This window comes from Salinadaptatus halalkaliphilus (assembly GCF_006543045.1).
In the GTDB taxonomy this organism is placed as follows: domain Archaea; phylum Halobacteriota; class Halobacteria; order Halobacteriales; family Natrialbaceae; genus Salinadaptatus; species Salinadaptatus halalkaliphilus.
Genome location: NZ_RBZW01000076.1, coordinates 166,810 through 222,551 on the forward strand (window position 1 = coordinate 166,810; position 55,742 = coordinate 222,551).

At 64.1% G+C, this 55,742-nt stretch carries 56 protein-coding genes (2 of these 56 only partly in view); 33 read left to right on the forward strand and 23 right to left on the reverse strand.

From position 1 onward, the window contains the following. From D8Y22_RS20975 to D8Y22_RS21000, 5 genes are all read left to right on the forward strand, one after another. Positions 1 to 1,691: the 3' portion of an AMP-binding protein gene (locus tag D8Y22_RS20975; protein WP_141466586.1), read on the forward strand. It extends 394 nt beyond the left edge of the window; the window shows 1,691 of its 2,085 coding nt (coding positions 395-2,085); its start codon lies off the left edge, out of view; its stop codon occupies positions 1,689 to 1,691. A 585-nt stretch (positions 1,692 to 2,276) separates the two neighbouring features. After that, entirely contained in the window at positions 2,277 to 3,233 is a 957-nt protein-coding gene (locus tag D8Y22_RS20985) for a hypothetical protein (RefSeq protein WP_141466588.1), read from the forward strand. Beyond that, positions 3,230 to 3,736 carry a hypothetical protein gene (locus D8Y22_RS20990; RefSeq protein ID WP_141466589.1) on the forward strand — a complete coding sequence of 169 codons (507 nt, stop codon included), beginning with the start codon at positions 3,230 to 3,232 and terminating at the stop codon, positions 3,734 to 3,736. The genes D8Y22_RS20985 and D8Y22_RS20990 overlap by 4 nt, the downstream gene beginning before the upstream one ends. After that, positions 3,737 to 4,567, forward strand: a complete 831-nt coding sequence (locus tag D8Y22_RS20995) for a hypothetical protein (protein WP_141466590.1) — start codon at positions 3,737 to 3,739, stop codon at positions 4,565 to 4,567. 99 nt (positions 4,568 to 4,666) lie between these two features. Continuing rightward, positions 4,667 to 5,506, forward strand: coding sequence for a hypothetical protein (locus tag D8Y22_RS21000; protein ID WP_141466591.1), 840 nt, complete (start codon positions 4,667 to 4,669; stop codon positions 5,504 to 5,506). Between the two features lie 15 nt (positions 5,507 to 5,521). On the opposite strand, the gene D8Y22_RS21005 is transcribed toward D8Y22_RS21000, so the two are convergent. Continuing rightward, entirely contained in the window at positions 5,522 to 5,734 is a 213-nt protein-coding gene (locus tag D8Y22_RS21005) for a hypothetical protein (RefSeq protein WP_141466592.1), read from the reverse strand. Positions 5,735 to 5,872: 138 nt separating this feature from the next. Between D8Y22_RS21005 and D8Y22_RS21010 the strand changes: the two genes are divergently transcribed. The 9 genes from D8Y22_RS21010 (at position 5,873) to D8Y22_RS21050 (ending at position 16,697) form a co-directional block, all read left to right on the forward strand. After that, on the forward strand, positions 5,873 to 6,304 hold the full coding sequence (locus D8Y22_RS21010) for a universal stress protein (RefSeq protein ID WP_141466593.1): 432 nt from the start codon (positions 5,873 to 5,875) through the stop codon (positions 6,302 to 6,304). Between the two features lie 59 nt (positions 6,305 to 6,363). Then, positions 6,364 to 6,858 (forward strand): universal stress protein, encoded by a 495-nt coding sequence (locus tag D8Y22_RS21015; RefSeq protein WP_141466594.1) that lies wholly within the window; start codon positions 6,364 to 6,366, stop codon positions 6,856 to 6,858. Between the two features lie 94 nt (positions 6,859 to 6,952). Further along, positions 6,953 to 8,929, forward strand: coding sequence for an acetate--CoA ligase (acs, locus tag D8Y22_RS21020; RefSeq protein WP_141466595.1), 1,977 nt, complete (start codon positions 6,953 to 6,955; stop codon positions 8,927 to 8,929). Positions 8,930 to 9,055: 126 nt separating this feature from the next. After that, entirely contained in the window at positions 9,056 to 11,338 is a 2,283-nt protein-coding gene (locus D8Y22_RS21025) for a bacterio-opsin activator domain-containing protein (protein WP_141466596.1), read from the forward strand. Between the two features lie 317 nt (positions 11,339 to 11,655). Then, complete coding sequence (acs, locus tag D8Y22_RS21030; RefSeq protein ID WP_141466597.1) at positions 11,656 to 13,632, forward strand: acetate--CoA ligase; 1,977 nt, start codon at positions 11,656 to 11,658, stop codon at positions 13,630 to 13,632. Between the two features lie 57 nt (positions 13,633 to 13,689). Then, positions 13,690 to 14,133, forward strand: a complete 444-nt coding sequence (locus tag D8Y22_RS21035) for a DUF4212 domain-containing protein (protein WP_141466598.1) — start codon at positions 13,690 to 13,692, stop codon at positions 14,131 to 14,133. Continuing rightward, positions 14,130 to 15,842 carry a VC_2705 family sodium/solute symporter gene (locus D8Y22_RS21040; protein ID WP_141466599.1) on the forward strand — a complete coding sequence of 571 codons (1,713 nt, stop codon included), beginning with the start codon at positions 14,130 to 14,132 and terminating at the stop codon, positions 15,840 to 15,842. The genes D8Y22_RS21035 and D8Y22_RS21040 overlap by 4 nt, the downstream gene beginning before the upstream one ends. A gap of 3 nt (positions 15,843 to 15,845) precedes the next feature. Beyond that, complete coding sequence (locus D8Y22_RS21045) at positions 15,846 to 16,307, forward strand: universal stress protein (protein ID WP_141466600.1); 462 nt, start codon at positions 15,846 to 15,848, stop codon at positions 16,305 to 16,307. 171 nt (positions 16,308 to 16,478) lie between these two features. After that, positions 16,479 to 16,697: a hypothetical protein gene (locus D8Y22_RS21050; protein WP_141466601.1), complete on the forward strand. Its 219-nt coding sequence runs from the start codon at positions 16,479 to 16,481 to the stop codon at positions 16,695 to 16,697. Between the two features lie 112 nt (positions 16,698 to 16,809). Here the strand turns inward: D8Y22_RS21050 and D8Y22_RS21055 are convergent, their stop codons facing one another. The 4 genes from D8Y22_RS21055 to D8Y22_RS21070 form a co-directional block, all read right to left on the reverse strand. Then, a complete protein-coding gene (locus tag D8Y22_RS21055) occupies positions 16,810 to 17,037 on the reverse strand; it encodes a hypothetical protein (RefSeq protein ID WP_141466602.1) in 228 nt (75 codons plus the stop codon). 76 nt (positions 17,038 to 17,113) lie between these two features. Then, the gene (locus D8Y22_RS21060; RefSeq protein WP_141466603.1) at positions 17,114 to 17,485 is read right to left on the reverse strand and encodes a cyclophilin-like family protein; all 372 of its coding nucleotides are present in this window, start codon (positions 17,483 to 17,485) and stop codon (positions 17,114 to 17,116) included. Positions 17,486 to 17,539: 54 nt separating this feature from the next. Then, positions 17,540 to 18,469, reverse strand: coding sequence for a PH domain-containing protein (locus tag D8Y22_RS21065; RefSeq protein ID WP_141466604.1), 930 nt, complete (start codon positions 18,467 to 18,469; stop codon positions 17,540 to 17,542). 100 nt (positions 18,470 to 18,569) lie between these two features. Further along, positions 18,570 to 20,192, reverse strand: a complete 1,623-nt coding sequence (locus tag D8Y22_RS21070) for a hydroxysqualene dehydroxylase (protein ID WP_141466605.1) — start codon at positions 20,190 to 20,192, stop codon at positions 18,570 to 18,572. 159 nt (positions 20,193 to 20,351) lie between these two features. On the opposite strand from D8Y22_RS21070, the gene pyrG reads away from it, so the two are divergent. The 4 genes from pyrG to D8Y22_RS21090 are packed head-to-tail and all read left to right on the forward strand — an operon-like array spanning position 20,352 to position 23,992. Beyond that, on the forward strand, positions 20,352 to 22,055 hold the full coding sequence (gene pyrG / locus D8Y22_RS21075) for a glutamine hydrolyzing CTP synthase (RefSeq protein ID WP_141466606.1): 1,704 nt from the start codon (positions 20,352 to 20,354) through the stop codon (positions 22,053 to 22,055). After that, positions 22,055 to 22,972, forward strand: coding sequence for a glutamine-hydrolyzing GMP synthase (gene guaA, locus D8Y22_RS21080; protein ID WP_141466607.1), 918 nt, complete (start codon positions 22,055 to 22,057; stop codon positions 22,970 to 22,972). The genes pyrG and guaA overlap by 1 nt, the downstream gene beginning before the upstream one ends. Then, the gene (locus tag D8Y22_RS21085) at positions 22,969 to 23,298 is read left to right on the forward strand and encodes a DUF7126 family protein (RefSeq protein WP_141466608.1); all 330 of its coding nucleotides are present in this window, start codon (positions 22,969 to 22,971) and stop codon (positions 23,296 to 23,298) included. The genes guaA and D8Y22_RS21085 overlap by 4 nt, the downstream gene beginning before the upstream one ends. A gap of 13 nt (positions 23,299 to 23,311) precedes the next feature. After that, positions 23,312 to 23,992, forward strand: a complete 681-nt coding sequence (locus tag D8Y22_RS21090; protein ID WP_174811937.1) for a LysE family translocator — start codon at positions 23,312 to 23,314, stop codon at positions 23,990 to 23,992. A 65-nt stretch (positions 23,993 to 24,057) separates the two neighbouring features. Here D8Y22_RS21090 and D8Y22_RS21095 read toward each other — a convergent pair whose 3' ends face one another. Continuing rightward, entirely contained in the window at positions 24,058 to 25,302 is a 1,245-nt protein-coding gene (locus D8Y22_RS21095) for a DUF7544 domain-containing protein (protein WP_141466609.1), read from the reverse strand. Between the two features lie 75 nt (positions 25,303 to 25,377). Further along, the gene (locus D8Y22_RS21100) at positions 25,378 to 26,049 is read right to left on the reverse strand and encodes an HD domain-containing protein (protein ID WP_141466716.1); all 672 of its coding nucleotides are present in this window, start codon (positions 26,047 to 26,049) and stop codon (positions 25,378 to 25,380) included. A 251-nt stretch (positions 26,050 to 26,300) separates the two neighbouring features. Between D8Y22_RS21100 and D8Y22_RS21105 the strand changes: the two genes are divergently transcribed. Further along, positions 26,301 to 26,717: a cobalamin B12-binding domain-containing protein gene (locus tag D8Y22_RS21105; protein ID WP_141466610.1), complete on the forward strand. Its 417-nt coding sequence runs from the start codon at positions 26,301 to 26,303 to the stop codon at positions 26,715 to 26,717. After that, entirely contained in the window at positions 26,714 to 27,793 is a 1,080-nt protein-coding gene (meaB, locus tag D8Y22_RS21110) for a methylmalonyl Co-A mutase-associated GTPase MeaB (RefSeq protein WP_141466611.1), read from the forward strand. The genes D8Y22_RS21105 and meaB overlap by 4 nt, the downstream gene beginning before the upstream one ends. A 39-nt stretch (positions 27,794 to 27,832) precedes the next feature. Here meaB and D8Y22_RS23045 read toward each other — a convergent pair whose 3' ends face one another. Then, entirely contained in the window at positions 27,833 to 28,195 is a 363-nt protein-coding gene (locus tag D8Y22_RS23045; RefSeq protein ID WP_246084538.1) for an alpha/beta fold hydrolase, read from the reverse strand. Beyond that, positions 28,183 to 28,584 (reverse strand): alpha/beta fold hydrolase, encoded by a 402-nt coding sequence (locus D8Y22_RS23050; protein ID WP_246084539.1) that lies wholly within the window; start codon positions 28,582 to 28,584, stop codon positions 28,183 to 28,185. Before D8Y22_RS23050 ends, D8Y22_RS23045 begins: the two co-directional genes overlap by 13 nt. A gap of 458 nt (positions 28,585 to 29,042) precedes the next feature. Here D8Y22_RS23050 and D8Y22_RS21120 point away from each other — a divergent pair, with 458 nt between their 5' ends. After that, positions 29,043 to 29,993 (forward strand): alpha/beta fold hydrolase, encoded by a 951-nt coding sequence (locus tag D8Y22_RS21120; RefSeq protein WP_141466612.1) that lies wholly within the window; start codon positions 29,043 to 29,045, stop codon positions 29,991 to 29,993. 54 nt (positions 29,994 to 30,047) lie between these two features. Here D8Y22_RS21120 and D8Y22_RS21125 read toward each other — a convergent pair whose 3' ends face one another. Continuing rightward, a complete protein-coding gene (locus tag D8Y22_RS21125; RefSeq protein WP_141466613.1) occupies positions 30,048 to 30,434 on the reverse strand; it encodes a Zn-ribbon domain-containing OB-fold protein in 387 nt (128 codons plus the stop codon). Continuing rightward, positions 30,431 to 31,600: a thiolase C-terminal domain-containing protein gene (locus D8Y22_RS21130; protein ID WP_141466614.1), complete on the reverse strand. Its 1,170-nt coding sequence runs from the start codon at positions 31,598 to 31,600 to the stop codon at positions 30,431 to 30,433. Before D8Y22_RS21130 ends, D8Y22_RS21125 begins: the two co-directional genes overlap by 4 nt. A gap of 111 nt (positions 31,601 to 31,711) precedes the next feature. Between D8Y22_RS21130 and D8Y22_RS21135 the strand changes: the two genes are divergently transcribed. Next, positions 31,712 to 32,779 carry a M42 family metallopeptidase gene (locus D8Y22_RS21135; protein ID WP_141466615.1) on the forward strand — a complete coding sequence of 356 codons (1,068 nt, stop codon included), beginning with the start codon at positions 31,712 to 31,714 and terminating at the stop codon, positions 32,777 to 32,779. A 215-nt stretch (positions 32,780 to 32,994) separates the two neighbouring features. On the opposite strand, the gene D8Y22_RS21140 is transcribed toward D8Y22_RS21135, so the two are convergent. Continuing rightward, positions 32,995 to 33,516, reverse strand: a complete 522-nt coding sequence (locus D8Y22_RS21140) for an SRPBCC family protein (RefSeq protein ID WP_141466616.1) — start codon at positions 33,514 to 33,516, stop codon at positions 32,995 to 32,997. Positions 33,517 to 33,807: 291 nt separating this feature from the next. Here D8Y22_RS21140 and D8Y22_RS21145 point away from each other — a divergent pair, with 291 nt between their 5' ends. The 3 genes from D8Y22_RS21145 to D8Y22_RS21155 are packed head-to-tail and all read left to right on the forward strand — an operon-like array spanning position 33,808 to position 37,175. Next, the gene (locus D8Y22_RS21145; protein ID WP_141466617.1) at positions 33,808 to 35,100 is read left to right on the forward strand and encodes an RNA-guided endonuclease InsQ/TnpB family protein; all 1,293 of its coding nucleotides are present in this window, start codon (positions 33,808 to 33,810) and stop codon (positions 35,098 to 35,100) included. A 27-nt stretch (positions 35,101 to 35,127) separates the two neighbouring features. Next, on the forward strand, positions 35,128 to 36,381 hold the full coding sequence (locus D8Y22_RS21150) for an MFS transporter (protein ID WP_141466618.1): 1,254 nt from the start codon (positions 35,128 to 35,130) through the stop codon (positions 36,379 to 36,381). 59 nt (positions 36,382 to 36,440) lie between these two features. After that, a complete protein-coding gene (locus D8Y22_RS21155) occupies positions 36,441 to 37,175 on the forward strand; it encodes an NAD(P)/FAD-dependent oxidoreductase (protein WP_141466619.1) in 735 nt (244 codons plus the stop codon). A 33-nt stretch (positions 37,176 to 37,208) separates the two neighbouring features. Here the strand turns inward: D8Y22_RS21155 and D8Y22_RS21160 are convergent, their stop codons facing one another. Next, on the reverse strand, positions 37,209 to 38,804 hold the full coding sequence (locus D8Y22_RS21160) for an alkaline phosphatase family protein (protein WP_141466620.1): 1,596 nt from the start codon (positions 38,802 to 38,804) through the stop codon (positions 37,209 to 37,211). A gap of 420 nt (positions 38,805 to 39,224) precedes the next feature. Here D8Y22_RS21160 and D8Y22_RS21165 point away from each other — a divergent pair, with 420 nt between their 5' ends. The 5 genes from D8Y22_RS21165 (at position 39,225) to D8Y22_RS21185 (ending at position 44,759) form a co-directional block, all read left to right on the forward strand. After that, positions 39,225 to 40,163 (forward strand): polysaccharide deacetylase family protein, encoded by a 939-nt coding sequence (locus D8Y22_RS21165; protein WP_141466621.1) that lies wholly within the window; start codon positions 39,225 to 39,227, stop codon positions 40,161 to 40,163. A gap of 99 nt (positions 40,164 to 40,262) precedes the next feature. Next, positions 40,263 to 41,366, forward strand: a complete 1,104-nt coding sequence (locus tag D8Y22_RS21170; RefSeq protein ID WP_141466717.1) for a Gfo/Idh/MocA family protein — start codon at positions 40,263 to 40,265, stop codon at positions 41,364 to 41,366. Between the two features lie 164 nt (positions 41,367 to 41,530). Beyond that, positions 41,531 to 42,502, forward strand: a complete 972-nt coding sequence (locus D8Y22_RS21175; RefSeq protein ID WP_246084546.1) for a DUF362 domain-containing protein — start codon at positions 41,531 to 41,533, stop codon at positions 42,500 to 42,502. 2 nt (positions 42,503 to 42,504) lie between these two features. Further along, a complete protein-coding gene (locus D8Y22_RS21180; RefSeq protein ID WP_141466622.1) occupies positions 42,505 to 43,497 on the forward strand; it encodes an NAD-dependent epimerase/dehydratase family protein in 993 nt (330 codons plus the stop codon). Positions 43,498 to 43,661: 164 nt separating this feature from the next. Next, the gene (locus tag D8Y22_RS21185) at positions 43,662 to 44,759 is read left to right on the forward strand and encodes a DUF354 domain-containing protein (RefSeq protein ID WP_141466623.1); all 1,098 of its coding nucleotides are present in this window, start codon (positions 43,662 to 43,664) and stop codon (positions 44,757 to 44,759) included. Between the two features lie 48 nt (positions 44,760 to 44,807). Here the strand turns inward: D8Y22_RS21185 and D8Y22_RS21190 are convergent, their stop codons facing one another. The 5 genes from D8Y22_RS21190 to D8Y22_RS21210 are packed head-to-tail and all read right to left on the reverse strand — an operon-like array spanning position 44,808 to position 50,316. Further along, positions 44,808 to 46,022: a glycosyltransferase family 2 protein gene (locus D8Y22_RS21190; protein ID WP_141466624.1), complete on the reverse strand. Its 1,215-nt coding sequence runs from the start codon at positions 46,020 to 46,022 to the stop codon at positions 44,808 to 44,810. Further along, positions 46,015 to 47,502, reverse strand: coding sequence for a nucleotide sugar dehydrogenase (locus D8Y22_RS21195; protein WP_141466625.1), 1,488 nt, complete (start codon positions 47,500 to 47,502; stop codon positions 46,015 to 46,017). The genes D8Y22_RS21190 and D8Y22_RS21195 overlap by 8 nt, the downstream gene beginning before the upstream one ends. Then, the gene (locus D8Y22_RS21200; RefSeq protein ID WP_141466626.1) at positions 47,499 to 48,509 is read right to left on the reverse strand and encodes a Gfo/Idh/MocA family protein; all 1,011 of its coding nucleotides are present in this window, start codon (positions 48,507 to 48,509) and stop codon (positions 47,499 to 47,501) included. Before D8Y22_RS21200 ends, D8Y22_RS21195 begins: the two co-directional genes overlap by 4 nt. Continuing rightward, on the reverse strand, positions 48,506 to 49,741 hold the full coding sequence (locus tag D8Y22_RS21205; protein WP_141466627.1) for a DegT/DnrJ/EryC1/StrS family aminotransferase: 1,236 nt from the start codon (positions 49,739 to 49,741) through the stop codon (positions 48,506 to 48,508). The genes D8Y22_RS21200 and D8Y22_RS21205 overlap by 4 nt, the downstream gene beginning before the upstream one ends. Further along, the gene (locus tag D8Y22_RS21210) at positions 49,738 to 50,316 is read right to left on the reverse strand and encodes an acyltransferase (protein ID WP_141466628.1); all 579 of its coding nucleotides are present in this window, start codon (positions 50,314 to 50,316) and stop codon (positions 49,738 to 49,740) included. The genes D8Y22_RS21205 and D8Y22_RS21210 overlap by 4 nt, the downstream gene beginning before the upstream one ends. A 417-nt stretch (positions 50,317 to 50,733) precedes the next feature. Between D8Y22_RS21210 and D8Y22_RS21215 the strand changes: the two genes are divergently transcribed. After that, complete coding sequence (locus D8Y22_RS21215; RefSeq protein WP_141466629.1) at positions 50,734 to 51,258, forward strand: DUF7344 domain-containing protein; 525 nt, start codon at positions 50,734 to 50,736, stop codon at positions 51,256 to 51,258. Between the two features lie 108 nt (positions 51,259 to 51,366). Here D8Y22_RS21215 and D8Y22_RS21220 read toward each other — a convergent pair whose 3' ends face one another. From D8Y22_RS21220 to D8Y22_RS21230, 3 genes are all read right to left on the reverse strand, one after another. Further along, a complete protein-coding gene (locus D8Y22_RS21220) occupies positions 51,367 to 52,353 on the reverse strand; it encodes a DUF1616 domain-containing protein (RefSeq protein WP_141466630.1) in 987 nt (328 codons plus the stop codon). Positions 52,354 to 52,538: 185 nt separating this feature from the next. Beyond that, positions 52,539 to 52,814, reverse strand: a complete 276-nt coding sequence (locus D8Y22_RS21225; protein WP_141466631.1) for a PadR family transcriptional regulator — start codon at positions 52,812 to 52,814, stop codon at positions 52,539 to 52,541. A 186-nt stretch (positions 52,815 to 53,000) separates the two neighbouring features. Next, positions 53,001 to 53,333: a winged helix-turn-helix domain-containing protein gene (locus D8Y22_RS21230; RefSeq protein ID WP_141466632.1), complete on the reverse strand. Its 333-nt coding sequence runs from the start codon at positions 53,331 to 53,333 to the stop codon at positions 53,001 to 53,003. A 486-nt stretch (positions 53,334 to 53,819) separates the two neighbouring features. Here D8Y22_RS21230 and D8Y22_RS21235 point away from each other — a divergent pair, with 486 nt between their 5' ends. Further along, entirely contained in the window at positions 53,820 to 53,990 is a 171-nt protein-coding gene (locus D8Y22_RS21235) for a DUF7563 family protein (protein ID WP_449421065.1), read from the forward strand. Between the two features lie 235 nt (positions 53,991 to 54,225). Further along, a complete protein-coding gene (locus tag D8Y22_RS21240; RefSeq protein WP_141466634.1) occupies positions 54,226 to 54,729 on the forward strand; it encodes a DUF7344 domain-containing protein in 504 nt (167 codons plus the stop codon). A 53-nt stretch (positions 54,730 to 54,782) separates the two neighbouring features. On the opposite strand, the gene D8Y22_RS21245 is transcribed toward D8Y22_RS21240, so the two are convergent. Both D8Y22_RS21245 and D8Y22_RS21250 read right to left on the reverse strand, forming a co-directional pair. After that, positions 54,783 to 55,196: a helix-turn-helix transcriptional regulator gene (locus tag D8Y22_RS21245; protein WP_394348220.1), complete on the reverse strand. Its 414-nt coding sequence runs from the start codon at positions 55,194 to 55,196 to the stop codon at positions 54,783 to 54,785. Positions 55,197 to 55,724: 528 nt separating this feature from the next. Then, positions 55,725 to 55,742 carry the 3' end of a hypothetical protein gene (locus D8Y22_RS21250; RefSeq protein WP_141466635.1) on the reverse strand. The gene runs 336 nt beyond the window's last position, so 18 of the gene's 354 nt are visible here — the last part of the coding sequence; its start codon lies off the right edge, out of view; the stop codon is at positions 55,725 to 55,727.

Sequence of the window (55,742 nt, forward strand, 5' to 3'; positions counted from 1 at the left end):
AGGTTACCTACCACGAACTCCACCGCCAGGCCAATCAGGTCGCCAACGCCCTCGAGGCCCGCGGCATCGAGACGGGCGATACCGTGGGGCTCTACATGCCGATGGTGCCGGAGGTCGTCTCGATTCTCTATGGCTGTTTCAAGGTCGGCGCGATCGCGGTCCCCATCTTCTCTGGCTTCGGCGTCGACGCCGCCGCAACGCGCATCGACGACTCGGCGTGCTCGGTGCTGTTTACCGGCGACGGCTTCTACCGGCGCGGCGACCACGTCTATCTCAAGGGTGGCGCCGACGACGCCATTACCCAGGCGGGCCACGTCGAGCACACGATCGTCTTCGACAGATTCGGGAGTACGGCGGCCGAGGAAGACGCCGACTCGACGGCCGGCGAAATCCCCTGGGACGACGACCGCGACGAGTGGTGGGCCGACGCCGTCGAAACGCAGTCCGACGAGTACGAGACGAAATCCCTGCCCTCGAGTCAGGAGTCGATGCTACTGTACTCCTCGGGGACGACGGGGAAGCCGAAAGGGATCGTCCATACGCACGCGGGTGTGGGCGTGCAGTGTCCCAAGGAGGTCTATTTCGGCATGGATCTCAAGCCGTCCGATCGCTTCTTCTGGGTGTCCGATATCGGCTGGATGATGGGGCCCTGGACCCTGATCGGCACCCACACCGTCGGCGGGACCGTCTTCATGTACGAGGGCGCGCCGGACTATCCCGAACCCGACCGCTTCTGGGCGATGATCGATCGCCACGAACTCACTCAGTTTGGCATCTCCCCGACGGCGATTCGCGCGCTCCGAAAACACGGCGAGCGTCAGACGACGTCTGACGAGCCATCCGGCTCCGGTGGAGCCGGAGACGACCAGTGGCTCGAGGGTCACGACCTCTCCTCGCTGCGGCTGCTGGGCTCGACGGGCGAGCCCTGGGATCCCGAATCCTGGCAGTGGTTCTACGAACACGTCGGCAACGGGGAGTGTCCGATCATCAACATCTCCGGCGGCACCGAGATCTGTGGCTGCTTCCTGATGCCGATGCCGACCGAGCCGCTCAAACCCTGCACGCTCGGCGGGCCCGGCCTCGGCATGGACATCGACATCGTCGACGCCACCGGCGACTCGGTCAGGGAAGCCAACGAGCGCGGCTATCTCGTCGCGCGTGACTCCTGTCCCTCGATGACCAAGTCGCTGTGGTCGGGCGACGAACGCTACATAGCGGAGTACTGGTCGCGCTTCGACGACATGTGGAACCACGGCGACTGGGCCCAGAAAGACGCCGATGGCTTCTGGTTCCTCCACGGGCGGGCCGATGACGCCTTGAACGTCGCCGGGCGTAAGGTCGGCCCCGCGGAGGTCGAGGGTGCGCTCATCGACCACGAGGCGGTCAACCAGGCCGCCGCCATCGGCGCTCCCGACGACACCACCGGCACCGCCGTCGTCACCTACGTCATCCTCGAGGACGGGGTCGAAGAGAGTGACGACCTTCGCGAGGAACTTCGAGGCCAGGTCGGGTCGGAACTTGGCAAACCCTTCCGCCCGCGGGAGGTCCTGTTCGTCGACGCGTTCCCCAAAACCCAGTCGGGCAAGATCATCCGTCGCGCTATCGAGGCGACCTACACCGACGAGGATCTGGGCGACATGAGTAGTATCGAAAATCCCGAAGCGCTCGAGGCCCTCGAGGACGCACGATAGCCACGACACGTCACTGCACACCTGATCGTACAGCTGTCGTATCCATTGGTCTCGGTTCGGCAGGGGAACCGATGAACTCCGCCGGTAACCCCTGTCAGGTATAGAGAGATTTCGCCTCTTTTCGTGGACGAGAATCGATCGTCGTCGCACATTCGGGACACGTAGAATCGACGTATTCGCCGTGGGCGTAGACGTGCCACGCTTTGTCGATAGGACTTTCAAATCCACAATTATAGCAGTAAAGCATCGTTTTGGGATTCGTCGCGCTAACAGCAGATTGTTCGATTAGCGACACCGTCATTGGTAGCACCCTGGCAGGTATAACGGTGGCGCCTACGCTCCCCCAAGTCCGGTGATATCACGGCACGGGTTCGAGCCGAATCGGAAGCGGTGTAGTCGGTTTGCCAGCGGACGGTCCTGTCGCAGGGGTGGACGACAACCGCGTCGAATTCACGTCGCTATCGCATACGCAAGGCCAACCACCACAACACTGTCGCACGTGGGTTTTGCCGAATAATGAGAGCGGAACAGAGCGTTGGCGATTCCGACGACTGTTCAGAGAAGGCAACGGTCCGGGAGCCGTCGATGAGGACTGCTACCGGAGAACTTCGCACCGACGGCGGGCAGGCACAGGTCGAAGCGGACGAATCGGACGACGAACGGACCGAAGAGCAAGCCGACGAGGAAACCGACGCAGCCGACGGGGAGGAGAGGGACACGGAAGGCAGCGATGAGACGGACGCAGACGAAGGGGAAACCCAAGGCGAAACCGACGACGGTGAAAGCGAAGACGACGAAGCCGCGACCGGCGGAGAATCCGAAGTGGAGGACGAGACGTCGGACGAGGAGGCGGCCAGCGACGAAACGAGCGACACGGACGAGGAAGACGAGTCCCACGTCGAGGACGCCGACGACGTCTACGAGAGCGACGACGCCTCGGGGGTCGTCCACCTCGATCTCGAGGGACTCTTTCTCGACGTCCTCGGCCTCGAGGTCAACCTGAACGAGGTAACCCTCGATGTCTCGGCGCGGCCGGGTGAGAACAACTTGCTCGGGAACCTCCTGTCGGCGGTGTCCGGATTGCTCGACGGACCGAGCGCGGTTCTCGACAGCGTGAAGTCCATGCTGGCAAAGCCCAAGGAGTGGTTCACCGGGCTGTTGCAACGACCGAAGGAGTTTCTCGCGTCGGTGCCGACTCGAGCCAGGGAGTTCCTCGGCGGATTCGTGAGTCGAACGACCGAGTTTCTGGCCGGATTGTTCGGCGTCGGCGGCGAGGGCGAGGAGCCAGCAGGCGAAGACGAGGCGGGAGCCGGCGAGGAGGAAGAGGCCGACAACGAACCCGAAGAGTCCGCCGGACGGATCTCCCGTGCGATGAGTTGGCTCAGGGAGAAACTCGTCGGCGTCGTCCCCGGGCTGCCGATCGAGGAACTCGTCGCGACGGTCGTTCGCGAGGTGCTCCAGCAGGTGATCGATCAGCTCGAGCCCGAGGACGACCAGCCAGCGGGTGAGGAAGGCGCCGCACAAGCGGAGGCCCAATCATGAGTGACGGATCACTGACCCAGCGGATCGACTACGAGTCGCTTGCGGAGAACATCGACGTCGCAGAGTTAGTCGAGGGGACCCAGTGGGAAGACGAGATCGACGAGGATCGACCGTTGGGTGAGGCCCTCGGCGCCCAGATCGGCGCGCTGGTCGGACGCAAAGTCGGCGAGCAGATCGGCCGGACGATCGGCGAGATGGTCGTCGAAGAGCTGCTCCAACCCGACGAAGCGGCGGGCGAAGACGAGACAGAAGGCGACGAGGGCGAGGAAGACGAGGAGACTGCTGCCGATGACGAGGAAACCGGGGGCGAAGACGAAGAGAGCGAAGAGGAACGCGAGGACGACGAATCGGGTGCGGACGAGATGGACGAGACGGACGACACGGACGATGACGAACAGAGCGAGGACTCGAGCGAAGAAGCCGACGAGGGGAGCGACGCCGAAGACGCCGAGGCCGAGGACGCGGAGGAAAACGACACAGGAGAAACCGACGAGGGGGAATAGATGAGCGACGGAACGGACCTCAAACAGGTCGTCACCGACGAAGTGAGCGAGCAACTCGAGGTGGATGACCTGCTCGGCGACGGCACGATTCGAGACGCCATCGACGGCGACGAACTCGGCGCGGCAGTCGGGCGCACATTCGGCGAGCAAGTTGGGCGCGCGTTCGGCGCCGCGATCGGCCGCAAGATCCACCTGGCGATCGCCGATGCGGTCGAACAGGAGAAAGACCGGCAGGAACTGCAATCGGATCTCACCACAGCGGTTCGTGATGCCGTCAGCGAGACCGTCCAGGGGGCGGCCGTCTCGGACTCGGTGCGATCGCTGCTTGGCGAAGCGACCGGCGAGGGCGACCTCGCGGACCTGCTCGAGGACGAGAAGACCGACGCCGACGAGGGCGACGAGGCCGAACGCGATTCCGAGAGCGAGGGCGACGACGAATCGGCGGACGAGCAAACGGAAGACGACGCGGAAACGGAGCCCGACGACGCCGAAGCCGAGATGGACGCCCAGGACGAATCGGGCGATGCCGAGGACGGCGACGAAAGCACCGAGGACGACTCGAGTGGCCCGTCAGCGGGGAACCTCGAGGAGCTTCGAACGGAGACGCTCGAGGATTTCCTGGGCGTGATGTCCTACGAGGAGTTGCAGTCGATCGCGAAAGACATCGACGTGAAGGCGAATCTCAGTCGCGAGGAGATGACGGCGGAAATCATCGAGACGGTGTCCGACGAGGCAGACGAGACGTCCGGCGATGCGGATGCGGGTGACGCCGACGACTCGAGCGAAGACGGCGACGAGACGGATACCGAGTCGGAAGCCAAAGCCAGCTAACGACCGTCCCAGGAAACGGCGGATCGGCCCACGAAAACGGGAACCGCCCAGCGAGATGCCGGCGTACGCAACCGCCCGTCAAATCGGGCCCCGATACCCATGAGCGATTCACCACACGACCAGGTAACCGAAATCCTGGCCACGGCCGACGAGCGAAGCCACGTACTCGTCGCGGCGGACGATCCAGACGAGACCATCGACTCGAGCGAGTCGGCAGAATCGTCGTTACTCGAGGCGGCAGCGGAAGCCACAGCGTTCCTCGAGTCGGCCGATCCCGAGGACGTGCTCGCGGCGGTCGGCCTCGAGACGCTGCCCGACGGGAGCGAGCCGTCCTCGATCCCCGACGCGATCGCTCGCGGCGACGAGTCACGGGTCGACGATCTGAAACGCTTGCTGAATCTCGCGAAACTGGCCGACGACAGTGACGAGGGTGACCTCGAGGCGGCGTCGGCCCACGTCCGAGCACGGCGCGAGGGTGGCGAGGCCGGAGACGACGACCGTACTGCGTCCGAAACCGACGATGGACGCGACGAGACTGCAGCGGACGACGAGGAACCAGCCGGCGAAGACGACGAGACACCGGCGGACATCGGCGATGCGATCAAATCGGCGCTGCAATCGACGGTGACGGAAGTCGGCGACGACGTCGGGACGCTCCGCGAGCGACTCGAGGCGGCGAGTGGCTCGCTCGAGTCGGACAACGATACGGACGCGGAAACCGACGCGGAGACGGCCTCCGACGACGGGAAATCGGCGTCGACCGATGCCGACGACGACACCGACGGAGACGACAAATTCCTCGAGATGGAGTTTGGCTCCGACGACTCGGCGACCAGTCGTGGGGTGGTTCGGCATTCGACGGTCGCGTCGTCACCGTCCGATCGAGCGGATATGCGGGGGACGGCTCGACACTCGACGATGCCGGACAAAAGCAGGTGACGTCGACGCGAGCCGTTACTCGTCTTCGTCCCCGATGAACAGCCGTAGCCCCATGATCGGGATAAAGAGGAAGAACGCGAGCAGCGTCGCGCCGACGAAGATCGCGTTGAAAAACTGTGGCGAGAGCTCCGGCGTGATCGTTACGGTCGCGATGAGCAAGCCACCGAGTAGCGATACGACGCCGAGAACGAGCAGGTCCGTCCGATGTACCGGGACCTCGTCGGTCATACCGGTGCTTTCCACTCGTGGCATAAATACGCTGCTAGAGTTGTGACGGCGAGGCGGTACTCGAGGAGTCGGGCGATTGCCGGGGCGGCAGTGCAGGTCGGGTCAAACCCTTAACGGCCTCGAGCCGTATGCGACGGTATGTACGACTCACTACTCGTAGCGACCGACGGCAGTGAGGCCGCAACGACCGCGATCGAGCACGCGGTCGGACTCGCAACGAGACTCGAGATTCCGGTCTATGGCATCGCGGTCCTCGAGTCCCGGACCGAGTACGACAACGCGATCGTCGATCCGGCGGAAGTCGAGCAGCGACGGCGAGCGGCGGCCGAATCGGCACTCGAGTATCTCGAGGAGCAAGCGGCGGCCGCGGATGTCCCCGTCGAGACGACGATTCGCTCGGGGGTGCCCCACGAGGAGGTGTTGGCGTATGCCGACGAACGGGACGCCGGTGCCGTCGTCATCGGCGCTCGAGGGAGATCATCGTTCAAGCGCGCGCTGCTCGGGGCGACGGTCGACCGGATCGTCAGACTCGCGGATCGGCCGGTGCTCGTCGTCGGCGACGCGGAGTGATTTTCATCAGGTGGGCGGTGGGCGAAGGTTTACTTTGACAGTGACCCTGGGATGACAGTATGACACTGCTCGTTCCCTACGACGGCTCCAGACTGGCACGGAAGGCACTCGAGAAGGCGGCGACGTTCGGCGAGTTACTCGAGGAGAGCATCGTCGTGCTGACGGTGATCCCGGACGACGAGGAGTACGCCCGCGAACGTGGCTGGATCACGCGGGGCGAGCCCTTCGATGCCGACGCGATCGAAGCGGGACTGCAGTCGCGAGCGAGCGAGGTCGCGCCCGAAGCGACGGTCGAAACCGAGCGGGTGAGCGCCGACGAACCGACCGCGACGGCGACGACGGAGGTCGTCCGTGAGATTCGTCGAGTTGCCGCCGAAATCGATGCCAGCGTCGTCTTCATCGGCTCGGAAAACGCCGGCTCGGTGATCGCACCCCAATCGAGCGTCGGCAGTCCCGTCGCCAGCGACCATCGCTACGACGTCTACGTCGTTCGCGAACCCGGCGAGCCGGCCGATCCCGAAGAGATCACCGACATCGATTCGACGACCGAATGAGACGGATTGCTGTAGCGACTGCCCCCAGAAACCCACGGCAGTTCGCCGCCGGAGGAACGTTTATTCCCCTGACTCCCGTCAGTTCGAACGATATATGGACGATGGGAACGGCCGGGGGCGGACGCATCCAGCGCCGACCGGCTCACCCCGCGATCCTCCCGCATCGTTCGCCGAGCAGGCGACCGTTTCGAACGGAGGAATTCACGAAGAATTCGACGCGAACTGGCCCGACTGCTGGGATCGAGCAGCCGAACTCCTGTCGTGGATCGAGCCCTACGATACCGTGCTCGACGACGAGGACGCGCCGTTTTATCGGTGGTTCACTGGCGGGAAGCTAAACGCTGCAGCCAACTGCGTGGATCGCCACGTCGAGCAGGGCCGCAAGACGCACACGGCAATCCGGTGGGAGGGTAAACGCGGTGAGCGGGCGACCTACACGTATCAGGACCTCTACGTTGCGATCAACGAGATTGCCGCTGGCCTTCGCGAACTTGGCGTCGAAACCGACGATGTCGTGACGATCTATCTGCCGATGATTCCGGAGTTACCGATCACGATGCTTGCGTGTGCACGCATCGGCGCGCCACACAGCGTCGTCTTCGCGGGGCTCTCGGCGGACGCGCTGGCGACGCGCATGGACGCCGCCGAGAGCGAGTATCTCATCACCTGCGACGGTTACTATCGACGGGGCGACGCGTTCAATCAGAAGAGCAAGGCAGACAACGCCCGACTCGCACTCGAGCAGGACGTTCGGACGGTCGTCGTCGATCGCCTCGGCGAGGATCTCCCTCACGTTCTCGGTGACGCCGAGTGGGACTATCACGAACTGCAGGCGACACACGCCGGCGAGACGGTCGAACCGGTCGCGCGAGACGCCGAGGATATGCTATTTTTGATGTACACGTCGGGGACGACCGGCGAGCCGAAAGGGGTCGTCCACACGACTGGGGGGTATCTCTCCCACGTCGCCTGGACGAGTCGGGCCGTGTTGGATATCGAACCCGAAGACACCTACTGGTGTGGGGCCGACATCGGCTGGATCACAGGGCATTCGTACATCGTCTACGGGCCGCTGGCACTCGGCACGACGACGGTGATGTACGAGGGAACGCCGGATTATCCGGATCGGGACCGGCTCTGGGAGATCATCGACCGAAACGCTGTCGACGTTTTTTACACCGCGCCGACGGCCGTCCGTGCGTTCATGAAGTGGGGCGCCGAGTATCCGGGCCGCTACGATCTCTCCTCGCTGCGGCTGCTTGGCACCGTCGGCGAACCGATCAGCCCGCGCCCGTGGAACTGGTATCGCGAACACGTCGGCGGCGGCGAGTGTCCGATCGTCGATACCTGGTGGCAGACCGAGACCGGTGCGATACTGGTTTCGACGCTGCCGGGTGTCGACGAGATGAAACCGGGGGCTTCGGGCCGACCCCTGCCGGGGATCGACGCCCAAGTCGTCGACGCGGACGGGACGCCGGTCGCGGCCGGCGACACCGGCTATCTCACCATCACTCGTCCCTGGCCCGGTATGGCTCGAACGCTGTACGACGGCGACGAGCGATTCGTCAGGGAGTACTGGGAACGGTTTTCCGACCCCGACACCGACGACTGGAACTACTTCAGCGGCGATACTGCCTGTCTCGACGAGGACGGCTACATCACCGTTCTCGGGCGGGTCGACGACGTGATTTCCGTTGAGGGCAAGCAGCTGAGCTCGATGGAAATCGAAAGCGCGATCACCAGCGTCGACGGCATCGCGGAGGCCGCCGTCGTCGGCCGCTCGAGCGATAGCGGCGACGAAACCGATATTTACGCGTACGTAAGTACCGAACGCGGCTACGACGGCACCGACGTTCGGGCCTCGATCGTCGGGAACGTCGAGTCGGTGATCGGCGAGGCCGCGGTCCCTCGTGACATCGTCTTCACGCCGGAACTCCCCAAGACGCGCTCGGGCAAGATCATGCGGCGCTTGCTCGAGGATATCGCCAACGGCGAGTCGCTGGGTGATACGAGCGCGCTTCGCAACCCCGAAATCGTCGGCGAGATTCAGGCCGAGCGCGATGGTCGGTGACGTTTCGCCGTTTCAAACGTGGCGAAACGAGTCTCGACGAATTGCGACGCGTCTCTCCACAGATATGAGGATAGAGCGGGGAGAGAGACGATACAATTATGTTCGCGCCTATAGAAAGGGCGAACTATGTCTCTCGAGGGGGCCGTCGACACCGTCCTCTCGCCGCGACAGTACGAGTCGTTACTCGACGCCGCCGAAACCTATCGCGAAGCGTTGGTCGTCCGACTCTGCGGCGACGTCGGTCTCCGCCCGGCGGAGCTGGCCGAATTGACGATCGGCGATATCGAACAGGTGCGAATGGAGCCGCCGCGGTACCTCGTTCGGGTTCCGTCGGTGGGCGATCGCGACGGTCGAACTGCGTATCTCCCGACGCGGGTCGAACGCGAGCTGCGTCGCTACGCGCGATCGAACAGTCTGTCGGCGGACGATCCAATTTTCTCGGTGACGCCGCGACGACTGCAGATGCTCGTGGCCGACGTCGCCGACCGGGCGAGCGACCTGTTCGACGATCCCGAGCTTACAGACGTCTCCTCGAGTGAACTCAGACAGTACTTCGCGTACCGATCGCTTGTCGACCACGATGTCAACCCCCGCATCGTCAAATCCGCGGGCGGCTGGCAGAGCTTCGAGGCCCTCGAGACGTATCTTCCCGAGCCGACCGACACGGAGATCGTCGACAGCTTCGACGCCGTCGAACAGCCGTCGGGGACAGGACGGGAGGACGATCGCTCGACAGCCCGAACGGCCATCAGTGACGACAGCGTCGTTAGGCTGTTGCTCGCGGCCAGCGAGCAGTACGCACTCGTTCGGCTGGACGGCGACGGCTACGTCGAACGCTGGAACCGAAGCGGCGCGGCGCTGTTTGGCTACCGGGCCGGCGAAATCGTCGGGACCCACGTCTCGGCGTTCTACACCGACGACGCCGTGGACGACGGCATACCGGAACGGGCACTCGCCGCTGCGCTGGAGGAGTCGGGTCACGAGACCGAGGGGTGGCGAGTCCACAAAGACGGGAGCCAGTTTCGCGCGACCGAGGTCCTCACGCCGCTGCGAGACGACCGAGGACGTCACCGGGGATACGCCGTCTTCGTCCGGGACGTCTCGGAATACTACGACGACCTCGAGACGGTCCAGAGCCGCCGAGACGAACTCGAGGATCAGTACGCCGTCGCCCGGCGACACCGACAGCTATCCGAGTCCCTGCTCGCCTCGAACGACCATCAAGAGGTCGAAACGAACACCTGTACGTCGCTGGCCGACGGCTCGGCCTACGAGTTCGCCTGGATCGACCGGACGGCGCTTGCCGACCGACGAAACCAGTGGCGAGCCACAAGCGGGATCGAACCCGACGCCATCGACCGACTCGTTCCCGAGGGATGGCACGACATCGACGAGCCAGCGGCCGCCGGAACCGACGACGGCGGTACTCGATCCGACACCGACGACAAACAGCCCCTCGAGTCGGGTGCCGGCAATGCGATCTCGCCGGCAGTAACGGTCGAACGCGACGTAACGGGGCAACTCGACGGAACGACGTTTGCCGGTGCAATCGCACAGATCCCGCTACAGTATGGGGATACGACCTACGGCACCCTCTCGGTTGCGACCGACCGTTCGGATTCCTTCGACGAGGAAGAACGACGCTGGCTGCGGACGATCGGGCGCCAAGTCGGCTACGCCATCACCGCCGTCCGACGGCGCAACCTCTTGCTGTCGGATCGCGTCGTCGAACTCGAGGTCGCCTGTCACGACGCGGCGTCGTTTTTTGCAAGCGCCTCCGAACAACTCGACTGTCGGTTCGAACTCGACTCACTCGTAGCACTCTCGGAATCGACCCAGCTGTACTACATGGGCCTCGAGGGAGCCTCGCCGGCGGCGGTGTTCGACCTCGCGGCGGGCGAACCCGACATCGGCGACTGCCGGCTGATCGAGACCGACGCCGACGGCTGGCGGGTCGAGTTCGTCGTCGAGGGCTCCTCGCCGACGCTGACGCTGACCGAGTACGGCGTCACGGTCGTCGACGCCGTCGTCGAAGACGGGACGGCGACGATCACCGGCGAGTGTGCACTCGACGCCGACATCAGAACGATCGTCGACGGCCTCCGGGCGGCGTTTCCGGCGTCGGAACTCGTCGGCAAACGCGAGGCCGAACGGACCGTCCAAACCGCCCGCGAGTTCAGGGAGGGCCTCGAGGATCGGCTAACGGATCGCCAGGAGGCTGCACTTCGAGCGGCGTACTTCGGCGGCTACTACGACTGGCCGCGAGAGAGTACGGCCGAGGAAGTCGCCGACGCGATGGACATCTCCTCGCCGACGCTTCACAATCACCTCCGGAAGGGCCAACACGAACTCCTGCGGACGTTTTTCGACGAACCGACGGCCGAATCAGAACAGAATCGTACCGAGTGAGATCGACGACTCGAGCCGGGTTTTCGGACGATTGCAGTAGGTTTGCAGGCAGTATCGGGAGCTGACTACTGGCCGATCGCCTGCACTAATCTTCTAGAGTTTCGTGTTGGTTCGGCAGTCGATGCCGGTCGGCGGGCCGCTCGAAACACGATCGTTCGCTACTCACTGCGCGATCAGATCGGCATCGTGCGCCATTCCACGCGAATAAATATGAAAGAATAGCCGATCGACGACGATCGGCCGCACGATAACCCGGATGGTTTTGCACAGCTAGAGCCTCGCTTTACTATGCTCGTACTGCATTGAATTGATGTAGCATGTCACAGGACGAAGCCAATCTCGAGGCGCGACTCGAGGGGCAAGCGGCGTTTGAGCCCCCCGAGTCGTTCGTCGAGCAGGCAAACGTATCCGATCCGGGGATCTACGACGAGTTCGAGGAGAACTGGCCCGACTGCTGGGAGCGTGCGGCCGATCTCCTCTCGTGGGACGAGCCCTACGACACGGTGCTCGAGGACGACGACGCGCCGTTTTACGAGTGGTTCACCGGCGGCGAGTTGAACGCCTCGTACAACTGTCTCGATCGCCACGTCGAGGACGGTGCGAAGAATCGCGCGGCGATCAAGTGGGAGGGTGAGTTAGGCGAGACGCGAACGTACACCTACGGGGAGCTGTTGAACGAGGTCGAAGCGTTCGCGGCGACGCTGCGGGACCTCGGCGTCGAGGAAGACGACGTCGTGACGCTGTACATGCCGATGATTCCGGAGCTGCCGATCGCGATGCTCGCGTGTGCACGCATCGGCGCCCCACATAGCGTCGTCTTCGCCGGCTTCTCCGCGGACGCGCTCGCGACGCGGATGAACTCGGCCGACAGCGAGTATTTGGTCACCTGTGACGGCTATTACCGTCGCGGGGACGCCCTCGATCACATCGAGAAGGCAAACGAGGGGCTCGCCGACGTCGACCACGACGTATCCGACGTCGTGGTCGTCGATCGACTCGGCGACGCGCTCGAGCACTCGCTTGCCGACAACCAGTGCGACTACGACGAGTTAGTCGAGGCCAACGCGGGGGCGTCGGTCGAGCCGGTGTCACGGGATGCGGAGGACATGTTGTTCCTGATGTATACGTCGGGAACGACGGGCAAGCCAAAGGGGGTCAAACACACGACGGGTGGCTATCTGGCCTACACGGCCTGGACGAGTCACTCGGTCCTGGACATCGAGCCGGAAGACACCTACTGGTGTTCGGCCGATATCGGCTGGATCACGGGCCATTCCTACATCGTCTACGGGCCGCTCGCGCTTGGCACGACGACGGTGATGTACGAGGGGACGCCCGACTACCCCGAGAAGGACCGGCTCTGGGAGATCGTCGAGAAGAACAGCGTCGACATCTTCTACACCGCCCCGACGGCGATTCGGGCGTTCATGAAGTGGGGGAGTCAGTATCCCGAGGAGTACGATCTCTCCTCGCTACGATTGCTGGGAACGGTCGGGGAACCGATCAATCCGCGCGCGTGGAAATGGTATTACAAGCATATCGGCGACGAAGCGTGCCCGATCGTTGACACCTGGTGGCAGACCGAGACGGGCGGGATGATGATCACGACGTTGCCGGGGATCAACACGATGAAACCCGGCTCCGCCGGACCGCCGCTGCCGGGAATCGACGCCCAAGTCGTCGACGCCAACGGCGACGAAATCGGCGCCGGGGAAGCGGGCTACGTGACCGTACAGAACCCGTGGCCGGGCATGTTGCGGACGCTCTATAACAACGACGAGCGGTTCATTTCGGAATACTGGGCGGAGTACTCCGACGAGGAGACCGACGAGTGGGTCTACTTCCCCGAGGACGGGGCGAAACTCGACGAGGACGGCTACATCACCATCCTCGGTCGCGTCGACGACGTGATCAACGTCTCCGGCCACCGGCTGGGGACGATGGAAATCGAGTCGGCCGTCGTCGGCGTCGAAGGCGTCGCCGAAGCAGCCGTCGTCGGCGGCGACCACGACGTCAAAGGCGAAGCCGTCTACGTCTACGCCATCCCCGAAGACGACTACGACGGCGACGACGAGTTACAAGAGCGCGCCGTCGAGGCCGTGCTCGATTCGATCGGCCCGATCGCGAAACCGGAAGACGTGATCTTCACGCCGGAACTCCCGAAGACGCGCTCGGGTAAAATCATGCGACGGCTGCTCGAGGACATCGCGAGCGGCAACGAACTCGGGAACACCTCGACGCTTCGAAATCCGGATGTCGTCGACGACATCGCCGAACAGGTAGGGGAGAACTAACCGAGCGGTCGATTTTATCGAACGAACCAAGCCACAGACTTTCCACCGAGACAAACTATGGCAGACAAAGACAAGCAAGAATCAGCAGAGGACGTCAGAACCGATGGCGGCCTCTCGGACGTTGAGCGCGAGAAACAGATCGATTATATGGACGTCGAGATCAACCTGTTGAAGCCGGCGACGCCGTTCATGCGGGACCACCAGCGGGTGATCCTGATCGGGTTCGCCATCTGGGTCGTCACCACGTTCGGGCCGATTACGGCGACGCGGCTCGCACCGGATGCGATGACGTCGACGATGCCGGTACTTGGCTTCCCGTTGCATTACTTCCTGATCGCGATCGTCGGGCCATCGGCCGCACTGATTCTATCGGTGTGGTACGCTCGCAAACGAGATCAGATCGACGACAAGTACGGTATCGAACAGCAGGTGTACGAACCCGAAACGACCGAGACTGTGCCGGACGATGCGGCGGCGGCTGATGGAGGTGTAAGCGAATGATAGACGCGCTCGCGGTGACGCCGGAACTCGCGACGGTTCCGCTACAGGCGTCAGAAGAACTGCTACCGGAGGGGCTCGACATTTCGTTCAAGGCCGCTCCCGCAGTCATCGTCGTGTTGATGATGCTGTCGTTCCTCGTGGCTGGCTTCTTCTACAGGGTCGCTAACACGGACGACATGTGGGTCGCCGGCCGCTCGATCGGGAACGTCGAGAACGGGATGGCGATCGGCTCGAACTGGATGTCGGCCGCGTCGTATCTCGGAATGGCGGCGCTGATCGCCCTTTCGGGGGTTTACGGCCTCGCATTCGTCGTCGGCTGGACCACGGGATATTTCATCCTGCTAATCTTCATGGCCGCGCAGATGCGCCGATTCGGGAAATACACCGCACCGGACTTCGTCGGGGACCGATTCAACTCCGACACCGCCAGAGCGCTGGCCGCGGTCACCACGTTCCTCATCGGACTCGTGTACGCGCTCGGACAGGCCCGTGGGATGGGACTCGTCGGGATGTACATCCTCGGTGACTGGTCTGCCATCACTGGCGGCACGCTGAGTGCCTACCAGACGATGATGGTCCTGTTCATGGTCGTCACCATTGCGTACCTCGCGCTATCCGGGATGCTGGGAGCGACCAAGAACATGGTGCTTCAGTACGTTATTCTGATCGTCGCGTTCCTCGTCGGCCTGCTCGTTACGGGCTGGACCACCGGGTACACGACCATCCTGCCACAGATCGAGTACGGGCTGTTGATCGACCAGCTCGGCAACGAGTTCTCCGATCCCTTCGCCGGTGGGAGCTACTACCTCTGGATCGCGACCTGTTTCAGCCTGATCTTCGGGACCTGCGGACTGCCCCACGTCCTGGTCAGGTTCTACACGGTCGAGAACGAACGGATCGCCCGCTGGTCGTGCACCTGGGGGCTGTTCTTCATCTGTCTGCTGTACCTGAGTGCACCCGCGTTCGCGGCGATCGGAACGCTCCTGTTCAGCGAGAACATCACAGCCGCCTACGGCGACCCCGGCATGACCGACGTCGCCGGTGACGTGATCGTCGTCCTGGCCGCACAGCTCGCCGGGTTACCGGAGTGGTTCGTGGGCATCGTGGCCGCCGGCGGTATCGCGGCGGCGATTGCGACCACGGCCGGCCTGTTCATCGCCGCGTCGTCTGCCATTTCACACGACATCTACGCGAACATCATCAACGAAGACGCGACCCAGCGCCAGCAAGTCCTGATCGGGCGCCTGAGCATCGTCCTGCTGGGCGTGCTGACGATCATCATGACGCTTGATCCGTCCGCACCGATCGCCGCGCTCGTCTCCTTTGCGTTCGCACTCGCTGCGATCGTGCTGTTCCCGATGTTCTTCCTCGGGCTCTGGTGGGAGCGCACCAACCGACAGGGTGCACTCGCCGGCATGGTCATCGGACTGATCATCTGGACCATCCCGATGCTCAACGAAGGACATCTCATGAACGAACCGTGGGGCATCGAGTGGCTCGCGACCTGGGTGCCGGCGATCGGTTCCGGACTGATCGGCGTCCCAGTCGTCTTCGCCGTCGTCATCGTCGTCTCGCTGCTCACTGACGACCCGCCACTCGAGACCAAACAGATGGTCCGACAATGTCACAGCCCAGATCCGATGCCGAAAGACAAGACTGCGGCGGATATCGTCGCCGAAAAGAACGGAAACGCACCAGCCGACGACTAACCAATGTACGAACGCATACTCATTCCGACGGACGGCAGCAACGTCGCACAGGCAGCGGTCGACAGCGCAATCGATCTCGCCGAGAGGTACGACGCAGAGATCCACGCGTTGTTCGTCGCCGATACCGACGCAGTGGCGTACGGTCTCGGTACCGAACAGGTCGATCGGATCCGACAAGGGAACTTCGAGGGGATGACCGAGTTACGCGAGGACGCCACGGAAGCAACCAGTTACGTGACCGAACAGGCCGAGAAAGCAGGCGTCGCGGCGGTCGAGCACCACGCGGGGGGACAACCCCACCGGATGATTGCCAACTACGCAGACGATCACGAAATCGACCTCATCGTGATCGGTAGCCACGGTCGCTCGGGCGTCCGGCGTGCGTTGCTCGGCAGCGTCACCGAACGCGTCCTTCGATCCACGCACACCCCGGTGCTGGTCGTCGACTACCAGGAAGACGACTGATACGGTCGCGTGGAACGACGTCCCGGTGGCCCCGCAGGGCGGTCGCGGGCACACCGGCATCGACCCACAGCAGACCGTCTGAACGGACGAACGCGCAAGACTGACGTACGACCGTTTCTTTCCACAGACTATGATCGAACTCGTACGACACTCGCGGTGTGAAACGCCACGATGAGTCTCACTGACCGCCTTCGCGAGCACGTTCGTGACAACCGTGGGGGAATGCTGTACGACCTGATGTTCGCCGTCGTCTGGGTCGGCCTGGTTAGCTTTCTGTTCGACGTCGTCTTTACCGACGCACCCCGGTGGGCGTTCTACATGTTCATGCTCGCCGGCATTCCCGCCTACTTCGGCTTTTTCATCTCGCTCGAGATCGCGAAAAACCAGTGATACGGTTTCCTGTGAGTCATTTCCGGCGCAACCGCGACCCGAGCAGCGGTTGCGTCGGTACATCGTTACAGTAATCCGTATGACTCGTCGAGAAGGCGCCGGCCAGATCCGATTAGGCGGCGTCTTTGCTCGCAATCGCTCGCTGTCGCAGCCACACACAGAGGAGACTGGCGAGGGCGAAGATCACCGGCGTCGCTAGATCACTCGCCGAACCCGACACAGCCTGCGAAACGGTCATGCCAGCCAGCAGCGCGAACAGAAACGCGAGCAGTCCCGTTATCGGGACCGCGAACCCGTCCGGAAATGCCGACGCACGCCCGCCGTTCGACTCGTTTCCCATACGCCGCCCGTTCGTCCGTCGCCGACTAAAACCTACGCATCGGTGACACTGGAAACGACACACACTCGAGCGTCGGTCACGACCGATCGAGGCTCACGCGGGCCCCGCCCTCGAGACCGGAAAGCGCCGCGACATCCTCGAGGACGGCGACGACGGTGACGGGCGCAGCGGCTCGCGGTTCGTCGTCGACGCTGGCTGGCGTCGGTCCCCAGAACAGACAGCACTTCTCGCCGGCAGGCCAGTAGGCGATCGCGCCTTCGGGAACGACTTCGCGTGCGTTCTCGTTCGAGACGGATATCGACGCGTCGAAGTAGAGTTCGTCACCCCAGCGGATCGCCTCGCCCGAGAGAGGAAGCGCGTTGGCAAACGCCGCCCGGGTTTCGGGCGCGTCGTCGGTCCAGGTCGCCTCGAGGTCGTACTCGCCGACGGTGACTCGAAGGTCGGTCATAGAACGAGCGACGGCAATGGACTACTTTTCGCCACCGATTCACCGTCGGCAGACTCATCGTTTGGTCTCGGTCTCGCGTTCCGGTTCGGGACCAGTAGGGATGCGTTCGACCGGTTTGCCACCAGTCCGTGCGCGTTCGATCGCCTCGAGGACTGCGTCGGGATCGTCGATCGTCCGTCGATCACAGCGAACGTCGAGCCATCCCGAACGCTCGAGGACGAGTTCGTCGTCGGTCAGCCGAACCGACTCGATCGCGTCCCACGGGACGACTTTCTGCGAGAGGGATTTCTCGAAGCGGAGACCGTGCTCGTGAACCGAGATCGTCGGCGGGTTCCACCGGTTCGTCGGATCGAAGTTCGCGTGGCGATCGGTCCAGACCGAGTACAGCAACGCGCCACAGTAGGCCGCGAAAAAGAGTCCGTAGAGCGAACCGGTTGCCAGTACCGAGGCGACGCTGGTCAGGAGACCGATCCCAAGAAACACGGTGCTGACGCTCCGGTGGGTAAGGATCCCACTTCGGTGCCAGTCCCACTGCGCGATCGGATCGTCGGGCGTCCGCGCGGCGGCGACGCGGTTTCGAGCCATCCGTGCGCCGCCGACCGCAAGCGGGGTCGTAAGCACGAACAGCAATCCGATGGCGAACCCGAGTCGCCACTCGAGGGTTACGAGACCGACGAGGTGGGCGAACCAGACCGAGCCGAGCGCGACCACCGGGAGGAACCAGACGAGTCGGCGACGGCGACTCCGACCGAGACGAACCGTCAGTCCGGACGTTCGGTTTACGAAGACGATACCGAGGACGGTCACGGCGGTGACGACGGTCGGAAACGTCGACAGGATGGTCGCGTTGTCCGCCCCGGCGACGACGCTCCCGAGCGTGACGACGCCGGCGACGATCACGCCGACGTAGAACGCGAGCGCCGCCGTAAAGCCGAGACTAGAGCCGTCGAAATCGGCCAACTCCGGGACCTGCTGGGTGGCCATATGAATCGGTCCACGCCGTCGATGATAATGCTACCGAACTGACGACTCGAGGGCCGCGGCGAGATTCCTGGGACCGACCCTCGCCGTTGTAACCACCCTGTCACACGGACCGGCGTACTGCTCTCGGCAGGGATCGAAGCGAGTGAGTCACTTTGGCAGGGTGTGGCAATCCGAGCCGATAGCGAAGCCGATCCTGGCGTTTGAACGGCTCGAAGACTGCCGGCTCTTGGAGCTCCCAGATCCGTGCCGGGTCGTCATAGCCGTGGCGCTCGAGGATGGCGTTTGCGGCCCGGCGTCCGGCTTCGGCCGCGGATTCCATCGAAGCCAGGTCGGTGTTCGTTCGAACGTAGTCCCCGGCGATCGAGAGGTTTTCGACGGCAGTATCGGCGGGCGGTCGATGTCGAAGCGATCCGGCGGTGTTGATCAACAGCGGCGATCGGTTCTCGACGCCGCTTTCGGTCTCGACGAGAGCGGGATCCAAGAACCACTCGACGAGCGCATCCTCGGGGAGTCTGGTGCCGTTCGTGTTGAGATGGGACTGCACCTGCGTCCAGATTTCCTCGGCGATCTCCTCGCGCGTACAGTTCCTCGCCGACTTCTCGTAGACCACGCCGGGTGTGTCCCACTCCGACGCGATGACCGAGAGCACACCCTCGACCTGGTCGGGAGCCCGTCGGTCGATGGCAGCGACGTCCCAGAACTGCCGCTGTGAGATCGAGGTCAGTGCCCATGGCGACTCCGTGTAGACCTGATGGCCCCGCGTGAGTTCGACGTCGTCGTCGAGATAAAACTGGATACCGTTCATCCACGCGGTATCGAGGCGGTCGATTCCTGCGAGTGCCGGTGCCGCTCGGGCGAGCGACGGGGTGACGAACTCGGGAGCGACGTGGACCGGAACCGCAAGGACGAACTCGTCAGCGGCGACGGTGCGGCCATCTTCGAGCACGGCGGTCGACACCCGGTCTCCGTCGAGGGTCAGGTCGGCGACCGGCGTCGCCGCGTGTAGATCGACCCCGAGTTCCGTCAACCGATCGATCCAGGGATCGATCCACACGTCGTTCGTCGGTCCGTTCAGCACTCGCTCGGCAGGCCGGGTTGGATCGAGCTGACCGAACAGTAACTGGAGATAGATTGTGCCGATCGTTCGAGCGCTGCCGACCTGTGGCCGGAGCGCTACCAGCGACTGTGTCGCGTAGGCGAGGCGATCACGGAATTCGGGCGAGCGGTGCTCGGCATCGACGAACTCCCACCAGGACATCGCCTCGAGTTCCGTTTCGCGCCGCTTTCGACACGCCGTCAGCAGGTAGCAAAGTCGTTCGAGGAGGAATCGAACGTCGCGACGGGGGAGGTCATCCGCGAACGCGGGTTGCAGGCGCTGGAACCACTCCCGGACCGTCGTCGGCGTCCCGGTTTCGCCGAGCCGATCGGGTCGGCTGATGCCTGCGATTAGCGTCTCGCTCGTCGGCACCAAATTGTCCGCGACGGTTCCGTTTCCGTCCGGTATCCGTGCCATCGTGTCGACGACGTGGCGATAGAACGCCGGAAAGAACCGGAAGCCGTGTTCGCCATGAAGCGTCCCCTCGCCGTCGATCGGCATCGATCTGGCCTTCCCGCCGAACCGCGCTCTCGCCTCGAACAGGCTGACGTCGACCCCTCGCTCGGCGAGTTCGTGTGCCGCCGACAGACCGCCGACACCGCCGCCCAGAACAGCGACTTGCGTCATTGACGGAGGTCAGAGCCCGACAGTTGTAAACGCAGCCCCAAACAGTGATGTGCGGACTCCCCACACTGGTACTGCAGACTCGAGTCCGGCGGTGTGGGAGTCCCTGTCTCGTCGACTCCCCTCCGAAACCGTTTTCAACTGCTCACGCGCACACTCGGTATGCCGACGGAATCGGACACTCATTATGACCCCGAACTGGGGAACAAGTTCATCTTCGTCACCGGCGGCGTCATGTCGGGACTGGGCAAGGGGATCACGGCCGCGAGCACCGGCCGGCTCCTCAAAAACGCCGGGTTCGACGTCACCGCGGTCAAGATCGACCCGTATCTGAACGTCGACGCGGGGACGATGAATCCCTACCAGCACGGGGAGGTCTATGTCTTAGAGGACGGCGGCGAGGTCGACCTCGATCTGGGGAACTACGAGCGGTTCCTCGATATCGACATGACCTCGGACCACAACATCACCACCGGGAAGACCTACCAGCACGTCATCGAGAAAGAGCGTGCCGGCGACTATCTCGGGAAGACGGTCCAGATCATCCCGCACGTTACGGACGACATCAAGCGGCGGATCCGGGAGGCCGCCGAAGGTACTGACGTCTGTCTCATCGAGGTCGGCGGCACCGTCGGGGACATCGAGGGGATGCCCTACCTCGAGGCATTGCGCCAATTCGCTCACGAGGAACCCGAGGAGAACGTCCTCTTCGCCCACGTCACCCTCGTCCCCTACTCGAAAAACGGCGAACAGAAGACGAAACCGACCCAACACAGCGTCAAGGAGGTGCGCTCGATCGGCCTCCAGCCCGACGTGATCGTCGGCCGTTGTGAGGACCGTCTGGATCCCGAAACGAAAGAGAAAATCGCGCTCTTTTGTGACATCCCGACCGACGCGGTGTTCTCGAACCCCGACGTCGAGGACGTCTATCACGTCCCGCTGATGGTCGAGGAAGGGGGCCTGGACCAGTACGTTTTAGAGCACTTCGGGATGGCCGAGGAGGCCCTGCCACCGGCCGATCGCACGAGCGACTGGCGCGAGACGGTCACGACCGAGAAGGAAGGCACCGTCGATGTCGCGCTCGTCGGCAAGTACGACTTGGAGGATGCCTACATGTCGATCCACGAGTCGCTGAAACACGCCGGCTTCGAGGTCGGCGTCGACGTCGATGTCCACTGGGTGCCGGCCGACGACCTGGCCGACGGCCACGACGGCCAACTCGAGGGGACCGACGGCGTCATCGTCCCCGGCGGCTTCGGGATGCGCGGCTCCGAAGGCAAGATCGAGGCCGTCCGCTACGCCCGCGAGAACGACATTCCCTTCCTCGGGCTCTGTCTGGGCTTCCAGATGGCCGTCGTCGAGTACGCCCGCAACGTGCTGGGCCTCGAGGGCGCTCACTCCGCGGAGATGGACGAGGAGACGCCCCATCCCGTCATCGACATCCTGCCCGAGCAGTACGAGGTCGAGGACATGGGCGGGACGATGCGCCTGGGCGAGCACACGACCGTCATCGAGCCGGAGACGCTCGCCTACGACCTCTACGACGATACGTCCTGTTCGGAGCGCCACCGCCACCGCTACGAGGTCAATCCGGAGTACTTCGACGCCTTCGAGGACGAGCCCCTGACGTTCTCGGGCACCGCGGGCAACCGGATGGAGATTCTCGAACTCGAGGACCACCCCTACTTCCTCGGGACGCAGTTCCACCCCGAGTACACGTCCCGACCCGGCCAGCCGAGCCCGCCGTTTTTGGGCCTGGTCGAGGCCGTCACCGCGGCCGAAGAACACGACGATGCAGACGGTCAATCGATCGGCAAGACGGACGGTCAGACAGCCGACGACACCGAAACGGAGGTTACCCACTAATGGTAGACACTGAGACGTTCGTTCCAGACGCAGTCGAAGAGATCGAAGCCGAAATCGGCGACGCAAACGCCGTCATCGCCCTCTCGGGCGGGGTCGACTCGAGCGTCGCCGCCGCGCTGGCCTACGAGGCTATCGGCGACCGACTCACGCCGGTCTACGTCGACACCGGCCTGATGCGGAAAGGCGAGACCGACCAGATCCGCGAGACGTTCGACTACATGGAGTCGCTGCGGATCGTCGACGCGAAAGATCGCTTCCTCGAGGCGCTTGCCGGCGTCACGGACCCCGAACAGAAGCGGTCGGTCATCGGCGAACAGTTCATTCGGGAGTTCGAGCGCGAAGCGACAGACGCCGATGCCGATTACCTCGTCCAGGGGACGATCTACCCCGACCGCATCGAGAGCGAGGGCGGGATCAAATCACACCACAACGTCGGCGGCCTCCCCGATGTCGTCGACTTCGAGGGCATCGTCGAACCCGTTCGTGACCTCTACAAGGACGAAGTTCGGGAGGTCGCGCGCCACCTCGGCTTAGACGAGATCGTCGCCGAGCGGATGCCGTTCCCCGGTCCCGGACTCGCCGTGCGGGTCATCGGGGAGGTCACCGAGGAGAAACTCGCGGTCGCCCGCCACGCCTGTCACGTGGTCGAAGAGGAACTCGAGGAGTACGAACCGTGGCAGGCCCTCGCGGCGGTCATCGGGAAGGCGACGGGCGTCAAAGGCGACAACCGCGTCCACGGCTGGGTCGTTTCCGTTCGCTCGGTCGAGTCCCGCGACGGGATGACCGCCCGCGCCCAGGAGATCGACTGGGAGACCCTCCAGCGCATCCAGTCTCGCATTACGGGCCAGAACGACAACGTCGCCCGCGTCGTCTACGACGTGACCCACAAACCGCCCGCGACCATCGAGTACGAATGAGTATGGACGCTATCGTCGCCGGACCGGACGAGGACGACATTGGCGCGGCTCTCGAGGCCGAAGGCGTCGCCGTCTCCCGGCTCGACGGCGTCATCAGCCGACCCGAACTCGAGGAGGCGGGCGCGCTCGAGGCCGATCTGTACGTGCTCACCGACCTCGATCAGGCGACGACGATCCCGATCGTCTGCGATCTGAACGACGACGTTCGGACCGTCGTCTACGCGAATCGGACGATTCCGGAGTTCGTCTCGGCCCAGCTGGATCTCGCGATCGATCCGAAGTTGATGGACGCGAGCGTCGTCGCCGACGAGTTAGCCACGCAGTGACGGGGCGGTCCTCATGATCGCGACGAGTATCACGCTCGCTGCAGGCGCCGTCTTCGGACTGGCACTCGCCGCACCGCCGGGCCCGATGAACGCCATCATCGCCGAGGAGAGCGTCGTCCGCGGCTGGACCGCCGGCTTTTCGGCCGGCCTCGGCGCGATGGCCGCCGACGTGCTCTTTTTCGTCCTGACGCTCGCCGGCGTCGTCGCCGTCATCGACCACTATCCGGCGGTCCGGCCGTTGCTCTATTTCGGCGGCGGCCTGCTCATGCTGTACTTCGCGGTCGGCGCGATCGAGGAAGCCAGAGCCGCCGCCTCCTTTACCGACGGCGGGCAGGACACCTCGAGCGGCTTTCGCAAGACGTTCGCGCTCTCGTTGACCAATCCGTACCAGATCGGCTTTTGGGTGACTGTCGGCGTCGGCTTGCTCGAGGCGGGCACCCTCGACGTGTTGGCCTACGTCCCGGCACTTGGCGAGGCCCTCGCGGGAACGCTCGTCGTCCAGACCGGGTCGCCGTCGCTACTGGTCGGTTTCTTCGCGGGCATCGCCGTCTGGATCGTCGTCTACCCGGCGGCGCTGGTCTCGGCGGGCCGGCGCATCGACGCCGCCGCACCGATCGTCGCCGCGGGAAGTGCCGTCGTCCTGGTCGGCTTCGGACTCGGCTTTCTGGCGATGGGTGCGCTTCGAGTCGTCTGATCGGGAACCCATAGACGGTTGTTGGCGATCTGTTTTTGCCTGGAGCTACTCGTCTCGAGTCGGGTCTATGCCCACGGATCGTCGGAGTCGTCGGAGTCGTCGGAGTCGTCGGAGTCGTCGGAGTCGTCGGAGTCGTTGGACTCGGACATCGCGCTCGAGTCGCCATTCGAATCAGTATCATCGTGCCGGCCGTCGTCGACCGATCGCCCGCCGGTTGTCGATTCATCGTCCCAGCCCGACGACGCACCCCAACTGGGCGAGTCGTCCCAGGAATCCGTCTCGGAGTCGGTCGGCTCACTCGAGTCGCCCCACCCAGTCGAGTTCTGAGTGGTACCTGTGGTCCCGCGGTGACTCCCCGTTGTCCCGGCCACAGATCGAACCGCACCGCGTTGGTCGGGGATGAGATCCAGCGTCTCGTCGGTGTCGCCCAGCAACAAGAGTGCGTAGTACCGGACGTAGCTCCGGACGGGCGCCTCGAGCAAGGACAGCGCGTACGAGTAGGCGAGACCGCCGAGGATGGCGAGTGCACCGACGACGTAGATGAAGGCAGGATCCCCTTCGTTCACCAGGGCGAGGACGAACAGACTCACGAAGAGTCCGATGACCATCGCGAAAATGCCGATGAACGCGAAGACGATCCAGAGGCCGGCACCGATTACCCAGCCGACGGCGAGGAAGGCGAGCGTCGCGGTCCAGTTCGATCGAAGCGCCGGCGCGACGCGTCGCCAGCCGTCGATCGGCCCGCGGTTCTCGAGGAGCATGACCGGCACGACGAAGGCCGTCGTCAGGGTATAGACGATCCACAACCCGACGTAGCCGACGAACCCGACGCCGAGCATCGTCAGGATCTGGCCGGCAGTCACGTCGTCGACGCCGTCGACGTTCCCGCCGAGGACGAACACGGCAGCCACGCTCGCGAGGACGGCGACGAAAGCCAGCCAGAGCCCCGCCCGAAACAGAAGCAACCAGAGGGCCTCTCGGAGGTTCTGACCGGCGTCCGATCGGACGGATACTGTCTCCGAACGGAGCGATTCGACGAAGACGAACTCGAAGACGGCAGCGAGGTACCGAAAGCCGACGTAGAGGGAGAGGCCGGCCACGACGAGCGCCGCCTCGAGGCCGAGTCCAGTGAGTGATTCGAACTGGGCTGCGATCGGTTCGGTATCGACGCCGGTAAACTGGTTCGAAAACCCGAGACCGCCGATAACGAGGACGACAGCCGCGAGTTTGAGATAGTCGACGAATCCGAGTACACCGAGATAGCGCTTCGTGAGGTGGAGGGCGTCACCGAGGTCGTCAGCGGCGTACATGCTACTCTCGTAACTAGTGGCGGTTGATAAATATCGTTCGATGACGCGTCGAAAACCAGCGACGACGGTCGACGGTTATCCGATCGCCGCGATTTCGTCCTCGAGCCACTCTCGGAACCACGTCACGCGTTTCAGGCGCTGGTGGGCGATGCTCTCTGCGGTGTCACTTTGGACGCGCGAGGCGGCATCGTAACCCCGCTCGAGGACCCGATCGACCATCTCGTCGGCGTCCATGTGGGTACGGGCTTCATAGCCCATGCGCAACAGCATGAGGACGGTGCCGTTGGCCCCGACCTTATCGAGCAGATCGGCCTCGATGAGCGACTGCGTCTCACGCGAGAGGTCGGTCAGATCGCCCTGATAGGAGTGATGTTCGATCGCGCGACACACCTGTTGGATGAACGACTCTGGATACTCGGCGCGGGCTTCCAAGTACTCGCGAGCGACGCGGGCGCCGGCCTCGGCGTGGAGTTCCTGGTCGGTCTCGAGTTTGGCAACGTCGTGAAAGAGGGCGGCAACGCGCGTGATATCGACATCGGCACCCTCCTCGCGAGCGATCTCTTCGGCGAGTGCGACCACGTTGAGGATGTGGTTGTGACGGTACTCCGCGGAGTGCCACGGGTACCAGCGCATGCGACCGCCTTCGGTCTCCTTCTCGACGCTCGCTGCGAGATACTCGAAGACGAAGGCTTTCATCTCCTCGAACTCTTCGTCAGTTACCCTGGTCTCTTTTATTTCGACGCCCACGAAAGATCCCTCCGCAGTAAACGAACGATAGTCATTACTGGAATGTTCGATCGTTGCACTCTTTAGCCTTTGGTTCGGGCTAGTTCCGGTTTCGTTGACCGTCTCGAGGTCGAGACTTCGATCAGCTGTCGAGTGTCGTCGCTTGCGCTCGTCGGTTCTCGACGGGCCGCGGTCGTCGAACCTGTCGTCAATGCGTGTGTTCATCATAGTCATCCGTTAAAGTCAAACAGGCGGCCCGGAAACAGGAGGGTATGAGCAGCGAACAGGAAGGAGAGTCGATTCGGTGTCTCGTCGCCAAAGTTGGCCTCGACGGCCACGACCGTGGGGCCCACGTTATCGCACGCGCGTTCCGTGATGCCGGATTCGAAGTGATCTACTCCGGACTACACAAGGCACCCGAAGAGATTGTCCAGGCAGCGGTCCAGGAAGACGTCGACGTGCTTGGCATCTCGATTCTGTCGGGCGCACACGATACACTCGTCCCGAAGATCATGGACGGGCTCGAGGAGTACGACGCCAAAGCGGATACCCTCGTGCTGGCCGGCGGCGTTATCCCCGACGAAGACCGCGAGCAACTCAAAGACGAGGGTGTCGCCGCAGTCTTCGGCCCCGGGACATCGATCGAGGAGACGATCGAATTCGTCCGCGAGAACGCCCCCGAGCGATGAGCGAGGAGACGTTACTCGAGGAGTTGCTCGCGGGGAAACACCGCGCGCTGGCTCGCGTCATCTCGAAGATCGAGGATCGCTCGCCGGGCTATCGAGAGCTCGTCTCGGAGCTCTACGCGCACACGGGCAACGCAGATGTCATCGGCATCACGGGCAGTCCGGGCGCCGGCAAATCGACGCTGGTCGACAAACTCGCCGAGACCTATCGCGAACGGGGCGAGACGGTCGGCATTATCGCGATCGATCCCTCCTCGCCCTTTACGGGCGGGGCCGTGCTGGGCGACCGCATCCGGATGGCCTCCACTGTGGGGGATATGGATGTCTTCGTGCGCTCGATGAGCGCCCGCGGGACCCTCGGTGGCCTCTCGACGGCGACGGCAGACGCCGTCAAGGCGATGGACGCCTTCGGCAAGGACAAGGTCATCATCGAGACCGTCGGTGCCGGACAAAACGAGATCGACATCGTCCGGACCGCAGACACCGTCGCCGTCCTCGTTCCCCCCGGGTCCGGCGACGACATCCAGACGCTGAAAGCCGGCATCTTAGAGATCGCGGACATCTTCGTCGTCAACAAGGCCGACCGGGACGGCGCCGATCGAACCGTTCAGGAACTCCGGGATATGATCCAGCTGGGCAACGAGGGTGGCATGAGCGGCGGCGCCGGCGGCCACCACAGCCAGGACGTCATCGACGCCCACGACGACTGGAATGGCGAGGACGACGACACGACCGACGAGACGGGCTGGACCACACCCATCGTCGAAACCGTCGCCACGAAAGGGACCGGCGTCGACGACCTCCTCAACGAGTTCGGCGCTCACCGCGAGTATCTCCTCGAGTCGGGCGAACACGCCACCCAGGTTCGCGGTCGCTACGCCGAGGAGGTTCGAACGCTCCTGCGCGAAGACATCCACGCCATGCTCGAGGCCGAACTCGAGGCCGCCGGCGGCGTCGACGCGCTCGCGGAATCGGTTCGCCAGGGCGAAACGGATCCGTACTCGATCGCCGACGACGTCCTGGCGCCGCTCGAGGACTGCCTCGAGGAGGTCGACGTCGAGCCGTCCGACGCCGCGTAACGACTGGCGCTGCGGGTCGACCGGGATCCTACGCGGCGGTCAGGCGGGATGGCGCGAGTCGGCGTTCGGGTCGTCGATGAAGCGCAGGACTAGCTCGATGAAGCGGTCCGGTGCGGTGAGCATCGCCTCGTGTGCGTGACCCTCGAACGTCACGACGTGACTGTTCGGGAGCGCCTCGTCGACGATTGCTGTCGCGTCTTGCAGGTTTGGCGGGCTTTCGCTACCGGTCAACAGCAGCGTCGGCGTCGTCAGGCTCGCGAACCGGTCGGGGTCAAACTCGTAGTCCACTCCGGCTTCGAGGTGACGGAGCCAGACGTGGGCCGCATCCACGACGTCGTTCCAGTAGGGAGCCGTCCGCTGTGCGTCGATCTCTTCCGGCGTGGATCGAGCTATCTCCTGCAAGAACTCGACGATCGCCTCCTCGTTTTTCCCCTCTTCAGCAGCGCTCGCATGTCGTCGAATACCGCCTGGGCTTCCTCACCGGTCTCTGCGGGCATCTGGATCCGCGGTTCGTACAGAACGAGTGCCTCGAGATTGTCGGTCCGACGCGCCGCCTCGATCGCCAGTAAAGCCCCGCCGGAGTGGCCGAGCAGCGCCGCTGGCTCGCTGGTAGCGTCGACGACCGCAGCGACATCTTCGAACTCCCGAGCGAGCTCGTAAGCCGGGCCGTCGCCGCTTTGGCCGACCCCCCGATAGTCCATTGCGTGGACTGTTCGGTGTTTTGCGAAGCTTCGACGAACGTCGCCGAGTTCCCAGAACCGATGGTCGCTGACGGCGCCGTGGACGAGCACGAGCGGCAGTCCCCGTCCCGTTCGTTCGACGGCGATTTCGGCCCCGTCCGGGGACGTGACTGTTTCATACGGACCGTTGTAGTTCTTTACCGGTGATCACCGACCCCGTCCGGGTGATCACCGGTAAAACGCTACAACAATCCGTATCAATCGCTCTCCGTCCGTCCGGTGGTCTCTCGTTTGGCCTCCTCTCCGCTGGTGGTTTGTCTGCCATGGTCGACTCATCCACCGCCACCTATGCTGCGAGATAACATAGCCCTACCCTGTGGGTGACACCGGCCTATCGACGAGACGGATCTGGAGTGAGAAGAAGTATTATCAGAATACAGACATTTCCTCGATCAAAGCGAGCCACAACACCGAAGATCGGGCCTCGGAATCGCCGAGTGGCGACGATACGCCCTATGAGAACCGTCGACAACCGCAATTTGAAGACCGTCGCCGATGTAAAGCGGTGCATGAAAGCCCGAACAGTCCTCGGCGCAGCCGCCGGTGTGGTCGGCGCGGCCGTTCTCGGCAACCGCCTCCTCGAACGACGCGCTGGCGACCTCGAGAATCCCCTTCCCGGTATCGAGCGGACCTATCGCTGGCGCGGTATCGAGACGAGATATACGGTCGCGGGCGAGCCCGCGGCACCCGATATGTTACTCGTCCACGGCGTCCATGCGGGTGCGAGCAGTCACGAGTTCCAGTCGATCGTCGACCGACTGGCCGAGGAGTACCACGTCGTCGCGGTCGACCTCCCCGGGTTCGGCCGTTCGGAACGGCCGCCGCTGGTTTACTCGGCCGAATTGTATGCCGAGTTCCTCCGGGACTTCGCGAGGGACGTGACCGAAGACCCCATCGTCGTCGCGTCCTCGCTGTCGGGCGCGTTCGCCGTCGACGCTGGCGCCGAAAGCGAGTTCGAACACCTCGTCTTGGTCTGTCCGACCGACGAGACGATGGCCGAGCGACCCTGGCTTCGGACCCTCCTCCGGACGCCCATCGTCGGCACGACGGCGTACAACCTGCTCTCGAGTCGACCCTCGATACGATACTTCTACGATCGGGACGGCTTCTACGACAGTTCGAACGTCGACGACGACATGGTCGCCCACGCCTGGGCGAGCGCCCACCAGCCCGGCGCTCGCTACGCCGGCGCTTCCTTCGCCGCCGGCACGGTCGATCCCGACCTCGACCTCCAGACCGAACTGGCCGCCCTCGAGACCGACGCGACGCTCGTCTGGGGCCGGGACGCCGAACTCGTCCCGCTGCGAGACGGTCGCGACCTCGCCGAAGCCGCCGACCTCGAACTGGTCGTCATCGACTACGCGACCCAACTTCCCCACGTCGAACACCCCGACGAGTTCGTCGAGTATCTGATCGCAGAACTGCTACACGCGGATGTCGACGCCGACACCGACGACTGATACGGTTTACTGGAAGTCATTTCCGGCGCGATGTGAACCGATAGCTCGGGGCCGCTACGCCGGTTCGAAGCCGAGGACGCGCTCACCTGTCGTCTCCGAAACCGTAACCTCGAGGGCGACCTCGAGTCCGTTTTCGACCGTCTCGAGATCCGCATTGACGACTTGGCCAGTGATACGGACGGGACCGAAGTCGGCGATCGCGGTCGCGTAGGGGGCGTCGTCCTCGAAGGCCGGCGTCGGGACGTGCGTGACGGTGAACGTTTCGATCGTTCCGGTATCCGGCAGCGGGACCGCAGTCAAGTCGGTCGCGCCACACTCCGGACAGACGTGTCGCGGCGGCAGCGAGCCGTGGCCCTCGGGACACTCGAGTGCGTCGGCCTCGCCTTCGGCGGCGGCGTCGAGCCAGTCGTCAAAGCCGGCGTCGCCGACCGCGTCGCTCATGGCTCGACCTCCGCTAAAACGTGGACGGTCGCACTGGCGACGGTGCCACCCGCGTTGTGCGCGAGGGCGGTCGTGGCGTCCGCGACGAACTCGCTGTTGGGGTGGTCGCCCGACAGCAACGTCGCAGCCTCGGCGATCTGGGACGCCCCTGTCGCGCCCACGGGGTGGCCCTTGGCCTTCAGTCCGCCCGAGAGGTTGACCGGCGTCTCGCCGTCGGCGGTCGTCCGCCCGTCTCGAGCGGCCGAGATGCCCTCGCCGACGCCCGCGATGTCGAGCGCTTCGATCGCGAGCACTTCGGCGATCGTAAAGCAGTCGTGGACCTCCGCGAAGTCGACGGCGCTCGCGTCGATACCGGCGTCGTCGTAGGCTTCGGCGCCGGCCTCGCGCGCGGCCGGCGAGCGAGCAAGGTACTCGCGGTCGTGCAGGGCCATCCGGTCGCCGCCCTGCCCGGTCCCCGTGATCGCGACCGGGGCCTCGAGGTCGTTGTCCTCGGCGTAGTCCTCGCTCGTCAGGACGAGCGCGGCCGCCCCGTCGGAGATCGGACAGGAGTCGTAGAGCCCGAGTGGTGAGGAGACCTGTGGCGCCTCGAGGACGTCGCTGACCTCGATCGCACTCTGGTACTGGGCTTTGTCGTTGGTCAGCGCGTTCTCGTGGTTCTTGACGGCGATGTGCGCCAGATCCTCGTGTTCGCCGCCGTACTCCTCGAAGTACGCCTGTGCCATCAGGGCGTAGGCTCCGGGGAAGGTCATCCCGGCCCGAACCTCCCAGAGATCGTCGGCGGCGATGGCGAGCGCCTCGGTCGCGCCCGCGGTCCCGAGGTTGGTCATGCGCTCGGCGCCGCCCACGAGGACGACATCGGCCTCGCCGTTGCGGATGCGAACGACGGCCTCCCGGATGGCTGCCCCGCTCGAGGCGCAGGCCGACTCGTAGCGCGTTGCAGGCGCCTGTACGCCCGCAGCTTCGGCCATCAACGGTCCCTGGTGGCCCTGGTGTTCTGCCAGTTCGCCCATGAAGTTGCCGTAGAAGACGGCCTCGACATCGTCTCGAGGAACGTCGCTGTCCTCGAAGGCCGTTTGGCTCGCCCGTGCGAAGAGGTCTCGGCTCGTCCGCTCGGGCGTACTGCCAAACGGCGTCACACCCGTTCCGGCGACGCGTACGTCACTCATGCACACCCCTATCGGATCGAGGCGTTAATACTCAGCGGTTACGGTCGCCGTTTCGGACTCCCTAGAGGTTCGATCCGCGCGTTTAACACGTCTGATGGATCACGTGTACGTATGAGTTCACCGACCGTCGATATCGATGCGCTCGCCACGCTCACCGAGACGAGTGGCGTCCCCGGCTACGAGGATCGGATCCGCGACCTCGTCGTCGACCGGTTCGCAGACAGCGTCGACCGCGTCCGCACCGACGCGATGGGCAACGTCGTCGGCACGCTCGAGGGCGACACCGACTACTCGGTCGCCGTCGCGGCCCACATGGACGAGATCGGCTTCATGGTTCGCCACGTCGCCGGCAGCGAGGACGGCTTCGGGTTCGTCGAACTCGACGCGCTCGGCGGCTGGGACGCTCGCGTCCTCAAGGCCCAGCGCGTGACGATCCACACCGACGACGGCGACGTACCGGGCGTCATCGGCTCGCCGCCGCCCCACACCCAGGACGACGACGAGCGCGAGAAGACGCCCGACGTCGAGGATGTCGCCGTCGACATCGGCCTCCCCTACGAGGAGGCGACCGACCGAATCTCGCCGGGCGATCTCGTCACGATGGAGCAGACGACCGAGCGCGTCGGCGAGACGGTCACCGGCAAAGCACTGGACGACCGCGTCTGTCTGTTCGCGATGCTCGAGGCCGCGGATCGGCTCACCGAGCCCGACGCCACGATCCACTTCTGTGCGACCGTCCAGGAGGAAGTCGGCCTGCGGGGCGCACAGGCCCTGGGCGTCGACGTCGATCCCGACCTGGCGATCGCACTGGACGTCACCGTCGCCAACGACGTCCCCGGCTTCGACGACGGCGCACACGTCACCGATCTCGGCGCAGGCACCGCGATCAAGCTCAAGGACTCGAGCGTCATCACCAACCCGAAAGTCAACAGGCGACTGCAGTCGGTCGCCGACGCGGCAGAGATCGCGTACCAACTCGAGATCCTCCCCGCCGGCGGCACCGACACCGGGGGGTTCCAAAACTCGGCTGGCGCGAAACCCGTCGGCGCAATTTCGATTCCGACGCGGTATCTCCACACGCCGACCGAAACCGCCCACGTCGACGACATCGCGGCGACGATTGACCTGCTGGAAGCGTTCCTCGAGAGCGAGGACGGCGAGCACGAGTACACGCTCTGATACGGATTGCTGTAACGATTTACCGGCGCAACCGCCGTCCGGGTCGCGGTTGCGCCGGAAATGACGTACAGTAAACCGTATGAGACGGTTGAACTGGTGTGACCAATACAACCGAATATTCACCGGTCTATCAGGACAGGCTCATACTGTAGATCGCCGCGTTCGTCGACGAGCCCGCCGATCGCCAGCGAGCCACTGACGGTGGTAATCCCGTACTAGGGAACCTCGTGGACCCGCAAATTGACCGAGCGGTGATCGCCCTCGATATCCGCGACGAGTCGCTCGACCACCCGTTCGGCTTCCTCGAGCAAGCGCGGACGCACCTTGTCGACGATTCGATCGATCGAGACGAATCGCGGGAGCGAAATCGCGTCGGCGTCGGCCGAATGCGGGTCGTACACCGCTTCGAAGTAGATCCGACTCGCCGTCTCCCAGTCGGGGGGCGCAGCGTCGGGTTCGGGCTCGACGCGCCACTCGCCGCGGGCGTCGAGATCGTTGACGAGTTGCCACTCGAGTGAGTCCGGGGCGGAGATATCGACGACCCTCGAGCGAGCCGTATAGCTGAGTTTCCACCAGGCGAGTTGGAGATCGTAGACGGAGCCGACGCCGCCGTCACCGTCGACGCGAACGTCTTTCAAATGCGTCGCGTATCGCGGGTAGTCCGTAAACGAGCGGACGTACGGAAAGACCTCCTCGGGCGAGCGATAGGCGACGGTACTGAGGAGAATCCTATCCACACCGGCTGTAACAGGCGTTCGAACGTAAGGATTGCTATCGCGCGAGCCGAACGATGCGGTAGCCTCTTTTCCCAGTAGAATCATCCCGGTGCTATGTATGGGCTGTCGCGTCGGGAGCTTCGGTTTGCACTCGTTATCAGCTCGTCACAGCGGTAACAGCGCGGAAGCCCACCGGCTTTAGCCGTGGGAGGAAGCGCGTAAGCTCCGCGAAGCAACCACCGACTACAGCATTGCTGACTCCCTAACGTTATTGAAAAATATTACTAAAGAGAAGTCATTACTGTGACGTACATGGCGTGGGAGGTGACTCGAACGGTCCGCGTCCGTCTCGACGTGCCTGACGACCCCAAGAGTGACCTCCACGCCACCAACGACAAATTCCAGTACTGCGCGAACCGCACCGCAGACTGGGCGTGGCGGTACCCCGACGAGGACTGTGTAACCAGCAAGAGCGAAGCCGAAGCCGCCATCTATGACGACCTTCGTGAAGAAACAGACTACCTGCACGCGAACCTCGTCCAGAAAGCCATCAAACGCGCCACCGACGACATTGGCAACTGCGTTGACCGGCTTGCTGACGGTGAAAACACCAGTAAGCCAGAGTACGACACGTTCAGCATCGTCTACGATAAGCGAGCTGGCACCTACTACCGAGACAAAGTCAGCCTCGCCACCGTCAACGGCAGAGTCGAATGCGAATACGACCTCCCCGACGACCCAGACGGTACACCACACGGCGAATACCTGCTGAACGACGACTACTCGTTTTCGACCAGTACTGTCCACTACGACAGCGAAGCCGACGAGTTCTACCTCCACGCAGCGATGGAACGGGAACTTGACGTTGCCCGTCCTGAGAAAGCCGAGCATTCGAACGTGCTTGGCGTGGACTGCAACGTTGATGACCATATCGCCGTGACCTCGACGGGTGCATTCGTCGGGAACGCCGACTATCTTAACCACCAACGCCGCGAGTTCGAGAAACGACGGGCCAGCCTGCAACAGACTGGGACACGGAGCGCACACCTGACCTTCCAGCGGATCGGTCAAAGGTTCGGTCGGTGGAGCGAAGACTACCTTCATCGGTGTTCCAAAGAGATCGTCGCGGAAGCCAAGCGCCACGGCTGTACGCACATCGCCTTCGAGGACCTGGAGCAGATTCGAGAGCGTATCAGCGACGACAAGAAGTTCCAACAGTGGGCGTTCCGCGAACTGCAAGAACAGACCGAACACAAGGCGGAACTGGCTGGTATCGTGGTCGAAACAGTCGAACCATCCTATACCAGCCAACAATGCTCGAAGTGTGGCTGTACGCTCGAAGAGAATCGTGATGGCCAGCACTTCAAGTGTCTCGACTGTTCGTACTCGGCGAACGCCGACTACAATGGGGCGAAAAATATCGCCCGGAAACTCACACTCAAACTCCAGCGAGGGCAGAAGTCCCCCGCTGGAGGGGCGTTCTGTCAGTACGCCCTAAAGTTGGGGACAATGACCGTGAACGCTACTGAAGTGGCGTCCGACACCTACGTGTCGGCAGAACGGGAGTCCACCGACAAGCCAACGGCTTCAGCCGTTGGTAGCTGACATTTCGCCCAGCACGTCTACTATCGAATTCTCCCGCCGCTGATCCCGGTACTGTCGGTTGCCCTCGAGTATCCGTTGTGGCAACTCGGGCTCTTGATCAGCGTATACGCACTCGGGATGGGAATCGTCCAGGCGCCGTTAGGCGTCTTTTCGGATCGGATCGATCGCCAGTACTTGCTCCCGACGGGGCTCGCGGTCACCGGCGCAGCGTACGTGTTGTTCGCGTTTGCACCGACACTCGGCGCGCCACTCGCGACACTCGAGGTGCTCGGCGCCAACTTCGAAGGCGGGTTTCTCGTCATGTGTCTCGCGATGGCGGTCGTTGGCGTCGGATTAGCCGTCGTTCACCCGACGGGGTATCCGATGATCACCGACAACGTCAGCGATACCAGCAAAGGCAAAGTGCTGGGCGTCTTCGGTGCGTCCTCGAAGTTGGGCGACGCCGCAGCCCCCGCTGCCATCGCGGCGTTAATGTTGCTCCTCCCGTGGCACCAGATCATCTTTCTCTTTGGCGTTGCCGGCGTTCTCTACGGGGTTGGACTCTACGCAATTCTCCAAGGCGACGAGTACGAAACCGTCCCGGCCGGCCAACGGATCGAGTCGGGTGAGGACGACGATACCGCCGACGAGACGCAGCCGAGTGACCGGCGAACGTATCTCTACCCGATCGTCATGGTCTATCTCTTTTTCGTCTCGAGTAATCTGTCGACCCGCGGCCTCAACACGTTTTTACCCGCATTTCTCGTCGCCGTCTACGCCTACTCCGGCGAGGTGATGGGCGTCTCCGTGGGTGCCGAATCCGTCGCCAATCTGTACTTTGCCGGGCTGTTAGTCGCCGGGGCGGTCATGCAACTGATTCTGGGCGGATTGACCGATACGTACGACTCGCGGTCGATTCTACTCGGCTGTATGGCGCTCGCAACGGTGGGGATGGTCGCGCTTGCGGTGTTCGATCTCCACCCACTGCTGCTGTTGGTCGTGATCGTCGTCCTCGGAACGGGCCTCTACAGCGTCAATCCGGCCCGCGACGCGCTGGTCAGCGACCTCTCGCCACCCGACTACGAGGGCCGAACCTTCGGCTACATCTTCACCGCCGTGACGCTGACCGGGGCACCCTTACCGACCGTCATCGGCTACCTCCTCGAGGTCGTCGGCATGCGAACCGGGTTCCTCTTGCTGGCCGTCGGCCCAGTACTCGCCACGGCGTGTATCCTGTTGTTGTACTCCAATCGAGTCTACCTCGAGTCGGCCGATCGGCCGGCACCCGGTACCTCGGATTGACGGCCCGCGACAAATCGCGATGGGAACCTTCTATACCCACATCCCACAAATGACGAGTCATGCGAGACGTCTGTATCGTCGGCGGCGGCGTTTCGGGACTCGCCGCCTCGATCTTCACGGCTCGAGCGGGACTGGAGACGCTCGTGATAGACGGCGGGGAATCGATTCTCGCCCGAAACGCGAGTCTCGAGAACTACCCCGGCTTTCCGGACGGCGTCGACGCCCGCCGGTACCTACAGCTGGCTCGCGAGCAGGCCAGTACTGCGGGTGCGACGTTCGAACTCGGGCGCGTGACGAGCGTCGAACCGATCGAGGAGGGGAATTTCGAGGCGGGGTTCGTCCTCGAGACCGACGGCGGGGAGCCACTCGAGGCCCGGCGCGTGATCGCGGCCTCGTGGTCCGACAGCGAGTATCTCGTGCCGCTGGATGTCGGACGGATGCAACGCGGCAGCAAGCACTTCGTCGACGTCGACGAGGCCGGACGGACGGCCGTCGACGGCGTCTACGCGGCGGGGCGCCTCGCCGACGAACCCCACCAGACGATCGTCGCGGCAGGCCACGGCACGAAGGTCGGACTGGCAGCGATCCACGACTCCGACGCGAACTTCTATCACGACTGGGTCGCCCCCGAGGGCTACTTCACGGGTCGCGGTCGTGAGGTGCCGCCCGGCTGTGAAGAGATCGACGACGACGAACGGCGACGCCGCGACGAGCGGGCGCGAGAGACGATGCTCGAGGCGTTCGCGGAGCCACTCGAAAACCGGCCGACGATGCACCCGAGCCTCGAGCAGTAGGCAGCCCGATAGTCGGTCAAAACGGAGTGGCCGTCACTCCATGTATCCGAGCCCCTTCAGCCGGTCCTCGACCTCGTCGAAGTCCTCGTCGACGTCTTCCTCCTCGCGGTCCGCCCTCGAGACGGCGATCCGTTCGACTTTGGTCTTGGAGGGACGGGCCGCCGAATCGAAAGCATCGAAGAGGACGCGCCCGTCGGCGTTTTTGGGGACTGGTTCGCCGATGCCATGTAACAGTGTGGGGGCAACGTCGACGACGCGGGCGCCACGTAGCGTTGCACCCGGCTCGATCGACGGGCCCCGACAGAGCATGATGCCGGTCGAGCGGTGACTCGCGGCGTAGGTACCGGTGTCGCCGAGCGGTTCGTCGGTGATCGCGTTGCGGGATTCGTAGCCGTCGATGGCGTTGACGATCAGGTCCGGCGAGTGGTCGTCGGTCGGGAACAGCTCGTCACCGTCGGCAACCGTGAGCAGTTTCGTGCCGTCGTCGGTCGTTACCGAGTCGAAGATATCCGTGAGCTCGGCCTTGAGTTCCGGCACGTCGGCCGGATCGACGGTGCCGTTTTCGAAGCGCTCGGTATCGTTGATATAGCAGTTTCCGGCGTCGTGGACGAATGCCGTCGTCTGCTCGAAGTCCACGTCGTAGAGGGTGTGATCGCCCGGGATCTGCTCGGCGACCGAATCGAGCAGCGTTCGGGGCAGTCTCGAGACCAACACCTCTTCGGAGATGCCGACCCGCTCTAAGGCCCCCGTGATCCGGTCGCGCGAGATGCCGAGACTCGCGAGTGCGCCGCGGGTCCCCTCGTCTTCGCGTCTGGTGAGATAGCCCTCGCGCTCGAGGATGTGGTTGACGTAGACCAGTTGCTCGATTTCGCCGAAGCCGTGGTCGGAGACGACGTAGAGATCGGCGTCGTGTCGGTCCGTGTAGGCGATGACCTCCCCAAGAATCTCGTCGAGCTGTTGATAGTGCTCGAGCAATCGATCCATCTCCCAGACGAGGTGCTGGAAGCGGTCCGGGGCCGTGTAGACGAAGAAAAAGAGCTGCCAGTCGTCGCCAGCGCGTTCCATCTGGAGATCCATCAGTTGTCGCCGGGCCGCGAGCATGTCGTCGACGGCGCCCTCGAACGCCTCGAGGCGGTCGGCGTACTCGGGATAGTCGAGGCTGATCTCGTAGTCGGGAATGTCGCGCTCGAGGTTCTCGCGGAGGGCGTGTGGGTGGACGAACGACTGGTCGGTCGATGGCGTCATCATTCCCGTCACCATGCTGCCGTCAATCTCACTGACCGGATACGTCATCGGGACGTTGCCGACGTGGGCCGGCGAGAGCTGATCCCACAGCGACGGCTGGCGAAGATCCCGACTGGTATACATCTCGTGGGAGTAGGTCCCGGAGAGGTTCTGAAAGCCGTAGATGCCGTGTTTGTCCGGCCAGACGCCGGTCGCGATCGAGGGCCACGCGAGTGGCGTCGTCGGCGGGGTCGTGCTCTCGAGTGGGCCGGATGCGCCCTCCTCGCGCAGTCGACCGAAATTCGGGAGATGGCCCGCCTCACACCATTGTTCGATGAGGCGCCACGGCACGCCATCGAGGCCGAGGACGAACGCGCGCTCCGAAGTAGGGGTTGATCCGCTCATGATTGTATCGAGAAACCTGCTGTGGTGGTGACTCGTTGGCCGCTTTGTTATAGAGAGTGTTCACCGATGGCGGCGAAGCGTTCGAATCGCGTTCGGTCGACGTAATGCTCTCTTAGACCGAACAGACGCATGTTCGGTGAGGTTACCATTAGTCGTCTCGAGAGTCACTGCTGGCGAACAGACGCTACAAGCGACCGATAGCATCTCCCAGACCGCCGATAGCCGTTCACGGACGGCCCGGGACGACTGGGTCGACTCGCACGGATACGTAGCCGCTCCGGTGCTGGAAAAAGGGCGTCATAACAAACCCCTGCCGTAACAGCCGCTTGGGTATGATCGACAGTGGTGGTTGGCTAGCCAACGGTGCCAGCGTGCCAGTCGATGGTCCCGACTGGCCGTGTGGTGGCGGTGGTGAGTTCGATGGGTAGCGTCGTCATCTCGCTCGATGCGGAGCTTGGCTGGGGATTTCACGACCTCGAGACGCTGCCTCGCAATCGAGTCGAATCCGGCCGCCGGGGCTGGAAGGCCTGTCTCGAGTTGTTCGACGAGTTCGACGTTCCCGCGACGTGGGCCGTCGTTGGCCACCTCATGCTCGAGTCCTGTGACGGGATCCACGACGACTATCCGGCACCCGACGGCTGGTTCGCCCGCGAGCGCAACGCGTGGCGAGACCGCGAGGACCTCCGGTTCGGCCCGAATCTCGTCGATGCGGTGCTCGCTGCCGACGTCGACCACGAGTTCGCGAGCCACTCCTTCTCGCACGTCCTCTTCGGCCAGCCCGAAACCGACCGCGAGCTCGCAGCCGCCGAACTCGAGCGTGCACTCGAGATCGCGACGGCGTGGAACCAGTCGGTCGCGTCGTTCGTCTTTCCGCGCAACGACGTCGGCCACCGCGACATCCTCGCGGAGTACGGAATCACCGCCTACAGAGGGATCTCGCCCTACCGAGAGGGCGTCCGCGGGTTCGTCGATTCGACGGTTCGCAACCGGTCGCTGCTGGTCCGACCGACGGTCGACGAGTTCGGCCTGGTGAACGTCCCGGCGTCGATGTTCCTGTTCGGATTCGAGGGACCGGCCCGGACCGTCGCCGAGTCTGTCTGGGCTGATCCGATGGTTCGCCAGGCTCGTCGGGGAATCGACGAGGCGACACGCCGCGACGGCGTGTTCCACCTCTGGTTTCACCCGAACAACCTGACGCGGCCACGAGACGACCAGCGACTGCGCTCGATCCTCTCGTATCTCGACCGAACCCGTGCCAGTACGGACCTGACGGTCGAGACGATGGGCGACGTCGCCCGCCGTCTCGAGCACGCTCGAGGCGTCGACGGCGGCGCGGTGGCGACCGATAGCCGGGTCTAGTACTTTCCAACTGGTCGTCTCGTCCGCCGGTGTTCGATCGGCGTGTCTCACTGTACGACGCCGATAACAAAGCCCGAACGGGCCACCCTCTCGGAGTGGATGTCACCACCAGTGCTCGGTCGATGGACGGACTCGAGTGGGCTCTCGCTGGGGCTGCTCGGGGTCGGCAACATCGGCACGGTTCACCTGAAATCGGCACGGGCGATCGACGGCGTCGACGTCGTCGCGGCCGCCGATGCGGTGCCCGAGAATCGGGCCCGGGCGGAACGTGCCGGCGTGGATCGCACGTACGACGACTACACGACGCTGCTCGAGGACGAATCGCTCGACGCGGCGGTGATCGCGATGCCGCCGTTTCTCCACGCCGACGCCGTCGAGCGGGCGGCGGCGGCGGGCGTCGACGTCTTCGTCGAGAAACCGCTGGCTCGCTCGACCGACGAAGCGGATCGGCTGCTCGAGGCCGCTGCCGAGGGCGGCATCGCTGTCGGCGTCGATCACACGCTTCGGTACCAGCCCGACGTTCGGGGCGTCAAACAGGCCTACGACGAGGGCCGGGTCGGCCACGTCCCCTACGCCTCGATGACGCGGGTCAACGACGGGCCGCTCGGTCGCCCGCCGGCCGCGGACGAACCGCCCGACTGGGCCCTCGAGCGTGACGGGGCCGGCGGCGGCTCGCTGCTCGAACTCGGCGTGCACTGTTTCGACGTGCTCGAGTGGCTCTTCGGCGATCTCGAGGTCGAAAGCGCTGCCGTGGACGCGACGCTCGAGGTGCCGGTCGAGGATGCGGCGACCGTGCTCATGCGCGCACCGGAGACGGGGACGACGGTCACCCTACACTGTGGCTCCTACCAGTGGGAGGAACTGCCCGAGGTAAACACCCGGGTCCGACTCGAGGGCGTGACGGGGACGATCTCGAACGCGGACCACCTTCCCACGAACTTCTACGCCGACGCCGCGAAGTCGGCGCTCTCGAACGTCGCGAGCCGCGTCACGGGTGACGATCCCGACATCTTTGGACCGACGTTCTATTACCAGGCCCACTACGAGGCCCTGTCTGCCTTCTGCGAGGCGATCCAGCGCGACGAGACGCCGCCGGTCGACGGTCGGGACGGCCGACGAACGCTCGAGCTCGCAGAAACTGCCTACGAACTGGCTGCAGCAAGCGATCGAGACGGCGTCGAGCGTCCGGAGGTGCGGACGTGACCGTCGATCGACCGGCGGACGACTCGAGCGACGATCGTCGAACGGACGGCGGCAGTGATCACCAAGCGGATGCTACCGACGATCACCGAACGGACGGCGGTAACGTGGGCGCGGCGGCTACCGATACGGAGCCGCTCGACGGCGATACCGAATCGGCCGGGCGGATTCGAGTGCGTGGAACCCTCGTCGAACCAGGGACGGCCGGGGGGTGGTGCCCCGATATCGATACGCGAATGGCGACCCTCGAGACGCCGCTCAGTTCCCTCCTCACGTCCGAGCTCGACATCACACCGGGTACCAACGCGCTCGCTGACGCCGACCGAATCACGCTCGTCCCCGACGCCCACTACCCGTATCATCCCTCGAGCGGCGTCGTCACCGACCCGGCCGTCGTCGGCGCGACCGTCGCGATCCTCGAGCGACGAATCGACGGCGAAGTCGTCGTCGCCGGCCGCAGCGACGACACCATCTCGTTCGAGCGCACGGCCGAGTACCTCGGCTACGAATCCTTGCTCGAGCGCTTCGACGCCGATCCCGTCGATCTCGCCAGCGAAGGCCACACCGATACGCGCGTCACGGTTGGCGACGACACGGTCTCGACGTTGGTACCGTCACGGCTTACGCGAAGCACCGTCGTGACGATGCCGTCGCTTCGCCCGACGGAAACCGGTCGGGTCGCTGGCGGGTTACGAACGCTCGCCGCGATGCTCGAGGACGGGACCGACGAGACGGACGCGTCGGCAGACTCGAGAGCATTGGGGGCGGCCCGAGCGATCGATCCCGCGCTCTCGGTGCTCGACGCGACGACCGTCTACGCCGGCGAACCGTACGCGGCGAACACGCTGTTTGCCGGGCCGGCCGCCGCAGTCGACGCCGTGGGGACGTCGCTGCTCGAGCGCTCGTTCGAGGCCGACGACGTAGTTCGGCGCGCGTTCGACGACGATCGGCCGTCGATCACCGTCACCCCCGTCGGTGTCGACCCCGAATCGTTCGATCTCGAGTCGCTTCGCGCGGCGCTCCCGACGGGCGGGCTGCCGCCCGCGGACGACACGCCAGCCCCCGTCACGGCCGCCTATCGTCTCTACGCGGCTGTCAGCGGCGATGTCGTGCCACCGCAACTCGAGGGAGGTGAGTGACGATGGGACAGGTCGCCGCAGTCACCGGCGCGACCGGCTTCCTCGGTGGCCACCTCTGTGAACGGCTCCTCGCCGAGGGGTGGACCGTCCGGGGACTCTGTCGGCCGTCCTCGGATCGGCGACTCGAGCGGCCAGCCTCGCGATCCAGCGACCTCGCAGAGGTGGCGTGGTACGTCGGCGACTGCTTCGACGCGGCGACGCTTTCCTCGCTCGTCGACGGCGCCGACGTGGTCTTTCACCTCGCCGGCGTCGGCCTCTGGAGCGCCGATCCCGAGACCGTCCATCGAGTCAACCGCGAGGGGACCGAGAACGTCCTCGAGGCCTGTCGCGACGGCGACGTGGGTCGGGTGGTCTTTACGAGTACGGCAGGAACTCGCCGAACGAACGGCTCGAGCGAGTTCGCCGACGAGGACGACATCGCCGAGCCGATCGGCGCGTATCAGGCGTCGAAGGCGGCGGCCGAACGACTCCTCGACGACTACGCGGCCACCGGCGGCGACGCCGTCACCGTTCATCCGACCTCGATCGTCGGCCCCGGCGACGACTCCTTTACGACCCAGTTGCTCGCGATGGGCCTCGAGCCGACGATGCCGGCGACGCTGCCCGGCGGGGCGAGCATCGTCGGCGTCTCGGACGTGGTCGACGGCCTCCTCGCGGCCGCCGCCGACGGTGAGCGAGGGGAACACTACATCCTCGGCGGCGAGAACCTCACCTACGACCAGGCCGCCTCGCGAATCGCCGACTACGCTGGCGGGACGGCAGCACCCGTTCGCGTTCCCGCGACCGCGATCCGCGCGGCCGGTCCCGTCGCCGAGGGCGTCCGCGCCGTCACCGGCCGGCAGGTGTTTCCCTTCGACCGCCGGATGGCAGCACTCGCCACCCAGCGACTCTTCTACAGCTCACAGAAAGCCAACGCCGAGCTCGGCTACGAGTACGAGCCACTCGAGAGTCACCTCCCCGAGACGCTGGCCTGGTATCGGGACGCGGAAACGTAACCGCTCGCATCGACCGTAATCGACCGGGCTAGGCCCTCGCGTCGATCGTCACTGACCGGGCCAGGCGCTGGCCTCGAGCGAACCGAACGAGTCAGGCGTTCGGGTCGGTTTCGCGACGTGTACCCATCTCATTACAAAACGCCAATCGCGGCTACGTTGGATCGATGCGGATTCTCGTCTTCGCGAATACGCCGGCACACGTCCACCTGTATCGCCACGCCGTTTCCCAGCTCGAGCAACTGGGACACGATGTCCTCGTCATGGGGCGGGAGTACGACTGTACGATCGACTTACTCGAGTTCTACGGGCTGCCCTATCGACGCTACGGTGAACACGACACCGACGGCGGGCGGGCGACGTTGGTTCGGGAACTGGGCGGGCAACTCGGGACCATCGCAACCACGGCCCGACGGCTCGAGCCGGATCTCGTCTTCGGTCGCGGTCCCTACGCCGCGCTCGCGGGAACGATCGCTCGAGCGCCGGTCGTGCTCGTCCTCGACGACGAACCCGGCGACTTCAACCACGCCGTCTCGCGGCCGTTTGCCGACTGCATCCTCTCGCCGGCGGCAACGCGTCGGGACCTCGGCGACGATCACTACACCTTCGCGGGCTTCAAAGAGTGTGCGTACCTTCACCCCGATGTGTTCGACCCCGACCCCGGCGTCCGCGAGGCCCTCGGCGTCGGACCGGACGAACCGTACGCGCTCCTCCGGTTCAACGCCCTCGACGCACTTCACGACACCGGTCTCGAGGGCTTTACGCCCGACCAGCGACGCGACCTGATCGAGCGACTGAGCGAGCGCGCGACCGTCTTCGTCTCGGACGAGGGCGACGATCTGGACCTGTGGGACCTGCCCGCCCGTCCCTACGATCTCCACCCCGCGCTGATCCACGACGCGATGGCCGAAGCGTCGTTGCTGGTCGCCGACACCGGGACGATGGTCACCGAAGCCGGCCTGCTCGGAACGCCGGCGCTTCGTTACCGTGGCACCGACGATCACGTCTACGGCGAGTTCCGCGAACTCGAGCGCGTCGATCTGGTCGAACAGTTCGAGACCTACCACGGCGTTCGCGATCGTACCCTCGAGCTCGCCGGCGACGGTGACGCGACCGACCGGTGGCAGCGACGCCGTCGGGCCTACGTCGGCGACCTCGTCAACCTGACCGACCTGCTGGTCGAGATCGGAGACGCAGGCGGATCGATCGATCACCTCGAGGCCGGGACCCGCCAGTCACTCCAGAACCCCTCGCCGACGCCCTGATTCGAGCGGGGACGAGGAGAACTCGAGTGCGAAAAGGGAGAAGACAGCTCAATCGAGCGGATGCGGACCGTCTTCCGGGCGCTCGCTCGAGGGATCCGTACTCGAACGACCGGGTTGGCCCGAACTCGTCGGGTCGGTTCGCCACTCCCGATCGCGATCGGTCCCGGAATCGACCGGCTGGTCGTCGCCCTCCCCGCCGTAACTGTCGCCGTGGCCGCCGAGTTCACTACCGTGACCGGCGCGATTCTCGCTTGTCTCGTAGCGAGTCACCTCGAGGGGATCGTTTTCGTCGGCGTCCATGGCGATGGCGATGCCGAGGGCGAGCAGGCCGAGCACGACGGTGGCGAAGGCAGCGATCACGCCCGTAAGACCGGTCACATCGTCGCGACGGACACGCTCCCACGCCGCCCCGCAGAACCCGGCGACGCCGCCGGCCAGCCCGGACGTGCCGGTGGCGTAGAAGACAGCCGCCGGATGAAAGCCCTCGATCACATACTGGCGTTTGAGCCGCCAGTAGAAACTCCGGAGCAAGAGCAACGAGACGTACCGAACGAATGGGACGTACCGGATGCTGCTTTCTTCCTCGCCGTAGACCGCCGACATCGAGACGTCGGCGACGCACCGGTCGGCGACGTTGAGGTGCGTGAGGATGTGGTTGAGAAAGCCGTACCGATCGGTGATCGCCTCGAGGTCGAGGTCCTCGATAGCCGCTCTGGAGATGGCGGTGTAGCCGTTCTGGGGGTCGCCGATCGTCCAGTAGCCCGAGGCGAACTTCGAGAGGCCGGTCAGCATCGCGTTTCCGAACAGTCGAAATCGCGACATATCCTCGCGATCGGCGGGCGTCAGCAGCCGATTGCCCTTCGCGTAGTCGGCTTCGCCCGTCGCAACCGGATCGACGATCCGATCGAGGATCGCGGGGTCCATCTGCCCGTCGCCGTTCATAACAGCGACGACATCGATGCCGTCCGCGGCCGCCCGTTCGTAGCCCGTCTTGACCGCCGCGCCGTAGCCCCGATTCTCCTCGTGGCGAATCGGGACGATGCGCCGTCGGTCGCCGCCGTCGGTCACCGCTCGCTCGACCGATTCGGTCTCGTTGACCCGCTCGGCGACGCCACAAATCACGTCCCAACTCTCGTCCGGCGAGGCGTCGTCGATCGCGTAGATCCGGTCGACGAAGTCCGGAACCGTCTCGAGCACTTCGCCGACGAATCGGGCCTCGTCGTAGGCCGTGACGACGACACCGACCGTCCGTCCCTTATACATCGTCGCCCCCGTCCGTCCGCCCGACGGCAGCCGGGTCCGCCCCCCCGTCGCGTTCGCCGTCGGTTCGCCCCTGGGGCGCGGTGCCGTCGCTCGATCCGCCTAGCGTGTAAATGCGATGGCGTTCGGCGACGGCGTCGCCGGCGAGGTCGCCGAGCGCGTCCCGCCCGTCGAGGACGACCATCGGCTCGAGGTCGGCCCACGCGATACCCCCGAACGACTCGTGGGGCGTCACGAGCACCGCGGCGTCGAACGATTCCCGCGGCAGGTCCTCGCGATCGACGGCTCGAGCGCCGTAGTCGGCTGGATCGACGAGCGGATCGACGCCGGCGACGTCGGCCCCGGTTTCCCGCAGCCCCGCCAGGACACCGAGTGCGGGCGAGGCGCGAGTCTCCTCGACACCCGGACGGTACGTGAGTCCGAGGACGACGACCGAGGCTTCGCTGAGCTCGGTGCCGACGGCCGCGAGTTCGCGCTCTAGGCGGTCGACGACGATCGACGGCATCGCGTCGTTGACCTCGCGTGCGGTTCGGGTCAGTGCCATCGGCTCATCCATCCGCGAGAGCAGGAAGTGCGGGTAGAACGGGATACAGTGGCCGCCGACGCCGGGGCCGGGGTCGTGGAGTTGGCACATCGGCAGATCGTTGGCCGTCTCGATCGCCTCGCGAGTCGAGATTTCGAGTTCGTCGGCGAGTCGCCCGAGTTCGTTCGCCAGCGCGATGTTGACGTCGCGATAGACCCCCTCGAAGACCTTGACGGCCTCCGCAGTCGTCGCGTCCGAGACCGGGTGGACCTCGTTGCTCGAGAGTTCGTCGTAGACGAGCGAGGCGGCGCGCGTACTCTCCGTATCGATGCCGCCGACGACCTTCGGGTAGGCCCCGCGGATGTCCCGAATCGCGCGGCCGCTCGAGGTCCGTTCGGGACAGAACGCCAGACCAAATTCGTCGGGCTCGAGGCCCGACCGACTCGCCAGGTGGGGCCCCAGCACATCCCGGCAGGTTCCGGGCGGTAGCGTCGACTCGGCGATCACCAGGTCGCCGGGTGTGAGCCCGGCCGCGATGTCGTCTGCGACGGCTTCGACCGTCGTCAGATCGGGCTGGTTCGCGTCGTCCAGCAGCGTGGGAACGATGACGACGTGGATCCGGGCCCGCTCTGCCGCAGTCGGGCCGTCGGTCGTCGCCTCGAGTCGTCCCGCCTCGACCTGTTGGGCAACCAGCTCCGCGAGACCGGGTTCGCCGACGACGTGACTCTCGCTGTGCTCGATGGTCTCGACGACTGTCGGATCGACGTCGACGCCGATCACGTTGCCCGTCGTCTCGGCGTAGACGGCCGCCAGGGGGAGCCCCATCTTGCCGAGGCCGTAGACCGCGACCGGTATCTCGCCCGTCGTCAACAGCTCGCGCTGGCGTGGCTCCTCGAGATCGGTTCCATAGAGGCCGATCGAATCGGCGTCGAGAGCCGAGTCGGTCGGTGGCCGACTCATCGTGCTTGCACCCCCCGTTCGCGACTCGAGTCGTCTGGATCGCGGTCGGCAACGAGCGCGTCGATCGTCTTGACCGTCTCGAGTGCTTCGATCCCGTCTTCGGCCGTCACCGTCGGCGCCGAGTCGGTCCGAACGGCCTCGAGAAAGGCCTCGAGTTCGTGACGTAACGGTTCGCCGTTGTCCACGCGCGGTCGTTCGACGACGCTCTCGTGGCGGTAGCGACGGGTGCCGTCGTCGACGAGGTATTCGGGGTAAGAATCCCGGTGGATCAGGACGGACTGCTGGAGATAGTCGACCTCGAGCAGACACTCGCGGGCCGTGACGGTGAGTTTGCGGACCTTCTTCTGGGTCACCCGACTTGCGGTGACCGAGGCGACGACGTCGTCGTAGACCATCGTCGCCGTAGCGTACTGGCCGTTTTCGGTGCCCATCGCCGACACCGAGTCCGGCCGATCACCGAGCATCGCGTCGACGATATCGACATCGTGGACCATCAGATCGAAGACGACGTTCCCCCGGGCGGTGCGATCGACCGGCGGCCCGAGCCGCTCGGCCTCGAGGCTGATCACATCGAGGTCGTCGATCAGATCGGTGGTCGTCTGGACGGCCGGATTGAACCGTTCGATGTGGCCGACCTGGAGGACGAGCCCGCGCTCGCGAGCCAGCTCGGCCAGTCGCCGTCCCTGTTCGACCGTCTCGGCGATGGGCTTTTCGACGAGAACGTGCACGTCAGCCTCGAGACACGTCGTGACCGTCTCGTAGTGGGCCGGTGTCGGCACGGCGACACTGACGACGTCACAGCGCTCGAGGAGTCGCTCGAACTCGAGGGCGGTGGCCCCGTACTCGTGTGCGACACGTCGAGCGACCTCGCCGTCGTGGTCGGTGACGCCGGTCAACTCGACCGACTGTAACTCGCTGTAGACGCGTGCGTGGTTTTCGCCCATTGCGCCGACGCCGACGACGCCGGCTCGGATCGGTCGTGACGATGCGGTGGTATCCATACTCATAGTGATTGGAAAACGTCGCGAACTGCGTCGACGACCCGTCTGCGGTCATCGTCGGACAGCGTCGGATGCACCGGTAACGAAAGGACGGTTTCGGCCGCGCGTTCGGCCTGGGGCAGGTCGGCTGCGGCGGTACTAATCGTCTCGTAGGCCGGCTGGCGGTGGATCGGCGTCTCGTAGTAGATCGCCGTTTCGACGTTGCGCTCGGAAAGCGCCTGCTGGGCCGTGTCACGGTGTGGCGTCCGAACCGTATACTGGTGGTAGACGTGGCGATAGCCGTCAGGTTCTGTGGGCGTCTCGAGACCGGCAACCCCCTCGAGTTCCCGGTCGTAGTACGAAGCGGTGTCCCGGCGCGCCTCGTTGAACTCAGGCAGTCGCTCGAGTTGGGCACGCCCGATGGCGGCCGCGAGACTCGTCAAGCGGTAGTTGTGTCCGAGCGAGCGGTGGTCGTAGCCACCGCTATCGTCGGCTTCGCGACCGTGATTGACGTAGCTTGCAGCGCGCTCGGCAACGTCGTCGCGGTCGGTCGTGATCAGCCCGCCCTCACCCGTCGTCATGTTCTTCGTGGGGTAGAAGGAGAAACAGGCCGCGTCGCCGAGACTCCCGACGCGCTCGCCCGCCACCGTCCCGCCGTGGGCCTGACAGGCATCCTCGAGGACGAACACGCCGTGGTCGTCGGCGAGCGCGCTCAGTGCGGGCATATCGGCGGCCAGCCCGTAGAGATGGACCGGCAACAGGCCGACGATATCGTCTCGAGCGGCGAGGACGTCGGCGACGGCGTCCGGGTCGAGCGTGTAGGTGTCGGGATCGACGTCGGCGAAGACCGGGGTTGCACCCGCCAGCCGGATCGCGTTCGCGCTCGCGACGAACGAGAACGGCGACGTGACGACGGCGTCGCCCTCCTCGACGCCCAGCGCCTCGAGCGCCGCGTGCAGTGCGGTCGTGCCATTCGAGGTCGCCACGGCGTGAGACACGTCACAGTAGGTGGCAAATTCGGACTCGAACGCCCGAACTTCGGGTCCGTCGGCGAGCATGCCATCCTCGAGAACCGACTCGACGCGGGAAACGGCATCTTCGCTGAGAGCCGGGTTCGCGATCGAGATCGTGTCGTCCGTGCTGGCGGTCGCGTCGAATTCGGCATCGTCGGGGTCGGTAGCGCCATCCGCGTTCGCGTCGCTCCCCGACGCTGGGTCGCTGTCGATGCGTCGATCGGTGTGCGTGTCGGTATCTGTCATTCGAGCTGGTTCGGCCCCTCGAGGGGGTCGGGTAAGGGTTCGATGCTGGCCGGCGCGCCGACCGCGAGGCTGTCGGCCGGCACGTCCTGGGTCACGACGGCCCCGGCCGCGACGAACGCGTTCTCGCCGATCGTCACGCCCGGCAACAGCGTCGCGTTCGCACCGATCGATGCGCCGTCCTCGATCGTCGGCCCCTCGAGGTCGACGTCGGCTCGGATGGGATACTCGTCGTTGGTCAGGACGGCCCCGGGGCCGACGAAGATGTTGTCGCCGATCGTCGTCTGGGTGGGGACGTAGACGTTCGTCTGCAGACTCACGTGCGAGCCGATCGTCGTCTGCCCGTCGATGACGGTCTGAGTGCCGACGAGGACGTCGTCCCCGATAGTCGTCCCCTCACGGACCAAGACATCGTGACCGGTTGCAAACTCGTCCCCGATCGTCACGTCGCCGTAGATGATCGAGCCGGCCCGAATCGTCGCGTCGTCGCCGAGTGCCGTCGGCTGGTCGAATTCGCCGTAGCCGATCGTGGCCTCGTCGTCGATCTGGCATGTCGGCTCGCTCTCGAACTGGCTCACTACAGTACACCTCCGTCGGCGGACGATCTCGCGTTCATCGGCCTCGTCCGTCGCGTTCGAACTCGTACTCGTCGTTGACGTGCTATCATCGGTTGCTCGATACCCGGGTGGGAATCGTCCTGATACAGCCGATAGCGAGGTTTTGTTATCCCTGGCTTGACGATGGCGTAGCGTGACGCTACAGCGACTGGGTGGTCCCAGCGGCAGTTTCTCCGGCACGCTCGCCACTCGTCGTCGCCTGGATCGTCGCCCGCAGTTTCATTCGGAAACGTTGGAATACTCGTCAATCACGGCTTCTAACCGGTATAATCCGATTTCGAGCGGGTAGCTGATCGATAGTAAAGGGACCGGGACTGGCACCACGTGGTGTGCAGTACATCCCCGATCGCGTTTCGAATCGGGACCACGAGGGCACTCATGTCTGACCACGAACTCACCCAGGCCGAGCTGTTCGACGTGTTCAGCAACGCTCGCAGGCGACGCGCTGTGCAGTATCTGACCTATCAAAACGGGAGCTGCGACCTCGCACCGCTCGTCGAGCAGGTCGCCGCCTGGGAGAACGACACCGATCTCGAGGCGGTCACGCGCACGCAACGGCGCCGCGTGTACATCTCGCTCTACCAGACCCACCTACCGATGCTCGAAGACCACGGCATCGTCGACTGGGACCCGGATGCACACGCGATCGAACTGCTCCCCAGCGAGGACGTCTTCGAACCGTACCTCGATCGTCGCCTCGAGAACCATCGACAGTGGCACCGCCACTACCTGACAGCCACGTTATTGGGCACCGTCGCCGTCGTGGCCACCTGGCTGGCACCCGTATCAGTCGCCGCCGTCCCGCTCGTCGTCCTCGCACTCTGTGGCATCGTCCTCGCAATCGCACTCGTTCAGCACGTCTCGCGCCGACCGGACCTCGAGGTCCCGTTCGACCCGGCCTAACGGTATCGCCCGCTGCCCTCCGTCCAGCACGTCTTCTGTAGTAGCCACTGCGAGTCAATCGTAGTACGTGTGTATCCTGCCTGTATCGGGACGGATCGCTCGAGGCCGCTACGAGTCGGCCTCGTCGGTCACCGTGACCCAGAAGTAGGTGTCGACCTCGGCGTTGTCGGTCGTCGGCTCCGCCGGCGGCTCGCCCTGGTAGAGCAAGATGTCGATTCGAACGGTCTCGTTGTTGGCTGCCGTCGGCTCGAGCGACCGGGTTCCGGTCTCGGTTTCGCCGTCGGCAACGGTCGCCTCGAGCTCCTGGAGGGTCTCGCGTTCGAGTACCTCGTCGTCCTCGATGGTGGTTTGCTGGACGACGACGGTGTAGTCGGTACGTTCGCCCTCGTGGTTCTCGACGGCGATCGTGACGGGAACCTCGCCGCCGGGTTCGACCTCACCTGGAAGTTCGCCGGCGACGAGTTCGCCGTCGTCGGTCTCGGTGTAGAGTCCGAGTTCGGAAAATCCGCCCGCGGAGACCGGCGCGAAGACGCCGAGCAATAACGCGCCCACTGCTAATCCGATCGCGACGGTGAGCAGGATCGTCGAGACGGTTCCAGCCGGCCCGCGGCGGGCCCGCAGTCGCTCGAGAGAGCGGATCGGTGAGACGACGAACCGCTCGGATGGCGAGAGTCGGAGTCGCCGAACGGCACCAAGTTGGGCGAGAACGATCGTAATACCGCCGAGAGCGACCGCGAGCGGCTCGAGGCCGAGTCCCCACGGGGTAAGCGCCAACACCAGTGCAAGCAACGCGACGATCGTCAGCGAGAGAACGAACGAGAGCCCAACTCGTTCGACGGCGTCGACGCCGCCGGGGTCGTCCGGTGGCCGCCTGGCTCCGGCGGTTGCAGTCGCGGGAAACAACACCGCAACGAGTGCATATCCCGGCAGAAAGAGGACGAACAACGCGGCAGCACCCACTCGAAACGGACTCGCTGCTGGCAACGATACGACGACCGCGTAGACACAGATGGCAGCCAGAGAGATGACAGCGAGGTCGAACGGATACTGGCGGACCGTAGTGAGTTGTTGCCACGTTCGTGCACGAATGCTCATCGTCGCCCCTCGCGGTGTCGGTCGAGCTGTCGACCGATAGTGACTCGTCGAGTTCCACAGCGGCCCCCAGCGTGTCGATGGGTTCGACTGGCCGTTGGTCGGGCGGTTCGCGATCCAGAAACCATGCTCGCCTGCGTCTTTACTATCCGGTCGTTTTGTTATGACGACGCTATCCGATCGCCGAACTAGAGATCGACGTACTGTGCTTCCCACTCGCGTCGTTCCGCGATCCGCTCGCGACCGGCGTCGGTAATGGCGTAGTAATTCGTCCGTCTGTCGAGTTGGCCTTTCTCGACGAGCTCTTTGTTGACCAGCGTATCCAGATTCGGGTACAGTCGACCGTGATTGATCTCCGAACTGTAATACTCCTCCACTTCATCTTTGACTGATTGTCCCGACGGTTGATCTGCGCCTGCAATCACGTACAACAGGTCTCGCTGGAAGCCGGTCAGATCGTGCATTGCTCAATCACAGTGATCGTTCTACTGAATAGATATTTGTTATCCGTCTCGTACAACAGATTAGAAGGCCGTTCACAGCTATTTCTGTTGTGACTGTCTATTTTCTGTGACTATCGTGATTCGGTATCGGTCGACGACCGGAGACCACACGAGTCGATCACGGCAGCTCGATCCGCCAAAAACGAGTTACCCCCCTGAATTCGACTGCGTCACGGCGATTCCACCCGAATCGATGCGAACGCGGAGCTGATCGATCGTCGCCTCGTAGGCAGTCGTATGCGAACCATCCTCGTCGAACCGAACGCACTCGGCGAGGAGGTCAGCCTCGAGCAGGTTGTTGATGCGTCGGTAGACGGTTGCCGACGAACTATCGGTTCGGTCGGTGAGTTCCTTCGCCGTCTTCGGACTCTCACTGGTCGCGATGAGGATCGTTCGCGCACACTCGTCGCCGAGGACGTCGAGCTGTGCTGCTGGATCGGGGGTCGGTTCTGTCTGAGTGTTGGTTGCTTTCGTTGCCATTGGCGTATTACCTATCATGGGGCTGTCGGATTCGTTCGCTCTCGTACTCGAGAGGCGCCGGTCCGGAACGCGCGACGTTGGCCGGGGATACTAGCACGGTACCACCATTACGTTCCAACGATTCGATCAGTAAGCGATAGTGGTATTTTATAACGATGGACCTTCTCGGACGAAGGGGCCCCATTCCGGCAGCTAATCTGGTATTTCTCCGATCGAAATGAAACCTTTCTGTAGCGACCAAGCCAAATCAACAACCGCTTTGTCCGTCGAACGTATCCCAACCCATTTGAATTCACGTTGAGGTCGGATCCGTCGCGTGCAGATGTAATCGACTTCTGGGCCTTCTATCGGCGGGTTTCGGCGGGAAATACAGTATTTCTAGCCGGGTCGACCGACAGGGTGGTAAACGGTGGTAGCTCTTTATTCGTATCTACCCGCCTCGATTGTAGTACACCGATGAACTCCTCACAAGACAACTGGCGACCGATGGAATCGTCGACAGCAGGTGCTCGCTGTCGAAACTGCGGCGAACACGTCACACAGCAGTTTGCTCGCGTCTTCGGCGACAACGGCAATATCGTCCACGGCTGTCCCGCCTGTACGACCTATCGAGAGATGCAATCCGGTGACCACCTCCCCGGAAACTCGCGCCCCTAAGATCGGTTGGTGTACCCACAACCCCGCCGCAACCGGAGGACGGTCGCTGACACACCGGAACGGACTCTGACGACCGTACGAGGCCTGCCGATAGCGTGGTTCGCCCTATTTTCCACACGACACACATACAGAATAAATACTAGAAGTTAAAGTCGGTGGTTGGTGAACACCAACCTACATGACGGTCGACGGTGGACAGTGTGCTGAGATTGCGTTCGAGTACTACGCCTGATCAATGTCCGTCCAGACACGTCGATCCGATTCGCTGGCGGAAAGTGAGGTCTTTCACATCCTCGGAAACGACAGACGGCGAGCCATCGTCCAATTGCTCGCTCAGGAATCGGGACAAATCGACGTTTCGGACGTCGCAAACGAAATTGCCGCGACCGAATCCGATACCACCCCGGTCCCCAACAACCTCTACAAGAGCGTCTACGTCTCCCTCCAACAGACCCACCTCCCCCAACTTGAGGAAGACGCCGTCATCGAGTACGACTCGGAAGCGAAAACGATCTCCCCCGGTCCGAACTTCGACGACGTCATCACCTACATCAACGGCCACAGCGAAGATCAGTCACAGCTCCTGCAGTTGCACCTCGTCGCGTGCGTTCTCGGGCTTGCACTCATTGCGATCGCCGGGCTGAATCTGCCACTTCTCTCGAGTGTGGATCCGGTATTGTGGAGCGTTCTCGTCCTCCTGGTCGTCGCCGCGAGCAGTCTCTACCAGTTACTGGCCTGACCTCCGGACACGGACGGGTGGGGGTTGCCGGGACATCGATCCCGCAGGCCGTATCAATCGGTGTTTGCCTGCTCGGGTGACTTCGAGGCCGTCGGTTCGTGACCGGGCAGACAGACCAGATTCTCCCGGCCGAGTCGGAGTTTTGTGATCTGTTCGTCATCCTCGAGGTCGGCAAGCAGTCGGCTCACTTTCGCCTTCGACCAGTCGACGGAGTCGACGATTTGTGACTGTTTCATCCGGCCACCGTTCTCGTCGATCAATTGATGGACTTTCTCGCGATCGGTGACGAACTCCTCCCGGGTGGATTCCTGGCGTGTCGTCAGTGAGTGGCGATCCTCGAGTCGATTTCTGAGCACGAGCACGCCGCCGAGGAGTGCAAGAACCACCATCCCGACGACAGCCGCGAGGTGAACGCCGCCAACTTGGAGCGGCAAGGCGTACCCGAAGCCGGTCAAAAAAGCAATCACGAAAGGGACACCTCTCGTGGCGTATATCGAATTTGTAACGCAGCATCCGGGCCTCGAACCTGTATGCTCATAGCATCGATAGTTGACGTATCTCGCTCGCTCGTTGCAGTACCGTCGTGACCGTTCCACAAAGCATTTTTTATGGGTTTCCCGTTGTTATATTTCTGCAGTACTGTTCACCTTCCATATTTATCATATTTACACCATATGTTGTCTCGAGTCGCTACTACCGACGGTGAGTCAGACCGCCTCCGCTCGAGCCGGTCGTTCGTGGTCACTCATCGGTACGAGTTGCCCCCGTCCCGGATAAACTCGGTTGGACGTTCGATTCGACTAGACGAATTCTGTTTGACTTTATCGAGTAACCGTTCATTGGCGGGACTGTCGATACCGTCGACCAGTCCGAAACGCAACCTCGATCGTGCAGCGGCGACGAGAGGTGGGCGCCAAGCTACGCAGACGGTCCGTTCTACCGACGAGTGTTCGCGAGAACGGCGGGTCACGCCGGCACTGGCCGACACCAGTCTATCAGAGGCCGGGTACGCC

Excerpts from the sequence above, each read along its gene's own strand:
- D8Y22_RS20985 (WP_141466588.1), top strand. The coding sequence starts at position 2,277 with ATGAGGACTGCTACCGGAGAACTTCGCACCGACGGCGGGCAGGCACAG.
- D8Y22_RS20990 (WP_141466589.1), top strand. The coding sequence starts at position 3,230 with ATGAGTGACGGATCACTGACCCAGCGGATCGACTACGAGTCGCTTGCG.
- D8Y22_RS20995 (WP_141466590.1), top strand. The coding sequence starts at position 3,737 with ATGAGCGACGGAACGGACCTCAAACAGGTCGTCACCGACGAAGTGAGC.
- D8Y22_RS21000 (WP_141466591.1), top strand. The coding sequence starts at position 4,667 with ATGAGCGATTCACCACACGACCAGGTAACCGAAATCCTGGCCACGGCC.
- D8Y22_RS21005 (WP_141466592.1), bottom strand. The coding sequence starts at position 5,734 with ATGACCGACGAGGTCCCGGTACATCGGACGGACCTGCTCGTTCTCGGC.
- D8Y22_RS21010 (WP_141466593.1), top strand. The coding sequence starts at position 5,873 with ATGTACGACTCACTACTCGTAGCGACCGACGGCAGTGAGGCCGCAACG.
- D8Y22_RS21015 (WP_141466594.1), top strand. The coding sequence starts at position 6,364 with ATGACACTGCTCGTTCCCTACGACGGCTCCAGACTGGCACGGAAGGCA.
- acs (WP_141466595.1), top strand. The coding sequence starts at position 6,953 with ATGGACGATGGGAACGGCCGGGGGCGGACGCATCCAGCGCCGACCGGC.
- D8Y22_RS21025 (WP_141466596.1), top strand. The coding sequence starts at position 9,056 with ATGTCTCTCGAGGGGGCCGTCGACACCGTCCTCTCGCCGCGACAGTAC.
- acs (WP_141466597.1), top strand. The coding sequence starts at position 11,656 with ATGTCACAGGACGAAGCCAATCTCGAGGCGCGACTCGAGGGGCAAGCG.
- D8Y22_RS21035 (WP_141466598.1), top strand. The coding sequence starts at position 13,690 with ATGGCAGACAAAGACAAGCAAGAATCAGCAGAGGACGTCAGAACCGAT.
- D8Y22_RS21040 (WP_141466599.1), top strand. The coding sequence starts at position 14,130 with ATGATAGACGCGCTCGCGGTGACGCCGGAACTCGCGACGGTTCCGCTA.
- D8Y22_RS21045 (WP_141466600.1), top strand. The coding sequence starts at position 15,846 with ATGTACGAACGCATACTCATTCCGACGGACGGCAGCAACGTCGCACAG.
- D8Y22_RS21050 (WP_141466601.1), top strand. The coding sequence starts at position 16,479 with ATGAGTCTCACTGACCGCCTTCGCGAGCACGTTCGTGACAACCGTGGG.
- D8Y22_RS21055 (WP_141466602.1), bottom strand. The coding sequence starts at position 17,037 with ATGGGAAACGAGTCGAACGGCGGGCGTGCGTCGGCATTTCCGGACGGG.
- D8Y22_RS21060 (WP_141466603.1), bottom strand. The coding sequence starts at position 17,485 with ATGACCGACCTTCGAGTCACCGTCGGCGAGTACGACCTCGAGGCGACC.
- D8Y22_RS21065 (WP_141466604.1), bottom strand. The coding sequence starts at position 18,469 with ATGGCCACCCAGCAGGTCCCGGAGTTGGCCGATTTCGACGGCTCTAGT.
- D8Y22_RS21070 (WP_141466605.1), bottom strand. The coding sequence starts at position 20,192 with ATGACGCAAGTCGCTGTTCTGGGCGGCGGTGTCGGCGGTCTGTCGGCG.
- pyrG (WP_141466606.1), top strand. The coding sequence starts at position 20,352 with ATGCCGACGGAATCGGACACTCATTATGACCCCGAACTGGGGAACAAG.
- guaA (WP_141466607.1), top strand. The coding sequence starts at position 22,055 with ATGGTAGACACTGAGACGTTCGTTCCAGACGCAGTCGAAGAGATCGAA.
- D8Y22_RS21085 (WP_141466608.1), top strand. The coding sequence starts at position 22,969 with ATGAGTATGGACGCTATCGTCGCCGGACCGGACGAGGACGACATTGGC.
- D8Y22_RS21090 (WP_174811937.1), top strand. The coding sequence starts at position 23,312 with ATGATCGCGACGAGTATCACGCTCGCTGCAGGCGCCGTCTTCGGACTG.
- D8Y22_RS21095 (WP_141466609.1), bottom strand. The coding sequence starts at position 25,302 with ATGTACGCCGCTGACGACCTCGGTGACGCCCTCCACCTCACGAAGCGC.
- D8Y22_RS21105 (WP_141466610.1), top strand. The coding sequence starts at position 26,301 with ATGAGCAGCGAACAGGAAGGAGAGTCGATTCGGTGTCTCGTCGCCAAA.
- meaB (WP_141466611.1), top strand. The coding sequence starts at position 26,714 with ATGAGCGAGGAGACGTTACTCGAGGAGTTGCTCGCGGGGAAACACCGC.
- D8Y22_RS21120 (WP_141466612.1), top strand. The coding sequence starts at position 29,043 with ATGAAAGCCCGAACAGTCCTCGGCGCAGCCGCCGGTGTGGTCGGCGCG.
- D8Y22_RS21125 (WP_141466613.1), bottom strand. The coding sequence starts at position 30,434 with ATGAGCGACGCGGTCGGCGACGCCGGCTTTGACGACTGGCTCGACGCC.
- D8Y22_RS21130 (WP_141466614.1), bottom strand. The coding sequence starts at position 31,600 with ATGAGTGACGTACGCGTCGCCGGAACGGGTGTGACGCCGTTTGGCAGT.
- D8Y22_RS21135 (WP_141466615.1), top strand. The coding sequence starts at position 31,712 with ATGAGTTCACCGACCGTCGATATCGATGCGCTCGCCACGCTCACCGAG.
- D8Y22_RS21145 (WP_141466617.1), top strand. The coding sequence starts at position 33,808 with ATGGCGTGGGAGGTGACTCGAACGGTCCGCGTCCGTCTCGACGTGCCT.
- D8Y22_RS21155 (WP_141466619.1), top strand. The coding sequence starts at position 36,441 with ATGCGAGACGTCTGTATCGTCGGCGGCGGCGTTTCGGGACTCGCCGCC.
- D8Y22_RS21160 (WP_141466620.1), bottom strand. The coding sequence starts at position 38,804 with ATGAGCGGATCAACCCCTACTTCGGAGCGCGCGTTCGTCCTCGGCCTC.
- D8Y22_RS21165 (WP_141466621.1), top strand. The coding sequence starts at position 39,225 with ATGGGTAGCGTCGTCATCTCGCTCGATGCGGAGCTTGGCTGGGGATTT.
- D8Y22_RS21170 (WP_141466717.1), top strand. The coding sequence starts at position 40,263 with ATGTCACCACCAGTGCTCGGTCGATGGACGGACTCGAGTGGGCTCTCG.
- D8Y22_RS21180 (WP_141466622.1), top strand. The coding sequence starts at position 42,505 with ATGGGACAGGTCGCCGCAGTCACCGGCGCGACCGGCTTCCTCGGTGGC.
- D8Y22_RS21185 (WP_141466623.1), top strand. The coding sequence starts at position 43,662 with ATGCGGATTCTCGTCTTCGCGAATACGCCGGCACACGTCCACCTGTAT.
- D8Y22_RS21190 (WP_141466624.1), bottom strand. The coding sequence starts at position 46,022 with ATGTATAAGGGACGGACGGTCGGTGTCGTCGTCACGGCCTACGACGAG.
- D8Y22_RS21195 (WP_141466625.1), bottom strand. The coding sequence starts at position 47,502 with ATGAGTCGGCCACCGACCGACTCGGCTCTCGACGCCGATTCGATCGGC.
- D8Y22_RS21200 (WP_141466626.1), bottom strand. The coding sequence starts at position 48,509 with ATGAGTATGGATACCACCGCATCGTCACGACCGATCCGAGCCGGCGTC.
- D8Y22_RS21205 (WP_141466627.1), bottom strand. The coding sequence starts at position 49,741 with ATGACAGATACCGACACGCACACCGATCGACGCATCGACAGCGACCCA.
- D8Y22_RS21215 (WP_141466629.1), top strand. The coding sequence starts at position 50,734 with ATGTCTGACCACGAACTCACCCAGGCCGAGCTGTTCGACGTGTTCAGC.
- D8Y22_RS21220 (WP_141466630.1), bottom strand. The coding sequence starts at position 52,353 with ATGAGCATTCGTGCACGAACGTGGCAACAACTCACTACGGTCCGCCAG.
- D8Y22_RS21225 (WP_141466631.1), bottom strand. The coding sequence starts at position 52,814 with ATGCACGATCTGACCGGCTTCCAGCGAGACCTGTTGTACGTGATTGCA.
- D8Y22_RS21230 (WP_141466632.1), bottom strand. The coding sequence starts at position 53,333 with ATGGCAACGAAAGCAACCAACACTCAGACAGAACCGACCCCCGATCCA.
- D8Y22_RS21235 (WP_449421065.1), top strand. The coding sequence starts at position 53,820 with ATGGAATCGTCGACAGCAGGTGCTCGCTGTCGAAACTGCGGCGAACAC.
- D8Y22_RS21240 (WP_141466634.1), top strand. The coding sequence starts at position 54,226 with ATGTCCGTCCAGACACGTCGATCCGATTCGCTGGCGGAAAGTGAGGTC.